Raw genomic sequence first — 57,671 nt, 5'->3', positions numbered from 1 at the left:
AATGTACTGATTACACCCCCAATACGACAAGTTGTTAATCCACATACCACCCAACACCAACGACATGCCCGGCAACGCATCATAGTGCGGCTGGCCTTTACTAAAATACATATGAAAATGGCTATCAGCTTGTTCACGTAACGCCAGCATACCGTTCCAAACACCCGTAGTTCCGGTTTGCTCTGCTACTAACTGTAGGGCAAGATACGTTACTACCAAGCCTCCGATAATCAGCACAACCACTTGAATCACGTCTGTGTAGCCGATTACTTTCATACCGCCTAACGTAATGAAAATAGCAAAAACGGCCAGTCCAATTGTACAGGTTGTAAACGACACGCCAGCCAGTGACTCAATAGCAATAGCCCCCAGATACAAAATAGACGTTAGATTGACCAGAACATAGACAACCAACCAGAACACTGCCAGAATTGTACTGACCGTATCGCTATACCGCTGTGCCAGAAATTGCGGCATCGTGTAAATATGGTTCCGTAGGTAGATAGGAATGAAAAATACTGCAACGATTACCAACGTAGCAGCCGCAATCCACTCATAGGATGAGATAGCCAATCCCATAGCAAACCCAGACCCGGCCATACCGATAAAGTGCTCTGCCGAAATATTCGACGCAATCAACGAAGCACCGATTGCCCACCAGGTCAGCGAACCCTCGGCCAGAAAAAAATCGTGCGTGTCAACCTGCTTCGCTCGTTTGCGTTGATACACCCAGTAACCATACCCAACGACAATTACCAGATAAATAAAGAAAACAACATAGTCAGCGGTGGCAAGGTGATTCATGTAGAGGTTAGGCTTAAGCAATACGTGTTATTTGTTATGCAAAGCCAAACCGCTCTCGTTTATACCAGCCCCTGACCCTCACGACCGCCCCGTTTAAGCACTTACCAACAGAAAATGCCACCCCTGGTTAAAGGATGGCATTTTCTGTTGATCTAAACTAGACAGGAGCTTACAGTTTCGAGAAGTCAAACGTCTCTAGAAAGGCCGTTGTAAACTGACCTGATCTGAATTTCGGATCGTCCATCAGCTTGATATGGAACGGAATCGTGGTTTTAATTCCTTCAATTACGAACTCCTGCAAGGCCCGCTTCATGCGGGTAATCACTTCCTCCCGCGATTGCCCCGATACAATCAGCTTAGCAATCATCGAATCATAATTTGGCGGAATGGTATAGCCTGCATAGACGTGACTGTCTACCCGAACGCCGTGCCCACCCGGCATGTGCAATACCGTGATCTTACCGGGCGACGGGCGGAAGCCATTAGCCGGATCTTCGGCGTTGATACGGCATTCCATTGCGTACAGTTTCGGGGTATAGTTACGTCCCGAAATCTCGGCGCCAGCGGCCACTTTTATTTGCTCTTTAATGAGGTCAAAATCCGTTACCTCTTCGGTGATCGGGTGTTCGACCTGAATACGGGTGTTCATCTCCATGAAATAGAACTTCCCGTGCTTGTCAACCAGGAATTCAATGGTACCTGCTCCTTCGTAACCAATAGCTTGCGCGCCTTTAATAGCCGCTTCGCCCATTTGTTCGCGAAGTTCGGGCGAAACGATCGGCGAAGGGGTCTCTTCGACCAATTTCTGATGCCGACGCTGAATGGAGCAATCACGTTCTGACAGGTGGCAGACTTTACCGTATTGATCACCTACGATCTGAATTTCAATATGGCGAGGTTCTTCAACGTATTTCTCCAGATATAATCCGTCGTTACCGAAGGCGGCTCCGGCTTCTGTACGAGCGTCGTTCCAGGCTTTCTCGAAATCATCTTCCGAGCGCACAATCCGCATACCGCGTCCACCTCCTCCGGCTGTTGCCTTTACAATAACCGGATAGCCCATTTCGGCCGACAACCGTTTGCCCTGCTCAACGGACTCAAGCAGTCCATCAGAACCCGGAATAACCGGCACCCCAGCCGCTTTCATAGTGGCTTTAGCCGTAGCTTTATCACCCATGCCGTTAATTTGCTCGGCTGTTGCTCCGATGAATTTAATGCCGTAATCAGAGCAAATTTGGGAAAATTCGGCGTTTTCGGATAAAAAACCGTAACCTGGGTGAATAGCATCAGCTCCAGTCACTTCGGCTGCCGAAATTATGTTCGGGATACTCAGGTACGATAGCTTACTGGTGGGCGGCCCGATACAGACAGCCTCATCGGCAAAACGCACGTGCAGGCTATCCCGATCGGCTGTTGAATAAATAGCGACCGTTTTGATGCCCATTTCGCGACACGTGCGAATAATACGTAACGCGATTTCACCCCGGTTGGCAATAAGAATTTTCTTGAACATAATGAGTGAAAGAGTGAAAGAGCGAATGAGTGAAAGAGTAAAGTAAGGGGGCTGAGCCGCTCATTCACTCTTTCACTCATTCGCTCTTTCGCTCATTAAATAGGTTCTACTAAAAACAGAGGCTGGTCGTACTCCACGGGGGTGGCGTTTTCGACAAGCACCTTCACGATACGACCCGACACCTCGGATTCGATCTCGTTAAACAACTTCATGGCTTCGATGATGCAGACTACTTTGCCTTCTGACACACTGTCGCCAACTTCTACAAGCGACGGCGTGTCAGGGCTGGACGACCGGTAGAACGTCCCGATCATCGGTGACTTAATTGTAATATAATTTGACGTCTCTGCTTTAGGGGTGGCTGGGGTAGAGGCCACCGGCTGGATAGGAGCAGACGTAGCCTCAGCAGCTGGCGGTGCGGCCACAATGATAGGAGCGGCTGCTACTGGTGCCGGAGCTGCGGCAACGGGTGCCCCCGAGCCATATCGCTTAACGCTGATCTTGAGATCACTCGTCTCGATGTTTACCTCATCTAAACCCGACTGCGAGATGAAGTCAATAAGTTGCTGTATGTCTTTTGTATCCATAGCTTTTGACTGATGAAGGATGAATTATGAAGGATGAATAGTTCATCATCAAAACAATGAATGAAACGTGTCAATTCATCACTTATAATTCATCATTCAAATACTCATTTCACTCGTTCAACGTATTCACGTGTGCGGGTATCGACCCGAATTTTTTCCCCAGATTCAATGAAAAGCGGCACCATTATTTTAGCACCTGACTCTACTTCAACCCGCTTTTTAGGGCTGTTTGCCGTATCTCCTTTAATACCTGGCTCGGCATAGGTCACCTCCAATTCAACGAACGGTGGTAATTCGCACGATAGAGGAGTTTCGTTTTCGGCGTTGATCAAAATTTCAACCTCCTGACCTTCTTTCATCAGGTCGGCACCCTCAACGAGCTTCTCATCGATATTAATTTGATCAAACGACTCCTGGTCCATAAAGTTATAACCAGTCTCGTCTTTATAGAGAAACTGAAACTTACGGCGTTCTACCCGAACCGGATAAATCGTTACGCCAGAGTTAAAAGTATTATCAATAACCCGGCCAGTGGTCAGGCTTTTAAGCTTTGTGCGCACGAAAGCCGCGCCTTTACCGGGCTTCACGTGTTGAAACTCCGTGATTTGAAAGAGGTCGTTGTTGAAGTTAAGGACCAGTCCGTTTCGGATGTCTGCGGTCGTTGCCATGTATTGATTTACGATTTATAAACTACGATTTACGAGACGGCTGCCAGCAAAATCGCATACCGTACATCGTAAATCTAAAATCAGTTAATAAGCCCACTTCACGTAGGCAGCGCCCCAGGTGAAACCTCCACCGAAAGCAGCAAGTACTAAATTGTCGCCTTTATTCAATTTCGACTCGTAATCGAACAAACACAGTGGTATTGTGGCAGCTGTAGTGTTGCCGTACTTGTGAATGTTCATCATGACCTTGTCAGCGTTGATCCCCATCCGGTTTGCCGTAGCGTCGATGATCCGTTTGTTGGCTTGGTGCGGCACCAGCCAGGCAACGTCGTTACCAGCCAGCTGATTACGCTCCATAATCTCGGCCGAAACATCGGCCATATTCTTAACCGCGAATTTAAATACCGAAGGACCATCTTGATAGACGTAGTGCCAGCGCTTTTCAACAGTTTCATGCGTGGGCGGATAGCGACTTCCCCCTGCTTTCTGAAACAAGTGATTTTGCCCAACACCATCTGACCGGATGATAGAATCTAAAATTCCCAATCCGTCGCTGTTAGGCTCCAGTAATACCGCCCCGGCACCATCGCCGAACAAAACACAGGTGGTACGATCAGTGTAATCCGTTATCGCTGACATTTTATCGGCTCCAACGATAACTACTCTCTGGTATTTACCAGTTTCGATGAATTGTGAGCCGACTGTCATGGCATACAAAAATCCGGAGCAGGCGGCCTGAATATCGAAACTACCGACATTGCGGATACCCACCATGTCACAAATCAGGTTCGCCGTGCAGGGAAACACGTAGTCAGGTGTAGTAGTAGCACAAATGAGCAGATCTACTTCTTCTGGTTTAGTGTTCGTTTTTTCAAGTAGCCCCGCCACTGCTTTCGCTCCCATATGCGACGAACCCATTCCCTCACCCTTCAGAATATGACGTTCCTTAATACCTGTTCGGGTGGTAATCCATTCGTCATTCGTATCCACCATACGTTCCAATTCAGCGTTGGTCAACACGTAGTCGGGCACGTAGCCGTAAATTCCAGTGATGGCAGCTTTACTCATAAGTCGGTGGTGTACGTGCCTATTCGACACGATCAGTTAAACACAGTAATCTGGCTCAGGCCAGGACCTGTGCAATTTTAGTGTAGGCGTCAGACTCAACCTGTCGGATGGCCAAACCAATCATATTTTTTATGGCCAATGGCGATGAAATACCGTGTGCAATAATTACGTTGCCGTTAACCCCCAAAATTGGACTGCCACCTACGGATTCATAATTAGTTTTATCGATAAACTCATCGCTGAGACCTCGCTGGGTAGCTATCGAATGGAACGACTCTCCCAGCTTAAACATCGTGTTGCCCGTAAAACCATCGGTAACAATGACATCAGTCTTTCCGGCAAAAAAGTCTCCTCCTTCAATATTACCAACAAAGTTGATCCGGCGGCTATCCTTCAAGAGCTGATGAGCAGCCTGAGCGACAAGTGATCCTTTTTGTTCTTCAGAACCAATATTCATTAAGGCCACACGAGGGCGCTCAATGCCAAACGTATATTGGGCGTAAATAGAGCCGATCTCCCCAAACTGACACAACATTTCAGGCTTACAGTCAGCATTAGCACCAATGTCGAGCATTACTGCGTGGCCACCTGTAATTTGCGGCACAAAGCCTGCAATACAAGGCCGAAGAACACCTTCGATGGCTTTGATACTGAATAGCGCCCCGACGTGCATAGCCCCGGTATTACCCGCGCTGCAAAACGCTTGTACCTGAGCATCTTTCAAAAGTTTAAACCCAACTCCGATACTGGAATTGGGCTTCTGAGAGAGAGCTTTGGTGGGGTGCTCACTCATTTCAATAACATCGTCGGCATTGACCAGCTCAACGTTAGAAACTGTTTCTGTCTTGTGTTTATTGACTAATTCCTGGACAACAGACTGTTTGCCAATCAAGACAATAGTTACACCTTCCGGCAATGCAGCAGCGGCCATCATGACTCCTTCCACAATTGCTTCGGGAGCGAAATCGCCACCCATTGCGTCCACTGCAATTTTCATTGACTCCGTTTGTTCAATACCTCCCAGCTAGACTGGTCTGCAAAAAAATACGCGTAAAAATAGAGAGGTAGCCCGCAATAAAAAAGTATTTCACGTTCATCTTCAGAAAGACGTCGGTGAAATACTTTTTGTAAATCAATGATAATTAAGCCGTTTTGGCGTAGTTCTCAACGATCATTTGGCCTTTGTAAAACAGGTTACCCTCGAAAACGTGAGCATGGTGACGCTCGTGTACTTCGCCGGTTTGTGCGTCTGTTGATAAAGTTACGGCCGTAGCCTTATAGTGCGTTCTGCGCTTATCGCGTCGGGTGCTAGAGTGGCGTCGTTTGGGGTGTGCCATGATTTAGTCTTAAAGTTATATAGTTCTAGTGTTGTGCAGTTATGAGAGTTAACAGGCGGTTAAACTTGTATAGCTCTATAACTAAATTTAATTGTCATTTAATTTCCGTAAGGCTGCCCAACGCGGATCGATATCTTGCTGTTGTTCGTCACTACCCGCTTCAGTGCCTGGATCAGACTGATAGATTAGCTTACCATTCGACTCATCGTCCTGGTCGTCCTCATCCCGAAACCTGGGATGAAGTCGCTTCATAGGCAGCGAAAGACTGATAAATTCAAAGATGTAGCGGGCAACATTAACGGTCGCCGTGCTACGTTCAATGAGTTCTATCTCATCGCTTAACTCTTCGTTATGATCGCCAAACTTCAAGAGCATGGTCTGCTGCGTATCCACCTCTTCGTCGTAGCAATCCAGACTCCGATCGCAGGTTTGCTCAACAGTACCCGTGATATGGAAGTCCAGCCGAATCATCGTTTCGGACTTGTCCAGCACCAGATGGGTCCGAACATGGCCCTTTTCAATTAGCGGCTGATCCAACGCGGCAAAAAACGCGTCGTCAGACGTAAAGTCATATTCGTAGCGCTTGCTGTCCAGCCCAACGATATTAATGTCGTATGCACGTAGTTCGTTCACCTCGTACCTCCTCTACTCCGGCGGCCCGGTTTAAAAATAAGACCGCAAAGGTACAAAACGTTTGTGAATCAAGAAAGTGATCACTAAAAATTTGCTTAGTAATCAGGTAGATTCGCGATGTATTTGTCATTACAAACTTGCAATGTCTAATGTTTTAAACCACCTTGTTAGAAGGACACGTAACATCTTTGCCAGGTATGCTCACTGTTATCGTATCCGTAACGGCTATTGCGGTTATCATCCGTATTGTGGCTAATCCGTTGTCTAACGTTTTTCAGAAGCAGTTGGCTCAGCGAACGGCACACCCCTTGTTCATTATTTCAGCCACTTACGGATTTCTGGCGCTGGCTTGTCTACCTTTTGGGCAACAGTTAAAGTTTAGCGGTTTGCCAACGGTATTCTGGGCAACCATGTTACTTGTTGGCCTGTTTGCTATGCTGGGTAATGTGTTTCTAGTAAAGGCGTTACAAATCGGCGATCTATCAGTTTTAGGTCCAATAAATGCTTATAAGTCAATTGTCGGGCTTGTTATAGGTATCTTTTTGTTAAATGAGATGCCGAGCATGTGGGGTCTGGTGGGCGTTGTACTTATTGTATGGGGTAGTTATGTCGTTCTTACCGCTAGGACCTCAATAGATCACAGACGGTTCTCGTGGCGCATCATTCAACAACCTGAAGTGAAATTACGTCTTGCCGCTTTAGTATGTTCAGCTGTTGACGGTGCCTTTCTAAAGAAGGCCATCCTCCTTTCAACACCTATGATTGCTTTCTTTTACTGGTGTTTGTTTGGTTTTGCCTTTACGCTCATCTGGGTTGTGTTTACATTACGTCATCAATGGCAACGCCAGGCCAAGCTGCTAGTTTCGCAAAAATTTGTTTACTTGGCTTTGTTTCTGACCGTTGGCATTACCCAAGTAGCCAGTAACGTTGCTTTGGCTCATATGCAGGTTGGCTACGCGCTAGCTTTATTCCAAACCTCAGCCTTAGTCAGCGTTCTTTTCGGCCATCACTTTTTCAATGAACAAGGTATATTACGTAAACTGATTGGAGCCAGTATTATGGTTGTGGGTGCCATTTTGATTACGACGCTCGGATAACCATCGGCCCGAAAACCAGGTTATGATTACCTAACTAATTTTCTGGTCATGGCACAGTACCAACTTGTCGAAAAGCACGCTATTGAGCACCATAATGAATATTTCGAAGTAAGGACTACTCAAAATGGCGACCATCCGTACAGCTTGTTCTTTACGACCAACGAAGAGAATCTAGAGGACGTCGCAGCTGATATTATTGCCGATCATGTACCCGGCGCGAAGCACTGGACGGTGATTCCTCATCGGAAAGACAGCTAACGGTAGCATTGCGGGGGTCATAGGGCGCTGTAACAACGTATTTACATTAATACACTGACTTATGACCCCAGAAACCGCATTTTCCTACGCAAACCTACTGGTTTTGCCGCAGTGGCTTTTCATGATTGTTGCTCCACGCTGGCGGGTGACTCAATTTCTGGTACAAATGCTGCCCATTCCGATGGCCTTGGCTGGCATGTATCTGTATTATCTGTTTGCCGTTCCACCAACATCAACCGGTTCAGCCGGATTTGACTTCCGGGCGTTCTCAACGCTAGCTGGCGTACAGTCGTTATTTACAGGGCAGAAAGAAGCCGTTCTGGCAGGATGGATTCATTACCTCGCGTTTGACCTTGTCGCTGGTAGCTACGTATTACGCGATGGGCAGGCTCGTTCTATTGGGCACGGCTGGCTAGTACCCTGTCTGGTGTTGTGCTTTATACTCGGGCCTAGTGGGCTTTTGTTATACGGCCTGATACGTTTAGCGATGCAGTCATCGGCTAGAACAGAATTTTAACAAACTTTTAAACATTTTTTATTGATTATAGTTGCGCCAAATCTTATCTTCACCGAACGAATTATACCCGGCCTCCAGAGCTGGTTCATACCGTGACGTGAAACATGAAGATTGGTCGAATTCTGTTATTTACGGGTCTGTTAATCGGGCTATGTAACCTGATTTCCCCCGCCCAAACATTAACCCCCGAACAAGCCCGTACTGACCTTAGTTATCTCAAACGTAAGCTTGACCTCCTCCACCCGGGTATGGGGTATTACACCCCCCAAGCCCGTATGGAACAGTTGTATGACTCGCTCTACAATCGCTTGACGGCGCCAATGGACTATCTGGCCTTTTTTCATCACGTCAGTCCGTTAGTGACGGCTCTTAAAGACGGCCATACGAATTTAAATCACCGGAAGAATTTTATTAGTAAGCAAACACGCTTTATACCGTTCTATATCCGACCGGTGGGTACTCAGTATTTCATCAGCCACAACGTATCACCAGATACAAGCCTTCGGCGCGGCACCGAACTACTCACTATTAATGGCCGAACGGTTGCCGACCTACACCATGAATTAATGAACAATGACCACTCAGGTTCCGATGGCGATAACCTGACCGGTCGGCGGCAGTGGAGCCTGGTGCAGTTTGCCGATTACTATGCCGCGTGGTATGGTTCTTCGGACTCGATCGTAATTACGTACCGTTTCCCTAAGGATACTCTGACTCGGCAAAAGCGCTTAGCTTGCCCAACGCTACATGGCTTTCGAGCTATTATGCAGCGTCGGTATCGAAACGAGATTGATCACCGGCCTAATCTATCCGTGCGTGTTGTTGACACCTTAACGCATACAGCGGTGCTACGTGTGTCATCATTCATGGGTTTGAAAAAAACCGATCCGTTCCAGTGGGCCTTTAACCGGCGGCTGAAACAAGCCTTCAAGCAAATACGTCAGCAGAATGTACAAAACCTGGTGGTCGACATGCAGGGAAATGGTGGCGGTATAGTTATGAACTCGGCTCGGCTTCTTCAATACTGGATGCCCAAACCCTTCACCATCATGGAGCATGAAGAGATGAAGGGAGCAGCCCGCAACGAACTAGTGACCCGTTGGAACCCATTCTCGGCCCTCAATTTCAGCTTGCAGTACAAACACACCACTGCTGGTGGATTTGCCAGCCGATCATCGCGTCGGCGTTATCGACCCAAAAAGCAGATGGCTTTTAAGGGAAATCTTTATTTTTTGATGAACGGTGCTTCGTTTTCGGCTACCACTTCGGTACTGGCCAAAACACTCGATGCCGGCATGGGTACTTTCGTTGGCGAAGCCAGTGGCAGTGCATATTGGGGCGACTTTGCGGGACATTTTAAGATGGTGACCCTACCGAATTCTCGTATGCAGGTACGAATTCCGCTGAAGAAGTTAACCCATGCTGTTGTACCAGACCGAGCCAACGGCTTCACCGTAGAGCCTGACTTTACAGTAACCCGCAGTTACGACGATTTGATGGCGAACCGCGACTATGTGCTGGATTATACGCTTCGCCTGGTTCGCCAGGGAGTCGTAGCCCGGCAGCCGATCAAGATCCGGCCGTTGCAAGCCTCGCGCTAAAGTCGTACCTTTATTGCTGTGTATTGCATCGTTGACGTCGAAACCACAGGGGGCGTAAAAGGTCCCACTCGTCTGACCGAAATCGCCATCTTCCGCCACGATGGGCAGCAAGTTGTTGATTCGTTCCACTCGTTGTTAAATCCAGGCTGCTCAATTCCGCCATTCATTCGCCATTTGACAGGTATATCCAATGAAATGGTGGCCGATGCTCCTGTGTTTGCCGATATAGCCGAAGACGTCCTGAACATTACCCAGGATGCTATTTTCGTAGCTCATAACGTCAGCTTTGACTTCAACTTTATTAAGAAAGAGTTGAGCTGGCTAGGTTACGATTACTTTCGGAGAACCTTGTGCACTGTCCGGACAAGCCGCAAACTGATTCCAGGCCATCCATCCTACAGTTTGGGCAAGCTTTGCCATTCGCTTAACATTCCGCTGAATGGACGTCATCGTGCTCAAGGCGACGCGGCCGCCACCGTCTTGTTGTTTGAGATGTTATTACGTCACGATGTGAAAGAGTTGATTCCCCGCGTATCTGCTCAGCACATGATCCACACCCGGCTCTAGTTTGACGTCGACTGGTTGGTGAGAACGCCATAAAAGCTTCGCCTACCAACCGGACCGATAGGTATCTCAATGGTGGCCCGAACGCCGTGACCCGGTTGGCTTTGCCACGTAATCCGACCATTTAGTATGTCCACGCGAGACTCAATATTGCCGATTCCTAATCCGGTTCCACCCTTCTTGATGCGTTCGTAATCAAATCCCCGGCCGTTGTCATAATACGTCAGCACGAGTCGATCAGGTTGCTGAAGCAAGTGAAGTTCAAGCTGTTGAGCCTCGGCGTGTTTGAGCGAATTACTGACCAGCTCCTGGGTAATCCGGTATAACATCAATTCAGTGTCTGCCGAAAATCGGCTACTAGTGGCCGATAGGTTCGTTTCTATTGCGCCCGCGGTATTGCTGATAATCAATTGCGTGTGAATTATTCCACTCGCGTTGATGCGTGAGAACAACTCTTCGACGGCAGCTACGTATCCATGTTGCTCCAGGGTTTGTGGGTTAAGCTTCCTGAGCAGATTCCGAACATCGCTAATCGTATCATTGATTAAATTAAATATAGTGGTGCGAAGCGACAGAATGGTAGGCGTTTCGCCAGCCTGCTGGGTTAACTGACTGGTATACAACTTGATCGTTGCCAGGCGGGTTCCGATCTCATCGTGCAAATCGCGGGCGATATCTTTTTTTACCTGCTCCTGAATGTCGTAAGCCAGCCGTAAGCGGTCAGCTTCCTGATGGCGAATGGCCCGCTCGCGCTGACGTACCCAGGTCAGTGCGGCCACAGCCAGCAACAAGGTTATGATTACAAGAAACGGCAGCCTCCGCCAGAATGGTGGCTTAACTTCAATATGTAGCCTTCGAATACGGTTACTCCAATGGCCATCCAGATTGGCAGCTTTCACTTCAAATGTGTATTCACCTGGTGGTAGGTTAGCATACCGAACGTAGTTACGTTGGCCAGCGGCTACCCACCGGTCATCGTATCCCTTGAGCTGATACTGGTACGCATTATTGCCATTGCTGAAATAATCCAGTGCAGCAAACTCAAGCGAAACCGTATTCTGGTTGTAATCTAGCTCAATGCGGTTTGTTTCGCCCACGTAAGTATCGGCCTTATATGGTTCTTCGTTGACGTTAAGCGTATAGATATGAACGTAAGGATTGTGCAAGCTACTATGAAATAGGTCAGGCCGAAATCGGTTGAACCCGTTAACGCCACCGAAGTAAAGCTCGCCGTTAGCCGTTCGAAGAAAGGCATTACCATTGAATTCGTAGCCTTGAAGGCCGTCGTTCAGCGTGAAGTTTTTTACGGTCTGCGTCTTCGGATCAAGTCGCAGAATGCCTCGGTTTGTACTCATCCAGATGTTGTTCTGAACGTCTGTAACGCTACCATACACAAACGAATTGGCCATTCCCTGCCGTTCGGTATACAACGTGAAGCGACCCGTTCGCGGCTTAAGCGCCACCAACCCCCGATCGCAGGAAAGCCACATCGTCTTCCGGTTAGCATCTGGTCGAATGTGCAGCACGGTGTAGCCTTTTAAACCGGATTTGATCAACCGCCACGAAGCTATATTACTACGGGTAGTCTGAGGAGATAATTGGTAGCAGTAGTACCCATTGAGGTACGTACCCACCCAAAGCTGTCGGGTCGGGTCATCGTACCAAAGGCTGAAGATGTTTAGCCCCGATAAAAAAGAGAGTTTTGACCAGCGCTGTTGCCGTGTATTCAGTGAATAAAGTCCATCTTCTGTCGCAGCAACCAGGGTAGTGTCAGCGACACTAATCAAATTACGAGCGTAGTTGTCAGCTACTAAGCTGGTCGGCGACGAGAACAGGATCGGTTTAAACGTCTTAGTTTTTTCATCAAACGCCAGCACTCCGTCCGATGTCCCGACCCAGATACGCCGTTGCGGATCACGATAAATGCTTTTGAGTAGATTATTGCCGGGCAAATTACTTCGCCGATCTGTCAGGTGTCGTTCGACAATTCGATCGGTACGTGGGTTCAGGACGTCAATACCATTTTCTGTGATAAGCCACAGGCGATCAAACCGCTCTTCCATAAACCCACGTATAGTATAGCTACTGAGCTTTCGGTCAGCCGATTCAGTATCAGCCGTCTGACGCTTAGTAATTCCACCGAACAAAAACACGTCGGGTATGATTCGGGCTAAGCCGTCGGGGTCAGCATTGGCCCAAATGATACCCATGTCGTCAACGTATACTTTACTGATCTTAAACTCATTCAGCCGACGTGATTTGTTCGTGAAGCCATTCACCTGACCAAACATCCGCGATCGCTTGTCAAAATACAGTACTCCATCGTGTTGGGTACCTAACCAAAGCCGCCCGCGTTGGTCGGGAGCAAGGCTATAGATAGCACTGACGGCGTTGGCTCCTGCCGTTTCGTAGGTCTGGTAGGTTTTCTGGTGGTAGTCGAACCGGATTAATCCGGCACTAGTACCCAGCCAGGCAATATTATCGGCGTCGATGTAGAAGGAAAAAACGGCTTGTACCGCCCCAACTTGATTTTGGGGATGATTACTGAAGTAATGAGAGAGTGTACGGTCGCGAAGGTTATAGCGCATCAAACCCGTTGGCGCATGGAGCCAGATGTCATCGCTGACGGTGCGCACCGTGGAGCTCTGTAGATCGTATTCCTTTGTTGGGTGCAGGGACGACGCTAAAACTGTTTTGTGGCGATTTTTATACTCAAACCGCACGAGGCCTTCTGCATCGCTCAGATACAAAAGCTCTGTTTTATTTACAAAAAATGGCAGGGTCCGACTAGAAACAGGTTTACCATTAGAATCAATGGCAAAGAAACAGTCAAACCGATCATGCCGACGGTCGTACCGGTTCAGGCCTTCTTCGGTTCCAATCCATAAGTTACCCTCGGGGTCTTCAATAATTCCAAAAATGTTAACGCCCCGAATAGAGCCTGGCTGAACGGCTCCCCGCTCGCCCACTGTTGGGCGATACGTACGGAAATGATGGCCATCGTACCGATTCAAACCATCCTGAGTACCGAACCATAAGAAGCCCCGGCTGTCTTTCAGCATGTAATACACTGACCCCTGCGTGAGTCCCTCACCTACCCCAATATGATCGACGCGGAAAGCTGAAGCATTACTCGTGTAGGCAGCCTGTGCCCACATACCCGTAGTCGGCGCAATCATCGAGAGTATTAGTGTGAACAGATTGAGTACAGTTCGCATGCCGAGCAGCCAATGCTTTATGGTAAACTTCTGTAAATGAGCCCCCTATTTACTACATATCCTATTAAGTTGCCTAACAAACGTTGTTAAATATTATTCTCCAGGGCGCTTCTTAGCCAAGCGCTGTCAGATAATTACTCTCGTACTTGTCTTTCCAGGGCGCGGAATCGTAATTAGTAGGATAATTGCGTTTCAAAAGCCATCAACACGCAACAACATGCATCTTTCTAACTCTATCCGACTGCTCCTTATGTTGAGTTCGTCCGTAGCCCTGGGCCAGGCCAGCAACCCGCTTACCTACCCTAAAGCGCGCAAAACCGATCAGGTTGACAATTACCACGGTACTCAAGTCGCTGACCCTTATCGATGGCTTGAAGACGACCGCTCGGCGGAAACAGCCGAATGGGTCAAGGCCGAAAACAAGGTTACGTTCGATTACCTATCGCAAATTCCGTACAGAAAGCAGTTTCAGGATCGGCTGGAACAAATATACAACTACCCCAAATACTCGGCTCCCAGCCGCAAGGGCGAGTGGTTTTACTTTTCGAAGAATGATGGCCTGCAAAACCAATCGGTTCTTTACCGCCAGAAAGGTCTTGACGGCAAACCTGAGCTGGTCATTGACCCCAATAAACTCTCTACCGATGGCACGACGCGGCTAGGTGCTTTCTCACTGTCGAAAGACGGGAAGTATGCCGTTGTGGGCCTCTCGAAAGGGGGCTCTGACTGGCAGGAGTATCAGATTATGGATCTGGCCACGAAGCAGTACTTACCCGAAAAGATTGAATGGGTGAAGGTGTCGGGAGCTGCTTGGCAGGGCGATGGCTTTTATTACAGCCGCTACCCTAAGCCGGAAGGTAGTGCACTAGCCGCCAAAAACGAGAATCACCAGGTGTTCTATCACAAGCTGAACACGCCACAGTCGGCGGATCGGTTGGTGTACGAAGATCCTAAAAACCCGCAACGGTTTCACATTGTTAGCACAACCGACGACGAACGGTTTGCTTTACTATCCATCAGTGACCGTGGCCAGGGGAAAGATGGTAACGCGCTACTTTTCATGGATGCGCAAGGCGGTCAGAAAACGTTTGCCCCGGTAGTAGCCGACGTAACCGACTTTAGTTATGGCGTGGTCGACAATGACGGCGATCGATTACTGATTTTGACTAATGAAAAAGCGCCCAATAGCAAAGTAGTAGCGTTCGATACAAAGAAAAAGGCCTTTTCGACGCTTATTGGCGAACGGCCCGAACCCATTACGGAAGGGGGCGTTAGTGCGGCCGGTACTAAGTTGTTCGTCGAATACTCGAAAGATGTAGCGTCGCAGGTACAAGTGTTTGATTACACCGGTAAGCCTGAAAATGAAATCCAGCTGCCGGCAATTGGCTCGGCCAGCGGCTTTGGAGGGGAAAAAGATGATAAGTTTGTATTCTACACGTTTACATCGTTTACCTTCCCTCCCACCATTTATCGCTATGACATTGCTACGCGAAAAAGTGCCGTATTCCGTGCGCCGGAGGTCGACTTCAAACCCACTGATTACGAAACAAAGCAAGTATTCTTCACTAGTAAAGACGGGACGAAGGTACCCATGTTTATTACGTACCGCAAAGGAATCAAACTAGACGGTACCAATCCGACATTGTTATATGGATACGGTGGCTTCAATGTTAGTCTTCCGCCCAGCTTTAGTCCCTTGCGCATTCCATTTCTGGAGCAGGGTGGTATTTACGCCCAGGCTAATTTGAGGGGCGGCAGCGAATACGGCGAAAAATGGCACGAGCAAGGTATGAAGCTCAAGAAGCAGAATGTGTTCGACGATTTCATTGCGGCTGCCGAATACCTGATTGCTCAGAAATATACCAGTTCGGCCAAACTTGCTATCCAGGGAGGCTCCAATGGAGGTCTACTCGTTGGTGCGGTCATGAATCAGCGGCCCGAGTTGTTTCGGGTGGCCATTCCGCAGGTAGGCGTGATGGACATGTTACGGTTTCATAAGTTCACCATTGGCTGGAACTGGATTGCTGACTACGGTAGCGCAGATAATGCGGAAGAGTTCAAAGCGCTGTATGCTTACTCGCCCATTCAGAACTTAAAACCGGGTCGCAATTATCCAGCTACGTTGATTACGACGGCCGACCACGACGACCGCGTTGTACCGGCGCACTCGTTTAAGTATGCCGCTACGTTGCAGGAAGTCTACAAAGGGCCAAACCCGGTGCTCATCCGTATCGACACTAACTCGGGCCACGGAGCCAGCAACACCAAGAAGAACATTGAGACCACCGCTGACATTTACTCGTTCATCCTTTGGAATATGGGCGTAACGAGTTTGAGGGAAATTGCGAGTAAGTAATACAAACAATAAGGGCTGTCTCAAATAGTTAGAAACAGCCCTTATTGTTTGTATTCTTGTTGAAAATTATAACTTGATAGTAACTCCCAGTTTAAGCGTTGCCAGGCTTGAACCAAGCTCAGCAAATCCACCTATCTTATCAGTAAAAAAGTAGCGACCGCCAATATGACCGAGAAAATATACTGTATTGTACGAATTAGAGAAGCCAGGTATACCTGCATAATAGTCTCCATAAGAAATACGGTAATAAGATAGCCCTACTCCAGCGTATAAATCAGCTTTATCGGTTCCTAATTGGAGTAATTCATTAAAGTGATAAGAGCCACGAACACCAAGATCAAATGAGTTAACACCACTACCATAGGATCGGTAACCAACTAAGCCGCCTACTGTGACATTTTTGATAATACCAGCGTCTAAACCGGCATTTAAGCCAATACCGCTTCCTGAGAAGTACCCGTATCCACCAACTCCGATACCAAGATTTAAAAACTTGGTACCCTTATCAACGGCGAGTTGGGCAAACGATTGCGTTCCGGCTAACAAGCCAAGAACTAATAAAAAAGCGAAGTGAAATTTTTTCATGTTGTACAGTCGATTTATGTAAAACTGGGAACAAATTAACGTGTATTCGTACGGGTTGCCAAACACACCTATGATCAAGTTAGTAATCGGTTGTATAGTCGTAAACCTGTCAATAAAAGGAAACTTCTGATTGATAACCAGCGCCTTACCCTTACGAAATAAAGAGTACAACCGATGACTAATCAATGATTTACAGCATAAAATAAAGCTTACTGTTTTGAGTAAACGGTAAAAGAGCTTCGTTTTCTTTAAAAAAGCGGGTTATGAAAGAGCTACGCTAGTCGAATAAGGTATGTTACGGGCCTCAAGCGACAAGCATAACAAAGCTCTTTTTAGTAAGAAATGCTCCAAGATTTAGTCCTATTGTAGCCTGTTTCAGTCTGCCACGCAACCCTTGTTCATAGATAGACGTATTGGCAATACCAAGGTGTGGCGTCCACATCTGTGGGTAAATGTAATAGTACACAAACGCCAGGCCTTTGATGAGCCTGGCGTTTGTTATTCCGACTGACTACGCTTGTATATGTTGCACTAATGCAGTACGTTGGCGTTTTAACCTAGTATGGAAACCGAACCCAATCTACCACCGGCTGATCAACCATCTGCAGGCTTGCACCGATTTTCTAGCTTAGTCCGGGAAAAGTGGCCTGAGTATATACTCGAAATCGTCACGATTATTTTAAGTATCACAATTTCGTTTGCTTTCGATGAATGGAAAGATGAACGAAGTAAGCAGCAAACTCAGCAAGCTTATCTGAAAAGCTTATACAACAATTTTCAAACGGACGTTATTCAGTTGAATGAGGTTTTGGCAGAGACTAAGCAAATTATTGCCAAGACTCAGCGTCTTCAGCAAGCCAATCTTTCGTCGGTTTCAAACCAGCAGTTTCTGACGGACATTAAATTTATTACGAAGCGCCCCCGCTTTATTGCCGAAGATGCCACCTTTCTGGATTTGACCAGCACGGGCAACCTGCGCTTACTGGATGACTTTGGCTTGAAAAACGCGTTGTTTGACTACTACAAACATTACCAGAGTATACAGTTAGTGGAAGCCGCCGAACTCGAATTCACCAATACAATCATTGGCCCTTATTTCATAAAAAACCTGCCATTGACGACTACGGCAACCAACAGCAATAACTTCAATGCGGCCTCGATAGCTGCTAGCTTTGAGTTTCAGAATTGTGTGCTGATTCGACAAGCTACGCGTCGTGAGCTACAGGAAGACTATAACGTTGCGCTCGACAAAGCACGAAGGCTTGAAGCCCCGTTGAAAAAGCAGATTAATTAAATAGTGAGTATAAGGAGTGGATAAGATCAAAAGCCTGCGCAGGCATTCCTACTATGGAGCTTTACACACTTACTCTGTTCCTTTCACCTGCATAGCTAGGGTATAAATTGCCTCGGAGGCCGTAATGAACAACGTTTTACGGTCTTTCCCTCCAAAGCAAACGTTACCTACCCATCGGGAAGGCACCGCAATGGTTCCCATTTTTTGCCCGGCCGGGTCATAAATCGTAACGCCCCGCCCCGTCAGATACAGATTACCCTGGCTGTCGAGTGTCATGCCGTCGGAACCCTGCGACACGTACAATTGGCGATTGGTTAACGTACCATCACTGTTTATCTGGTACTTGTAAGTCTTATTAGCCCGAATGTCAGCTACATACAGAAATTTTCCGTCCGGCGAGCCAACAATGCCGTTAGGCTGGATTAATTGGCCTTCAACCAGGATAGGTTCTTTTTTACCTTTAGGTAGATAGAACACGTTTTGTCCTTCAATGTCGGGCTTCTTGCGTTCCCAATACTCACGCTGATAATAAGGATCAGTGAAGTAAATTCCACCTTTGGGGTCTATCCATACATCGTTAGGACCATTGAGTTTGTGGCCCTGGTAGTCTTTTAGCAAGACCGTGGCTTTTCCGGCCGGATCTATCGACCATAGTTCGTTGTTTTGATCCGCGCAGGCAATCAGCGCTCCGCTCTTATCAAAATATAATCCGTTTGAACGACCCGTTTTGTCCATAAACGTGGACAGTTTTCCGTCGGTGTCGTACTTCCAAATTTTATCGTTAGGCTGGTCGGTGAAGTAGATTGCCCCGTTTTTATCCACAGCGGGACCTTCTGTAAATGTAAACTGAGTCGAAATCTGCTGAAGTTGGGCGCCCGGCGCCACAACTTTTATTGAGTCGCCGGGCCCTACGTTTGTCCGGTGGGCAAGTGCATTCCAGGATATCGCCAGTAGAGCTACTGCCCAAAAGCGGGCTTTATTACAAAAGTTCATAGATAATAATAGCAGAAAGTCAGACAGCCAAGGAAGGCTTACTGTAACGGGTTCTACTGTTAAGCAAACCCATCAATACGTCTGGCATGGTTTAACAGCAGTAAATGCGGTTATTTCACACGTGTCCATAGTTTGCTTTTGCCCAAAAAAGGCATCCCTAAGATGTAGCCATGAACATCGAGCGTATTAGGATCTTTCAGAGTAAGTTGGCAAGAATAGGTTTTACCATCTTCGGGATTATATACCTCACCATCACTCCAGACGTTGTTACCCTTATAGACAAAGTTGGTCATCATCGTCAGGTTTAGCAATTGGCGGGAGCGCAGCTTTTCATCGGGATTTTTGCTGTCCTGTTTTGGTTTGCGGGTCACGGGGTCAATGGGCTCGGCCATCCAGATCAGCCGACCATGGTATTTTCCATTATGCTCATAGATCTGAACCTGATTCCTTTTTTTTGAGCTGAGCCACTTTCCAACCAAGGCACCGGGGTTATCAGCCTTGGGGGCGAAGCTAGTCAGGATGAGCACGACAAATAAGAGTCCGTAAGTAGTACGGGGTACGTTCATAGAATAGCTTTCAGGTTTTTAACCCATAACTTCCATAGTATAAACGCAAAAATTCAGAGTGTTTGTCAGTCAAAAATGAAAGCCAATAATTTTTAGCTGTAAAGAAGGCTAAACCCGGTCGGACTGGCATTACTAGCGATGTCGAAAACGAATCGTATAGCAACCGCCGAAGTAAGGATTTAAGGCGCGATAGTTACGCCTTAGTACTGGCTAAAAGCTAACGTCAACACGGCTTACGGCCAAACTGCCAACACGAAGCCGGAGCTGGCCATAACAGATCAGGGCCAGCTCCGGCTTCGTGTTGTTTTATAGTCTTACCCAGGCTTTACTTACTGCCACTCTTAGTCTTGGTTTTTGTAGTCGACGATTTCGTGCTGCTAGTTGAACTGGTTCCTGACGTACTACCCCGCTGATCACCTATACTGCCCATGCCATTGGTTGTCCGACCAGACGTTGCACCGCCTTTGTTAGATTGCTGTAGGCCACTGCTCGACCCAGATTTACTTTGTTTGGTAGCCGACTGCGACGAGCTTCCACTGCTGGCACCACCCGATTGAGCGAATGCGCTTGTCATGGCTACCGTCATCGACAAAGCCATAATCATTAATGCATTTTTCATACGATGAATAAGTTTCGGAAGACCTGCTTATTTAATCTTCTGAAAACTGTTGATATAGGCCTTTTGTCATGTGAAAGCTCTATAAGTTACGGAGTGGCCCTTCTTGGTCTGGCGACAACGTATGGTCACAGTCGCGTATACCACTTGTTTGACTTGCAAAAGATAGGACCTACGGGTATTAGACACTTATTTTGGATTCCGTGCGTCGAAAAGCACTTGGGGTCAGTCCGTAATATTTCTTAAAAAGTTTTGTCAGGTGACTACTATCAGTAAAACCAAACTCATCGGTAATTTCAGATATGCTGCTTGTGCTGAATCGTAACCGCTTTTCAATCATCCTAAGCTTGTACTTAACAATATATTCCTGTAGTGACTCGCCGGTTTGGCGTTTAAAAAACACGCTCAAATAGCTCGGCGACAGATGAAAGCGCTCTACCAGTTGCTCGATACGTAATGCATTTGGTTCTTGAATATGCTGGCAGATGTATAACAACATCTCCTCAATTAGTTTGGGCCTTCTTTGTTCGTTCATGGCCACCGACTGCTGGCGGACTACGTTTCGGGCCAGAATTACCAGAATGGCCTTCATCAGGCTGTTGATAATCAACTCATCGTACCTTTCTCCACTGCCATACTCATGAATTAGCACAATCAGCAAGTGATCAACCAACTCCCGCTCAACGGGGTCGGTAACAATACTTCCGCTTAGTTGATAGGGCGTGTTCAGCAGAAACTCAAAGGTGGGTAACCAGTTTGCGAACTGGCCAAGCGTTGGGGCTTTGATAAACAACTGGGTAAAGCGAATGTAGCAAAACGTAGTCGGTACCCCAATCTCAAAATAGTGATAATCTTCCGGACCTAATAGAAACACATCGCCGGTGGCGTAGTCGAAGGTGTTTCCGTTGATAAAATGTCGCCCGCTACCACTTCTGATAAAGATAATTTCATGATAGCTGTGCTTATGGATCGGGTGCGGCCAGTCACTAACGGTGAACTGATAAATATTAAAAGGTTCATGCTGGACGTAGCGCTTCATACCAGGAAAGTACAATAGATAGAACCAATATACCGACAAACAACAAGCCTAACTCACGGTTGACGGGAATAGAGTTGCGCCATTAAATGAGCCGCTCTCATTGTTTAGCCTGTTGGCGTAACTGGCGCACAATTACGTAGGCGGTGACAAGCCCGATACCCCATCGGGCCACTTTTGGTGCCCGACCATCCAGGATCAATAGACTTGCTCCCAATGCGAATGCAAATGCCCCCCGTATTGCATAGCTAGTAGTCGAGTTATCGTCATAGGTAGTCATACAGCATATGAGTTTGAGAAACGAAATGTACCAGGCTTCTTTCTCGTAGACGGCTCCCTCCCCTTGGCGCTACGTTTGGTTAAGTCATGAACGACGCCCCTCAAAAATGACAACTTCTTCAATCCAGTCTACCGAGTTTGATGGAGCAATTTACCGAAATGTTCAATTAATTGACCTAGTAGCGGGTTACAGTGACACAGTTTATGAACAAAGTACTTACAATGCTTTACGTTAGAATCAATCTAACACTACGTTCTGAGTAAGGACCGCCTATTGGAAACGCCAAAAAGGCGACTCGTATAAGTCGCCCTTTTGGTGCACGAAACGGTATTTTTATGGCTTTATGAGCTTGGTAACGCCCTGCTGGGTAGGTGTGCTGACTCGTAGCAGATAGGTCCCTGTTGATCGCCCGAGTCCGAGCCGAACTCGCTCTACCTCACGAGCCGACTCTATTGTGGTCAGATTCACGTTGCGGCCACCGGCATCAACTACCTGCAACCGTAACGGCTGATTAGCAGCACCACGGACCTCAACCTCAACGCTTTCGTTAACAACCGGATTGCCTAGTACTGTTACCGTCAACGCTGGCAGAGGCTCGGCCCCGCGTCGGGCTCCACTGTATGTACAGGCATCTACCCAGTTATAAGAGTAGCTGGCCAGTTTGGCACCCTGCTGCGCTTTCAGCGTAATGGTTGGGTTATCGGTATACAGATTAAGCGTGTAAGGGCCTGGGGCTGTGGTAGGCATCATCTCATTAACGACCGAGAATGACACAGCAGGAGCCGCCGTTCCACTTGTCACACCACTGTATTGTGGCGTGAAACTGAGCCGACGCATGTCGGCCGTTAGCGTCTGACAACTGACCATCGTTACTCCCGAAATTACCAGGCTGGCAGAAGGTGGTGTCGTGCTGCTGCAAACGGATAGCCAATCATAGGCAAAACTAGCCGTATTCTCGCCCTGCTTAGCCTCAAGCCGAATCGTTGGGTTATCGGTGTATAAGTTAAGGGTATACGGCCCGGCAGCCGTGGTAGGAGCCATCTCATTGACCACCGAAAACGAAATCGGCTCGTCGGTTTGACCGTTATACTGCGGAGTGAAACTAACGCGACGCATGGCCGGATTACCCGTTACGGTCTGACAGTTGACAGGGGTAGCGCCGGTAATGGTAAAGTCAGCGGCTCCGAAGGGACTTTTGCTACGTAGCTCGTTCCGTACCAGCTGGCCCGACTGCTTTATCTGGCTAAGGGGCCACCCACCGTCAGCGCTGACATTGACCCCATTACCGGATCGAACCAAAGCCGCCGACGATTCGCCGATGTCGGCTACTGACCAGTTGGCGTGACCAATTTTGTTTTTATCCAAAAATGCCCACCAGGCTCTGGTTTCAACCTCGTTCACAAATCCGTTTCCGCTTGCATCAGTAGTTCCGTACTCAGTCACGAACAGCGCAATACCTTTGTCTAGTGCCGCCTGCGCCCGGTCCCGAAGCCACTGTTTATGGGTGTTCGCGTAATAATGCAGCGTGTAGGCAATATTAGGCTCATTAATTGGATCGGCTGCGGGTTCATCGACATTTTGCGACCAGGTCCGCGTACCACAAATAATAATATTATCAGGATCATACTGCCGGATGGTGCTAATTATTTCTTCGTGATACGGCTTAATCACCGTGGCCCAGGCGGGGGTATTATATGGTTCGTTCCAGGGCTCATAAATGATGTTAGGAATGTTACCATACTTCTGTGCTACTTCACTGAAAAATGCTTTAGCCTCTGTTTTGTAATTCTGCGCTTCGTGAACGTGAAAATCAACGATTACGTAAAGACCCAGGCTAACGGCAGCATCAATGACCGTGAAGACCTTGTTTTTTTCTGCCGTTGCGGCCGCTGGATTCGTTGCGTATCCGCCCACGTCTACGGCCATTGCCGCCCGGATTACGGTTATTTTCCAATCGTCACGGAGCCACTTAATGGCGTTGTAGTTATAAAACTTCGGTATCCACTGACTCCAATACAACGACATACCGCGTAACTGAACAGCCTCGCCACTCTGGCTGACAATACGGTTACCCTGCACGCGCAGCTGTCCGTATTTTTCTACCACTGTTTGTTGAGCGAAACCCGTTGTAAGGCTAGTGCCGATGAGTAACACAGCCAGCAACGCGCTGAGTAAAGAAGGGCGCACCTTTTGCCGCAAAAGTGATTTGCCGTTGGCCGAGCCCTGGCCGTTCAGGCTGCCTTTAAGCCTGTCAGTATGAATGAAAGAAGGCCTCTTACGTATGAGTAAGAACATAGTATTCGGGTTTAGCAATGAAAAGATAGTAATTCACAACTCTGACAATTGATTATCCAGGCCTGGCTATAACGTTGGCAGAGCAACACGTCTCATAAGGAAAGGCGCTTTTGTCGCTCTTGCCCAAATAAGACTTTACAAAGAAAAAGTATGTTTCCGCTGCAGAGGGGTATAAAATTGTCATTTTAACGGTATGAAATGTAAAATGAAGCCGTTCTCTACAGATCTTATCTATACCGTAGATCATTTAGCCGACACTATTCCTATTATTAAAAAAGCTCGATGGACATCCATCGAGCTTTTTTAATACTGAAGCTGTTTAGTATTTTGTTTTTGGTATTTCAATTCCTGCGGACCGGTCGGGATACAAAAACACCCAGATTTTATAAATCCTAAACAGCTTCAATAGCAGGCGTTTATTTACGTGTTCTTCTTAGTTCATTTTTAATTTGAACTTACCATTCGACAGGTTGATCATGTCAGTCTTGTCCTGCTTCTTATACCCGTTTCCTTCCGGATCAATTGAGGAATCATAGCCCGTCGTTTTTGTGATTGCTTTATCCTCCATCTTATTAATCAGTCGTCCCATGCCCCCAAAAACGGTGGCGGAGCCTTTCTCCTTCCAGTATGATCCAGCCAGAGAGCTAGTAAAGGTTGCCTCCAGAGAGCCATCGGCCCCCGTCGTTACTGTGATCGTTTCGTTATTATTCTGAGATTTACCCACGTGATATTCCATCCGCGGCTCCCTGGTTTCTTCGACGTACTTAATAACCGCAACACCTTTGTATGTGGCTGACTCCTGTACTTTTTTTCTGTTCTCTTTCGTGTCAGGGCTATCCGCATCAACTACGAGGTACGTACCGGTTTCGATGATGTCTTTGTTATTGTTGTAACTACCCAACCATATGCGCAGCGACCGATCGGGCTTAATGCTATTAGCTGTTACCCACCAGTAATTTCCGATTCTGATGCGCCGGGGTTGTGTATGATACGGTTTGCCGTCGATGTTGACATCAAACGTATTGTCGTTAGCAATCTGTCCAGAAGCCGTTGAGATAACGGTCAGTACCAGCAACAAGGGAAGAAGAATTTTCATAGTAGTTTTTGTTTTTCGTTAGAAAGGGGGCAGGCTATTAAACAAGTATCAATTACAACCGGGCTGATAATGAGAAGGCAGTAGCCTCGGCCTATACAAAAGTCGGCATAGCAGCCTGATTGTCAAGCTACCATACGTTTGAACCGGAAAAGATAGCGCTTGAATTAGCTAAAATCGTTAATCAACTGCATTAGTAAGTCGGCATCAGTAGCCATTTGCCGCTGCGAAGAAACAGATGTGTAGTTTCTTCGCAGCGGCAGTAACCCAGCTGTAGCAACCAACAGTTAATTAAGTGCCAGTCGCTGGCGAATGAACGAGGATAATCTTCGGAGGTCGTTACGGGTATTCCAACCGCCTTGTGTACTTAAAGGCGGGGAACTCCAAAGTGTATTTATAAAGCATCACGATCAGGTGGCTCTTAGGCTGAGGTCAACCTTACAAGACAGGCTTAGTTACTCCACAATCATCCGCACCATAGCCCATGATGTAAGTCCGTAAGGAATCAGCTAATCTGTGATGTGTCCGATACGCCTTCCAGCGCCTATCTCTAAGCTCGATAATATACTGATCTTGTATGGATTGATCCGTGTCGGCATATCGTTTTTCAATTTGCTGACGCGTATCATCTTCCATTTTATTAAGCCATCCGTAGACTTGACAAATACTAAGGTTTTGGGCCTTTAAAGTCTCTTGTATCTGCTCATGTACCGAACTATCAGACTGCTCGTCTGCTCCGTTATTACAGCCCAGCAGCCCAAAGCTAGCTAGCAGCGGTATTATTACCTTAAACGAGGTAAGCCCGGCACGATTTAGACGACATATAACCATGATCATCAATCAGGTATTTGCTGAAGGTACTCTGCCTCGTTAACTGGACTCTGCAGCGCGTGTTCCGTTAGTTAGCGTTCGGCCATGACCGGGAGCATACCGCAAGGTCTGTGATACGGTCTTAGCCTATTTTATATTAGAGATGACTTTTGAAGTTTAGCCAAAACCGTACTAATTGGGGACCAAGTGGTTAGCGACATAAAAATAGCACCACACTTGTTACTGGCGAACAATCTACATAACGAACAGTTAAACATATTATCAGGTTAGTATAAGGATTTATCTCACCTAACTTGTACAGCCCGGCCTTAGACCAGCCGGGCTTTTTAGTTACTCGTTACCACCATTTTCCTTGATATATTCCTCAAGTAAGGAATCGTTAGACTTTAAGTCGCATTCGGAGGACAAAGCTGACATTCGCTGGTTAATGATAATCAATCGCGCGGCTTCTTCCGGTAGGCAATCAGCCGAGTACCCTTTCTTATAAACAACCAGAGCAAAATTGTCACCATTATGCCAGGCCACGCCCCATAGTAGCAAAGGCTTGTCTAGTTGTTTGGTACATAACCGAAGGCTACGCTTCGGTTTAGTCATTCCAGGCCCGTGATCCGCCAAAAAAGCTTTTGTTAACTCACTATTATAATCGCAGGAGATGCTGAACAAGGTATTATCGTAAAAGATTAGAACCAAATCTTCGACAGAGATACCTGTAATCTTTGACCTGAACGCCCTAAACGTACGAATGTGAGTACATGGTAACGCTATTGTTCCTTTGACGTACGATTGATCTTCTCTAAAATCAGTCGGACTGAGTGAATCGGGCGTTGTGCTGCCTATACGATAGTTTCCTAGACCAACTAGGCTCGACTGGGCACGGCTTAGGTTAGAGAGTAACAGCATCGTAAACAGGCAGTACTTCATTGGGCATCTTGTCGGGAAGGTGCTGACAAGATAAAGCTTTTGTCGTCTGCTATAACTGGTAGGCTGGCCGTAACTAAAGAAACCCCGACACCAGATAATGTCGGGGTTTTCTGTAACCACCGTAACTTAAAACTTAAACTGTTTATATGACGGTGAATTTATATTACGTCACTTTGGATATAAGCTCACTTTTTTAACGTTAATGCCTCACATCACTAACCAGCTCATCGGCTAACCGATAACCGGCCAACGCCACTTGACGCTGAGCGATGGGCTTAACAGTGGCCACATAATCGGCGGGTAAAACAGCGCCTTCCTGGTCCGTTCCGGCGGTTAAGGTATTGCTCCGGTAGGCGTTATCCTGAGCTAGTTGAAAACTTTCTTTTGACCAAATGGCTATATCAGCTGAACCTAGTTGAGAGAGTTGGTTCCGGCTCACTGCATGATGTATCTGTATCGCCAGATTGCTTGCAGCCTGATAGTCGTCTTCCCCTAACAGCATTCCGTCCCAGAACGAGTGTAAATTAATCGTCTGAGCGCTCATGAGCACTTTTATTTTGAACAGGTTCCCGCCCCGGTCCCCTTGCGGAAACTGCTGGTCGACAAGTGCCGCTGTGTGCAACGGCATGTGCACATCACCAGCCAGATGAAACAGCCAGCACAATGCAATGGCTTTCGCGCTGTCGGGCGCATCGCTACGTACAATATGTTGGTTGAGCGCAAAGGCTTGCAGGATGTTTTCTCCAGTAGCCAGCATAGTGTCAGTACGAGCGATACCCTGTTGGGGAGCATAAACGTAGTTAATGTAGTGCCAGCTGGGGTGATCATGGGCATTCCCCCGAATATCATCCGGCCAGCGAGCAGCTAGCATGAACAGGTATTGATTACGCTCATCCTCCGACAGAGTAGACGCGTTGAGCTTATCTGACCACATAGCCGCGTAGTCAGGATGCTGGCGCAGGATCGTTACGACGCGGGCTAGCGTCTGGGGTGAATTAGTTTGCAACTCCCGATAAGCAATGGCCCCGGTGACCATGTGCGTAGGTCTGTTCCAGGCATAAGCGGCAGTTGACAAACTGGTTATGAGCAATAAGCGGCTAAGCCATCCAAATCGATTCATATTGTTCAGCTACTTACTATAATTCAGCAAAAAGCCCCCTAATCAGGAGGCTCTTAAAATGTTTAGTGACTAGCGGTTGCTTTCTCCGCGGGCTTCAATTTCTCTTTGAACACCTTTTTGAACTTATCGAGCTTCGGGGCGATCACGAACGCACAATAACCCTGCTCTGGATTCTTGGCAAAATAGCTCTGATGATACGCTTCAGCTTCGTAGAACGTAGTGGCCGGGCTGATTTCGGTCACGATTGGATTGGCATACGCACCTGCTTTGTTAAGTTCAGCTTTTGCGGTTTCCGCCAGTTGCTTTTGCTCGTCGTTGTGGTAGAAGATCACCGACCGATACTGCGTTCCGACGTCAGCGCCCTGGCGATTCAGCGTGGTTGGGTCGTGGCTACGGAAAAACGCTTCGAGCAGCTCCTGATATGTAATCTTGCTAGGGTCGTAGGTTACCTCCACACATTCGGCATGGCCGGTTGTGCCGGTACAGACCTCCTTGTACGTTGGATTGGGCTTTTGGCCTCCTTCATAGCCCGAAACAGCATCGATGACGCCATCGAGCGATTCATAGAGAGCCTCTGTGCACCAAAAGCAGCCCGTTCCGAAGGTTGCTTTGGCTAGATCAGCAGATTGATTTGTGGTCATAATTGTCGGTTTGTGTTGACTAACGGGTTGGGTTTGTCCTACCAGCCCTACGGCAGACAGGATGGCCGTTGTTAAGACAGTTAATTGTTTACGGAACACAGTCGCAACCATTAGGTTGGTTTATGGTTGATAAGCTACAAGAACAACGTAACTGATCTTCGTAAAGTTTACGACACTACGCCGTGAAAGAATTTGACACCAATCGCTTCCGCTATGATGGCTCAGCCCCCATCAAACTGAAAAAAGCGCCTACCAAAGTAGACGACCTTTATGAAGACGACGATCATTATGAGGCTTTGCTGCGCGAACAGGCCGCCGAGATCGATAAGTGGCAGACAAGCATGTATGCTTACAACCGCTATGGGCTATTAGTCATTTTTCAGGCGTTGGACGCAGCCGGTAAAGATGGCACCATTCAGCATGTATTCACGGGTACTAATCCGACCGGTGTTCGGGTCTATTCGTTTAAGCGCCCTACCGATCAGGAGCTTGACCATGATTTTTTGTGGCGGAGCTGGCGTGAGCTGCCCGAGCGTGGCACAATCGGCATTTTTAACCGCTCCTACTACGAGGAAGTGCTGGTTACGAAGGTACATCCAGAGATTTTAACGGAGAGTCAGCGCTTGCCCGAAGAGCAGACCGAAGATTTGGATAAGCTCTTTAAGCGTCGGTACAGCGCTATTCGTAATATGGAAAAGTTCCTGCATCATAACGGCTTTCCTACAATCAAGTTCTTTTTGCACGTGTCAAAAGAAGAGCAGGCCGACCGGCTGATTGCCCGCATTGAAGACCCCGCCAAAAACTGGAAATTTGACGAAGGTGATGTTAAAGAGCGCAACTTCTGGGATGATTACCAGAAGGCCTACGAAGATGCCATCAATGAAACAGCCACTGACCGGGCTCCCTGGTACGTAATTCCGGCGGATGACAAAAAGAATATGCGGCTGCTCGTGGGCAGCATTCTGATTGAGGAGCTAAAGAAGTTACCCATTGCCGAACCCGAACCAAACAAAGAGCGGTTTGACGAGCTTCAGAAACTGATTCCGGTTATCAAGGCGCAGTGAAGCAGGTAGGGCTGATTTTCCTGAATCGGCTGCAGTTTGACTCTGTTGCCAGGCCGGTTCTGGAAAATCACACTATTAGCATGAAAAAATTAAACGCCACTAGTTTCCGCTACGACGGTAGAAAGAAATTTTCGCAGGAGTCGACAACCCTGATCGCACCCTTATACACCGACGAAACCGACCACGCCAACCAACTTGCCGAGCTGGCCGAACGTATGGACCAGGCTCAGAACCGCATGCATGCAGATGAGCACTATGGATTGCTTATTGTGTTTCAGGCTATGGATGCCGCCGGAAAAGACAGCAGCATCCGACGCGTGTTTAAGGGCGTGAATCCCTCCCGGTTCGTAATGGTTCCGTTTAAGAAACCGGCGGACGAAGATCTGAAACACGATTTTCTGTGGCGGTTCTGGCAGGAGTTGCCTGAGCGCGGCCACATTGGTGTGTTCAACCGCTCGTATTACGAAGAAGTCCTCGCGCTACGTGTCCACCCGGATCGGTTAAAAGAGCAGCTAATCCCGACGAATCTACTGCCGACCGACGACCAAACGCTTTGGAAGCAGCGCTTCGGTGATATTGTCCACTTTGAGGATTACCTGTTCCGGAATGGTTTTCCTATCGTTAAGTTTTATCTCCACGTATCAAAGGCAGAGCAGGGTAAGCGGTTGATTGCCCGGCTAAGTGATCCTGAAAAGCAATGGAAATTTAGCGAAAGCGACCTGGAAGAACGTCAGTTCTGGCCCGAGTATATGCAGGCCTATGAAGATACGATCAATGCCACGGCTACCCGGCAGAATCCCTGGTACGTGATACCGAGCGACGACCGCCCCAACCAACAGCTGATCATCGCCCACATTGTCACCGAAATATTAGAATCATTACCAACGGCCTTTCCCACGACAGATACGAAAGAAGCCAAAAATTTAATCAAACAGATTGAGCAACAAGATGTTAAGTAGCTATACACCTTCACAACGTTATAGCTATGCATCTACTAAAACTAGTCACCTGTTTTTTTCTGCTTATCACAAGTTGCGTGTACGCTCAGCCAAGCGAGCCTGCTCTAAGCAAAGACCCGGTATTCAACGCTGTTTTGTTACGCCAGATCCGGTATCCAGTTCTGGCCGAACGTACTGGCGTTTACACGAGAGTGTACGCCAGCTTTCGGCTAAATGAACAGGGGCACATTGAAGCTATCACCCTTATTAGTACCGACCAAACAAAATATGGCTTTGGCGAAGCCGTAGTAAAGGGGCTCAAACATATGCCTGCCCTTAATCCACGATACGCCGGGCAATACATTGTGCCCATTGACTTCGCCTATATCAACTACGACGAAAGCCCCGAGCCGCTACTTCCTCCCGTTCAGGACTTACCCATTGTCTACTATCAAGGATGCACTTTTCTTCACGAGATTCGAATTGTCGGAAATAGCCGCACGTACCGTCCAAACGGAGTATTAACACCAACGCCGTTGAATTCACCGGGCCGGGTATATTACTGAAATGGTCGGTTATGCATGCATTATACTATTCACAAAAGCATGTCAATTTATTAATTTTATCCAAATTAAAGTGCCGTTCAGCACTGATTTTAGCCGCTTTATCTAAATTTTAGTCAATCCACCAGTCCGTAATCGTAGTTTTACGTTGTTAATCAGGAACCCGAGGCCACAGGAATAACTAAACCTGTGGCCATCCTCGCTAACTTTATGAAGCACAACGTACTAATTTACCTATTCGGCCTGCTTGCTCTACTGGTGGTTATCAACCCTACCGAAGCTCAGACGAATCAAAATATACTTAACCCGAATAACGCGCAGAGCAGATTTACGGTCAGTGGCTATATCAAAGATGCTGCTGACGGTGAAGGATTAATTGGCGTATCGGTTTTTGTAAAAGAAGCAGGTACAGGCGCCGTTACCAATAATTATGGTTTCTATGCCGTCACGGTGCCGACCGGTACGTATGACCTGGTTATATCCTACGTTGGTTATGAGAAACAAACCAAATCCGTAACCTTAACTGACCGCAATGTCCGGCTTGACGTTGAGCTAAAGGAGGAAGGCAAACAACTCCAGGAAGTGGTTGTGTCGACTAAGCGCGAAGACGATAACGTCAAAAACATTGAGATGAGCGTTAACCGGATTGATGTGAAAACCTTGCAACGCATTCCGGCTTTACTCGGCGAAGTCGATGTCATACGTAGCATTCAACTCCTGCCAGGCGTTTCGACGGTTGGTGAAGGAGCGACCGGGTTCAACGTTCGGGGTGGCAGCATCGATCAGAATCTGGTCTTACTAGACGAAGCACCCGTCTATAACTCGTCGCACCTATTTGGCTTCTTCTCGGTGTTCAATCCCGATGCGGTGAAGGACGTAAAGCTGATCAAAGGGGGTATTCCATCAAATTACGGAGGACGAATTGCTTCAATACTGGACGTTCGGCTAAAAGAAGGGAACGCCAAAAAACCCGAGCTAAACGGTGGTATCGGTTTAATCTTTAGCCGCTTATCGTACGAACGCCCATTGTTTAAAGGCAAAGGCTCCTTTATTATTGCTGGTCGTCGCTCGTATGCTGATATTCTGGCTCAGCCCTTTTTAAACAGCGATTTGAAGGGATCAAGGTTTTATTTCTACGACCTGACAGCAAAGGCAAATTACCGTATCAACGACAAGAATACTGTGTTTTTGTCGGGTTACCTGGGTCGCGATGTTTTTGGGGCCGACTTTGGTTTTAACTGGGGGAACACAACGCTGTCGACCCGCTGGAACCATGTATTCAGCGATAAATTATTTCTCAATACTACCGCCTACTACAGCAATTACGACTACTCGCTGGATAGCGACTTGAAACGGAAAGACCCACAGGACTATTTTCGCACCGATTCCCGAATTGTTGATTATAGCATCAAGCCCGATTTCTCGCTGTTTCTCGGCAAAAGTACCCTAACTTTTGGTGGGCAGAGTATTCTACACGATTTCCAGCCAGGAACGGCTACTGCAGCCAGTTCGGGCGACATTCGCACGTTTGGCTTATCCAGCAAATATGCGCTGGAGAATGCACTTTACATTGGCAACGAGCAACAAGTATCGCCTAAACTGCAACTCCAGTACGGTATACGCTATTCGCTGTTCAACTACATTGGTCCAGGCGAGGCCTACACCCTCGACACGAACGCCCCTGCTGATAGCTCACGACCGATTATTGCTACCAGAACTTACAAACGTGGCGAAAACATCCAGACTTATGGCAACTGGGAACCTCGATTTTCGGCTAAGTATGAGCTGAGTAACAACAGCTCGCTTAAACTAAGCTACAACCGCCTGGCGCAGTACATTCACCTGATTTCGAACACAACGGCCTCAACCCCACTCGACATCTGGACGCCGTCAACAAACAACATTAAGCCTCAGATTGCTGATCAGATTGCCGGTGGGTACTTCAAAAACTTTGGTCGCTCTGTAAATGGCTCCGGCAGTGAATTTGAAGCCTCTGTGGAGGTGTATTACAAATGGTTGCAAAATCAGATTGATTATATCGACGGCGCTAACCTAATCCTGAACCGTTACCTGGAGAGTGAGTTGTTGAGCGGCCGGGGCCGGGCCTACGGCGCTGAATTTTTCATAAAGCGTACAACGGGCGTAGTCAACGGCTGGGTCAGCTATACGCTGGCTAAAACTGAGCGTCAGGTAATTGGTATCAACAATAACAACTGGTTCCCAACCCGCTTCGATAAGACGCATACGCTGACGTCGGTATTGTTGATTGATCCGCCCCAGGCCAAGCGCTGGAATTTCTCGGCAACGTTCACCCTGGCCAGTGGTACACCGGCTACGTTTCCGACCAATCGCTACGAAGTACAAGGAATTGTAGCCCAAGTTGTCAACGGCCGAAATAACTACCGTATCCCCATGTATCATCGGCTTGATTTGGCTGCTACGTTACAGGGCCGTCGACGACCAAATAAGCGCAAAGAAGACAACTGGGTATTTTCGGTGTATAACGTTTATGCCCGTAAGAACCCCTTCTCGGTTTACTTTCAGGCCAATGAAGATAATCCCCGGATAACGGAAGCCATTCGTTATTCTGTTTTTGCAACGCTGATTCCGTCGGTGACGTACAATTTTAAATTTTAAGGAGCCTCTTTCGGAGAAGATTTTGAACTATGAAAGCACAACTGTTATTCATTTTTGGGCTTCTTTTTGTTGTCGGGCTCACTAGCTGTGAGACCGTGATCGACGCTAAGTTAGATCAGGGCCCAACGCAGCTTTCGGTCGACGGAACGATAACTGACCAACCTGGCCCACAAACCATTCGGCTGACCCAAACAGCAGCTTATTTTGATAACCGTACACCGCCTATAGCATCCGGCGCTACTGTAACCGTTTCTGATAATACCGGCAAACGCTTTACATTCACGGACCCCGATAATGACGGGTATTATGTGTGGCAACCGGCAGCAAAAGATACGCTGGGGCGCATTGGCCGCACCTACAGCCTGAGTATTGTCTTTCAGGGTGAAACATACACCGCTACGTCAAAAATGAACCGGGTGCCATCGGTAGACTCTATAATTTTTAGAAAAGAGAAAATCAACCCGTTGTCGTCAACGGAAGGCTACCAGGCTGAGTTTTTCGCCCGCGATTTTCCGGGTGCTACTGATTATTACCGGGTTCGCTATTTCCGGAATGGTACACTCCAGAATAAAGCGCGAGACATTATTACACTCAAAGATGCTTCATTTCCTGGCAGTGCCGACACCGACGGACTCGTGTTTATCCGGCCGTTCCGCCAGTCGGTTAACCCTGATAGTTTATACAATCTAAACGATTCATTAAAAGTAGAAATACAGTCGCTCACGGGCGAAGCCTTTGAATTCTGGCAACAGCTCAGTAATCAGATTACCAACGGTGGTTTGTTTGCCACTCCTCCTGCCAACGTACCAACCAACATTATCAACTCTAATCCTAACGGTCGTAAGGCAACAGGATTCTTCACAGCTGCGGCCATTCGAAGCCGATCGGTTCGAGTGATGGAGGAAAATGTAAGAAGGTAAAGTTCAATATTGTATAAAATAATCCCCATTATTGACGGCTCTGGTCTGTCAATAATGGGGATTATTTTATACAATATGCCGAAATGCCAGTTAGGCTGAGAGCTTGTGAATGAAAGTCGATGTGTCGATTAATCGTAGAACAAGGATGCCTGGCACTACAAATAAGATAAATGCAGTAGCTAGTACAAACGTAAACGCTAACCGCAAGATGGCGATCAATAAGTTTATAACAAAGTGAATAATTTTCATAATTAAGCCAGGATTACAATTGCAAACTATGCAACAATAATCAGGCCAACCGATTGATAAGCTGTGCGTTATTACAGACGCTTTACTCTGTCTCTTGGACAATAAGCAATTAACGTTATCTATTTCCGAAAACGCGCTAACAACGGTTGAAACGTAGCACGTTCAATAACCAATACGGCCAGTAAAAACAGTCCAAAAAGAGCTAGATGGATAGGTACGGCAAGCCACAGATTCTGAATGGGAAATTGCTGAGAAGCATAGATTAGCAGACCAGCGCCAACGATGTACCCAATTGATGACCCAACATCGTAAGGCACCGGATAATATTTTTCACCCAGCACGTAACACATAGCCATCATGACAAAGCTTGACGTAGTGAAGGCAACGGCACATCCCATGTATCCTATACGAGGAATCAGTAGTAGGTTCAGCACAACCGTCACGACGGTTCCGGTAACGGTGATCAACGTACCGAAATGCGTTTTGTCACTGAGCTTAAACCAGAACGAGATGTTATAATAAACGCCCAGCAGCAGGTTGCCTAGCAGCAATAACGGCACGACGTCCAAGCCCAGACGATACATTTTCGAGCGCAAAAATAGTTGCCCCAGCAGATCAAGGTTAAGACTGACACCCACCCAGATCAGGACGCAGACAATCACAAACCACTTGGTAACATCCGCCAGTAAGGTTGGTGCGTTTTTGTCTTCGGCGCGGGAGAAGAAAAACGGATCAGCCGCAAACTTGAACGATTGAATGGCCAACGCCATAAAAACCGACAACTTCAGGCAGTTTCCATAAATACCCAATACGTCTTCCGACGAAAGGCCTGGGTAAAAACCGGCCGGTAGCGAATGCCGCAGGAAGAGCCGATCGGTAAGCGCATTCAGCACGCCCGCCAGGTTGGTCAGCATAATGGGAAACGCATAAACGATCAGTGCCTGGCTCTGTGGCCCGCTCAGCTGGAAGCGAAAACCAGAAAACGCCTTCCGCAGAATGATAAAATACAGCCCGTTACCAATCAAATTGGCCAGAAAAATGTAACCAGGTCCAATCTGTGGTTTGTAGATGGCACCGGCGAGAGATTGTAAACTAGTCAGATACTTACCTTCGTATATGTCCTTGCACAACACCAGAAAGAACACATTCAGCGCAACGACAATGACGATGTTGACAATCTTAGCCTGAACGAACTCACGCGCGCGATTCTCGACTCGGAGCCGGGCAAACGGAATGGCTACAATAGCATCAATAGCCACCAAAAATGCAGCCCATTGCACATATAACCCCTGGCCGGGGTAATTGAGCCAGTTGGCAATCTGCGGGGCCAGCACAACCAGCAGGCTCGTTATTACAATACTTACCATCAGAACGATGCTAAGTGACTGGTTGAAAATACGGCTTTTCTCTTCAGCAGGCTGGTTCTTAGAGCGGGCCATAAACCGAAAGAATGCGGTTTCCAGCCCTAGCGTATAGAGAACCAGTAACACGCCCACCCAGCTGTATAACTCGACGTTTGACGCCAGCAAACCCGCTTTTTCAAAAGCGTACGTCTGAATGGGAACCAGGGCGTAATTAAGCAATCGGCCCAGAATGGTACTAACTCCATACAGCGCCGTATCGCTGGCTAATTTCTTAAATGTACTCATCAGTGAACAAGGGCCGGCTACGTTGACTACGTGTCCGGCGCTGACAAAGTTACGACCTTTGGTTATCTTTGTGCTTCCAGCCGAAACAGGCTCCCGGCTGTTTCGGCTACTATGCCTACTAACCACTGGAACAGCCGGGAGCCTGTTTCGGCCCATAGCATGTCTCTTACCATTTCCTCCGCGCTGATTTCCGTTTTCTATAAAGACGGTCTCGAGCCCTTAGTCCGGCTGCTACACGAGCAAAATGTGAAGCTCTACTCCACGGGCGGTACGCAAACGTTCATTGAGCAACTCGGCATTCCGGTCACGGCCGTCGAAGACCTTACTGGCTACCCTTCTATCTTTGGCGGACGGGTGAAAACACTGCATCCCGCCGTGATGGGCGGTATTCTTTACCGGCGAGAACTCCCCGAAGACCTTGCCCAAGCCGAACGGCACCGCATTCCCCCTATCGATTTGGTTGTGGTAGACTTGTATCCATTTGAGGAAACCGTTGCCTCTGGTGCTTCTGACGAAGATGTCATTGAAAAAATCGACATTGGTGGCATTTCGCTCATACGGGCTGCGGCCAAGAACCACAACGATGTACTCATCGTTTCGTCACGCAATCAATACGCAGCGGTGGTTGATTTATTGACCGAAAAAAACGGAGCTACTGACCTAAGCGACCGGCGGCAGTATGCCAAAGAAGCCTTCGCTATAACATCACACTATGACACGGCCATACAAGCTTATTTTGCCGGTGAGGCAGAGGCAACTTCGGGTCTGGGGGTCGAATCGAGTCGCCTTGCTGACTTCAGGAATTTACCGGAGAGTCACCTTCGTTATGGCGAAAACCCGCATCAGCAGGCCACTTTCCACGGCGATTTAGACGCTATGTTCGACAAGCTACACGGTAAAGAGCTATCGTACAACAATCTGGTCGACGTAGACGCCTGTGTTAGCTTAATTGATGAGTTCACCGACGGAACAGCGGCTTTCGCCATCATTAAGCACACGAATGCCTGTGGTATTGCCACTGCCCCGACCGCTAAAGAAGCGTATCTGAACGCCCTAGCCTGCGATCCGGTATCGGCTTTTGGCGGTGTAGTGATTACCAATAAATCGGTAGACCTGGAGACGGCGGAAGAATTGAACAAGCTGTTCATGGAAATCCTGATTGCTCCTGACTACGCTCCCGAGGCATTAGAACTGCTTAAGTCCAAGAAGAATCGAATTTTACTGAAACGTAAGTCCGTAGCCTTGCCTTCGGTTATGTTCAAAACCATTCTGAATGGCGTGCTGGAGCAAGACAAGGACAACCAGACCGAAACGGCGGACCAGTTTAAGACGGTTACTCAAAAGGCTCCCACGGAAAGCGAATTGCGGGCGCTGGAGTTTGCGCTAAAAGTGTGTAAGCACACAAAATCGAATACCATCGTCCTCGCTAAAGAAGGAGGTACGGCCTACCGGCAGCTACTGGCGAGTGGCGTTGGCCAAACGTCGCGGGTAGACGCCTTAAAGCAAGCCATTGAGAAAGCGCATTCGTTTGGGTTCGATCTGAACGGCTCCGTAATGGCATCTGATGCCTTCTTTCCCTTCCCTGACTGCGTTGAAATTGCGGGTCAGGCAGGCATTACCGCGGTGGTTCAGCCCGGTGGCTCCATTCGCGACCAGGATTCGATTGACTATTGCAACCAGCACGGTTTAGCTATGGTTACTACCGGAGTTCGGCATTTTAAACACTAAGTCTGAACCGGGATTTAGCAGATTTATGGATTAACAGGATTTTGCTCCCAGCGGAAGTTAGAAATAATTAACAAAATCCTGTTAATCCATAAATCTGCTAAATCCCGGTTCCCCCACTATGCGACTACTTTATACCATTTGGTGCGCCATTTGCCTGGTAGTGTTCTACTTACTATTGTTTCCGGCGCAATTCGTGTTCTTGCAGCGCGAAGCCTGGAAACCGCTGGCGCATAGGGTGAATCGACTTTGGGGGCAGCTCCTTTTCTTTGCCATTGGCATGCCCGTCCGGGTTGAGTACCGTTTTAAACCCGAGCCACGAGGAGTGTACGTATTCTGCGCCAACCACTTTTCTTACCTCGATATTGCGGTGATGGGGATTATTATTCAGAATTATTATGCCTTCGTGGGTAAAAGCGACGTAAAACATATTCCGTTGCTGGGCTACATGTTTGCCAAATTGCATGTGCAGGTAGATCGCAGCCAGCCTAACAGCCGGGCCTATTCGCTCACAAAATCCATTCGCACGCTGGCTTCGGGTCGAAGCATTATGATTTTTCCGGAAGGTGGCATCCGCGCTGAATCACCGCCCCAGATGGTTCCATTTAAGGATGGAGCGTTTACCATGGCCATTCAGCAGCAGGTGCCGGTTGTCCCTATAACCTTACTGAACGTTTACCGAATTTTGCCCGACGTAAGTCCAGTACGTATGCATTGGCATCCCTTGCGGGCGGTTGTACATCCGCCTATTGAGACAGTAGGCATGACACCAGATGATGTGGAACGGTTGAAACAGGAAACCTATCAAGTTATTGATGCCGAGCTTCGTAAAGAAGCAATGGTATCGACTTAATCCATTACATACATGAAAGTTGATCAGGAAACGCTTCATAAGATTGCCCATCTGGCACGATTGGAGGTCAAACCCGAAGAAGAGGCCGATCTGCTTACTAGCCTTAACGGTGTGCTGACCTGGATGGAACAGCTTAATGAGGTAGACACAACCGGTGTTGAGCCTCTGACTCACATTTCGATGGAGATGAATGCACTACGTGAAGATGTCGTTGGTAATCATCTCCCCCGTGAGCAAGCGTTAAGCAACGCTCCCCAGCACGACGAGCGGTTTTTCGAAGTGCCTAAAGTGCTGGAATAAGGTTCTTTAAGTCTAGGTCACCAGATATCGGTTATGGGTCGGTTACCGATTATGGTGCGAATCGGCTCGGCGACCAGCTCAGCGTGAAACACCAGACTGAAATGATCGCCGGGCACTTCCACAAACGTTTCGTCGGGCGGAGCAACGATATTATCTGCACGCGCATGAATACGTAGATCAGGCTGAACTGTTAATGGCGATACTTTCGCAAAGAGCGTTTGAAGTTGCTGCCAAATATAGAGTCGACTCATCTTGTTCGCATTGTCCAGTAAATGTGCATACAATTCGGTTGATTCGTCAAACGGGTATTGTTTCAGGAAAAAGCTCGTCAGGAAGCGACTCTGTGTGAGGCCTGTTTTGAGGAAAAACCTTAAAACGCTCAGGTTATGGGTCGGAAACTTGATCTTCTCTTGATCCGTCCAGGTCGATATCTGTACAACTGCTGCACCAGTCAACTGCTTAATATGGATGCCGATCCAACCGCCCATGGAGTGGCCTATTACTGTATCTTCAGCCGTTATTTTGTATTGATTCGTTAGGTACTGCGCGACTTGCCGAGCATCGACTGAGTTTATAGGTTGCCAGCGCAGAAATTCGTCGGCTAAGTTGACGGGCACGTAGTCCGCCGGAGGTAACAACGGCACAAGTTTGTCGAAGATGGTGGGGTCTTCGACGTATCCGTGAATAAGGAAAATGCGATCAGGCATACCGCGTTACGCCAGAATGGGCTTGACAATTTTACCGGCCACATCTGTCAGCCGAAACGGCCGCCCCTGAAACTGATACGTCAGCTTTGTGTGATCGAAGCCCATCAAATGCAGAATTGTTGCTTGCAAATCGTGGACGTGCACCTGGTCTTTTACGCCGTAATAACCAATATCGTCAGTTTCGCCATACGAAAAGCCTTGCTTAACGCCCCCGCCAGCCATCCAGACCGTGAATGCATCTAAGTGATGATCGCGCCCCATAAACGGAAGCACCTGCCCATCTCGATTCTCCTGCATGGGCGTCCGGCCAAACTCTCCACCCCAAACAACCAGCGTATCATCCAGCAGACCGCGCTGTTTAAGGTCTTTCAGTAGAGCAGCTACGGCCTGGTCTGATTCTTTACATTTATTTTTTAAACCGATGTCAATGGACCCATCAGCGCTCGTACCGTGGGTATCCCAGCCCCAGTCGAACAGTTGCACAAACCGAACACCGCGCTCTACCAATCGGCGGGCCAGTAAACAGTTGCGCGCAAACGACCCTTTATCTGGGTTCGCGCCATAGCTGTCCAGGATGTATTTAGGCTCACTTTTGATGTCCATAGCGTCGGGAACGGACATTTGCATTCGGAAGGCCAATTCGTACTGTGCAATGCGGGTTAAGATTTCGGGGTCTTTCACATCGTCGTACTGCTGCTGATTGATCTCGCTGATAGCGTCAATGGTTTGCTTACGTACGTCACGGGGCATACCTGCCGGATCTGAAGCATACAGTACCGGATCGCCATCCGTACGGCACTGCACCCCCTGATAAACGGTTGGCAAGAAACCACTTCCCCAGATTGATTTACCCGCGTCGGGTTGTTTGCCGCCCGATGCCAGCACGATATAACCCGGCAGGTTGTCGTTCTCACTCCCCAGCCCATACGTTACCCAGGCCCCCATACTTGGCCGACCCAGCCGCGCGCTACCCGTATGCATTAGCAGTTGGGCGGGCGCGTGGTTGAACTGGTCGGTGTGCATAGCTTTCAGAAACGTAATGTCATCCACAACGCCCGGCAAATGCGGCAGGTAGTCAGACACCCACGCCCCCGACTGACCATGCTGGGCAAATTTGCCTTGTGGCCCAAGCATTTTAGGAACGCCCCGGATAAACGCAAACTTTTTACCTTCCAGCAACTCCTGCGGGCAGTCTTTGCCGTTGTACTTAACTAACTCGGGTTTATAATCGAATAGCTCCAGCTGACTCGGAGAACCCGCCATATGAATATAGATTACCCGTTTTGCTTTCGGTGTATACTGAGCAGGAAGAGGGCCATCTGGAGTCGCTTGCAAGGAACCACTTACTGGCTTCTGCCCACCCTCGTCCGACAGGCCACAGCTAGCCAGTACAGAACTGAGGGCCATTGCCCCTAAACCGGTTGAGCAGGTATGTAAAAAATGCCGCCGGGTTTCGCGTTCAGCAGCGGCTCGTTGAAGTTCTTGCAAGAGTTTATTCATATCGTTATATATCTAAACACGGGGTGACAGAGCTACAGCAGAGGTTTAAGAGGCCTTTATGCTGCTCATGCTCGTATATTACAGTTTATTCCTTTGTTATTACTTCATCTAAATTCAGCATGGTGTTCGCCGTTACGGTTAAAGCCGCTAACTGTGGCGTTGCACCCATACAATTGACAAGTTTCTTCACTTCATCGGGTTTCTGGCGGTAATGCTGTTCCGTCGTTTTATACAGACGTGTTAACACCGCTAACTTTCTCGGTGCCATATCACGCAGCATAAGGCGCCGGAATCCGGCCTGAATCTGTCCTTCGGGCGAACGGGCCTGTTGTTGCATATACTCGGCCAGCTGCTGAGCCGCTTCGACGTACACCGGGTCATTAAGCGTCACGAGCGCTTGTAAAGGCGTATTCGTTCGTAACCGACGTAATTGACAAAACTCCCGACTAGGACTATCGAACGTTACCATCGACGGGTATGGTGCCGTTCGTTTCCAGTATGTATACAGCGCCCGGCGGTGTAGATCCTCGCCTACGCTCTGCTTCCAGGTATCACCGTCGTAGGGCGACTGCCAGATGCCATCGGGCTGAACCGGCATTACGCTTGGGCCGTACATCTTACTGCTTAGTAAACCACTCACGGCCAACGCCTGATCATGCACGGCTTCGGCCGACAACCGAACGCGTGGCCCACGAGCCAAAAACTTGTTGAAAGGATCTTTGGCTAGTAACTCTGGGGTAGCTTTGGACTGTTGCCGATACGTAGCCGACATAACCATTCTCTTCAATAACGCTTTTACGCTCCAGCGATCCGTTTCCATAAACTCCACGGCCAGATAGTCTAACAGTTCCCGATGGGTAGGCGGAATGCCCTGGGTGCCCATATCCTCAACCGTCTCGACGATGCCCGTACCAAAGAGCTGCTCCCAGAAGCGGTTAACAGCCACCCGAGCCGTTAGCGGATGTTCACGACTCACCATCCAGCGGGCTAGCCCAAGCCGGTTTTTGGGCAATTTAGGGTCCATCGGCGGGAAAGACTTCGGCACGTCGGGCGTCACGCGTTTGCCCTTTACCATCCAGTTACCCCGCTGAAAAACGTGTGTCTGCCGGGCTAAGTCACCTGAGCCGTCAAGCATGACGGGCGTCTGTTCAGCATCGGCATTCAGAAGGTCTAGTAACAGTTTGTCTTTCTCGCCTACAACGTCTTGCGGCTGGCCAGGCAATGCGGGTTGAAACGATACCCACTTGATCATCACCCAGTCTTTTGGCGTTGTAGGACTATCTAGTAACAGGTATAGATCGTGACGTGCCTGCACCGACGGTAGGGGAATCATCTGGATCGTATCGTTCCATTCGCTGCTCATTTTCGGTACGGGCATCACGGCCAGGATTGGACCATCCGGCTTATCCTGCCGAAGGGTGACCGTTGCCTGTTTGGCCTTCGTGCCCCAGGCAATCAATAATCGTCGTTTGTCCGTAAGGGTTACATTCTTAATCCGGGCCACCCCTTTGTGTTGAAAGCCGAAGTATTTCGCGTCTATCAAGGACGCGTTTACGTACTGGTCGAAATCGTGCGAATTGATCTTTGGCTCAGTTAACCGCGTAAACCGATTAATGTCAGCCAGTGCTTGCTTTGGGCTACTAGCCGCCGACGCTACGTATTGCTTTAACTCAATTAGTTTCAGGGAATCAGCCGGTTTGTAAAAACGCAGTGTTGGTGTATCACTTTGCACATCTTCGTCGCGGCTATTGTTGAAGAATGCCACATACTTATAGTACTCGTCGTTAACAAAAGGATCATAAGGATGACTATGGCACTGAACGCAGGAGAACGTGGTACCCTGCCAAACGTCCCAGGTTGTATTCACCCGATCGAGTACGGCGGCAATTCGGAATTCTTCGTCCTGGGTTCCTCCTTCATCGTTAGTCATTGTATTCCGATGGAAACCCGTTGCAATCAGCCGATCGTCCGTTGGTAAGCCATCAGTGCCGGGAAGTAGATCACCAGCCAATTGCTCGATTGTAAATTGGTCAAACGGCTTATCCTCGTTAAATGCGTTGATGAGCCAGTCACGGTAACGCCAGATCTTACGGCCGGGATCTCGCTCATATCCTTTTGTATCGGCGTATCGGGCTAAGTCGAGCCACATACCCGTCCAGCGTTCGCCGTAAGCGGGTGATTGCAATAGCCGATCAACGACTTTTTCATAAGCGTTGGGAGCTTTATCTGATATAAAGTCAGCACTTTCTTTCTCAGTCGGTGGCAAGCCTATTAAATCCAGCGACACCCGGCGGATCAGCGTAGCGCGATCGGCCTCAGGCGACGGCTTTAACTGCTCCTGTTTTAACTTATCCAAAATAAAATGGTCAATCTCATTCTTTACCCATTCCGCTTCGTCGTTTTGAGCGAGTCCGAGTCGACTCCAGAACGTACCTATTTTCGGCACGTCTGGTTTTTCAACGGGCTGATAAGCCCAGTGATCGCCCCATTCGGCCCCCTGGTCAATCCAATTACGTAGTAGTTCTATTTCCTCGGGTTTGAGAGCCGGATGATCAAGCGGCATTCGCTCGTCTGGGTCAGTCAGGGTGAGTCGACGAATCATTTCGCTACCGTCGGCATCGCCGGGAACAATAGCAGGTTTACCAGACTTGGCGGGTGCTAAGGCTTCGTGTTTGAATAGAAGTGAAAATCCGGAGGCTTTCTTCACACCACCGTGACAGGCGATGCAGTTTTTATTTAAAAGCGGCTTGATTTGCGTGTTATAATCGACCTGATTCTCAAAAACGCCAAGAAACGACGATAGCAACACGGCTACCCCGATTCCTGCTACGCCGAAAACAAGCCACTGAGTTTTCATAAAGGCAACTACAAACGTGTGATGTGCTATTGCTTAAAGCATGAAACTCGTTTTTTGTACTGATACTTACTACTAACCGAATGCAATTCTAACGAAATTACATCCTATACCCTTTCGTACAAGGCCGACCTAAACAAAACGAGTGTAACAGAGGAGCACATCTTCTCCCCCACTACACTCGTTTTAGTCGAGCTAGTAAGTTTACCGAACCCTTATATCTGTTCTGGACGTGTCGTCTTCGCCGTTATCAAATCCGTTATTTGGCGATGAATCAGGGTCCTGAGGGCTAGCCGAAATCAACTGAGCAGCACACGTGCCTTGTCCTCCACTTATTGCGAGGGCCCGAAACCGTATTGTCACGCTACTTCCGGCGGCAACACTGCCCGTTGCGCCAATAATATCAGTACCATTAATCGGCGTAAAATCGTCGCCAGCTACGAACTGCTGCCCAGCTGATAAGCGAGCAATCACGTTTAGTCCTGTTGCGGTTGCCCCACCCAGGTTCGACAGCGTCACTGAATACGTAATGACTTCGTTTAGCGCGGGAGCCCGATTGCTCACCGACAGCTTCAAGCTCATGTCAGCTTTGGCCGGATCAGGCGTGGGCTGATTGCTACTCACGGCGGGTAGTGGTACCTGATTGGGATTGGGCGAGGTAAATACGGCGCCACTTTGCTGACGAGTCCGAAAATCCAATCCGGCGGCATCATCCTGCCCGTCGCCCGTGCCCGAATTGGGCTGGCTGTCGGGATCACCAGGTGATGCCTGGGCAATTTCTGCTGTATTCCGGTAGGTACCCGGTGTAGTTGGTTGAGCGACGAAGCTTAAGGTTGTTGTGGCTCCAGCTCCAAGATTAGGAATGGTACCCGTTACCACACCGCCGTTGGCCGTCATTCCCGACGCCGATACAAACGCCAGATTGTCCGGCAGTCGATTCTGAACAACGACGTTGGTAGCCGGATTAGGGCCTTCATTGCGCACTACCAACGTAATAGCTACCGATTCATTGACATTCGGCGACCGCTGGTTGACGCCCATTGTTAGGCTCAGATCGGTAGGTGGCGGTTGGGTCGTAATCCGAAATAAGTTGGAGGGCACGGCAGGCAGGCCCGGCGACGTAGCTACCACGCGTATCCGAAAACGTCCGCTTTGGTACGAACCGGGTAAGGTTACCTGTATAGGACTGGCTGGCCCGTTACCCAATACGGCCTGAAACTTACCTAACGAATCCAGCAGTTGCACCTGCCATTGATTATCACCCGCAAAGTTACCTAGCGCAGCAAACGATACGTTCAGCGTTGAACCAACCAGGACATAATCGGCGATTGTTCCGGTTACGGCAAACTGAGTAGGTGTAATAGGTTGGGCATTCTGAAAGAAGTTGTTATCCAAACTATTATTCCAACTGTTAGCCAACCGGGATAACCCCATCTCAAGCGGAATTGAAGCCGGATTCAGATAATACCTTGGATGCTGTGTTGGTCGTGAGACATTACCAAAGTGCACATCGTTCTTTCCAGCGTTTCGGTTCGTAAAGTTGTCGTTAGCTGGCCCCGGAAAGACATTACCCACAGTATTGATTACTTGATTTTGGGCGTCTATTACCCCTTGCCGCGTTACGCTCCCATCAAATGAAGCTCGGGCTACTACCCACGGAATGTTACGCCCGCCAAAGTCCTGCCGCGATTTTTGAATGACGCCCGTCAACCGACCAGGGTATTGCGGCACACTCGTATTTTGCGAATCAAAATCATACTCAGCCTCTCCCTGTTGCCACAGAACCGCCCGGACACCCGCCATCGAGAGGTAATAGTTCATAATATTTTTCAGGTTCGTATACGGCTGCAAGTTAGGCCAGTTGCCAGCGCTACAGTTATACCGGTTGCAGGTCGGGATTCCGTTAGCCGAGTTATACCAGTTTTCGATGGTTGAGCCATCCCACCCCGCTACGTAGAACGCAACCGGTACGTTGTATCGATTAACGATATAATCACCCAGTTCTCCCCAGGCCCAGGAGCTTTCCGCCATTGGAAATATGCGTCGACCGGCCGTCAAGGGTTTATAAACAGGTAATGGCGAAGGATCGCCCGAAGAAATAAGTACATTACCGCCGTAGTACCCGTGATTTATGGAATCAATGGCATTAACACGGTCGGTAGCGGTGCCTAAGTCATTGTCAGCGATGCCGAGCCCCCTTGAGTTTGATTGACCCGCCGTTACGAACACTTCGCCAATGCCCACCGGCTGTACAGACGCCTGCGCTGTTACAATATTGCCAACAACAGTCCGCACGGTTAACACATACCAGCCACCAGCGGCTGTTACGTATCCTAAGAATAAGTTATTAGTTGGATTCGTTTGTACCGTTTGCCAGTCGGTGGAGATGCCCTGACCCGATGCAACGGCGGTTAATTGAGCTTCGACACGGTCGACATTGCCGTTGAATCGACCTGAGACGTATAATCGGCCATTGCCATCAGCGCCCCGCTGCACAACAAGGCGCGACATAGGATGCGAAATCTGGAGTTGAGCAAGGGCATAAAATGGCAAGCTAACAAGTAGCAACAACCAACTTAATCGGGTAAGCATGTTCGGTAGGTAAATCTACCGCGAAAATAGGGATAAAGTTGGTTACCTAATAAATGATATATTTTTAGGTATTCGGTCACATGAAATTAAGTAAGGCATTCTCATCGTTTGATTACTGACTTTACAAAAAAGGTGGACGAAAACATCCACCTTTCCAAAAAGATTTCTTGATTCTACACCTTGCCGCGCAAAAAATCCGCCGTGTAGTTCTCGCCCTCGGGCAGCTTCACCATTTCTTCGGGTGTGCCGGTAAACGTAACGTAGCCACCTGTTTCGCCACCTTCCGGCCCTAAGTCAATGATATGGTCGGCGCTTTTGATAACTTCCATGTTGTGCTCAATGATGATGACCGAATCGCCCTGATCAACAAGTGCATTGATCGCCGAAAGCAGCTTACGAATGTCATGAAAATGCAGACCCGTTGTCGGTTCATCAAAAATGAACAGCGTACTCCCTTTGTTTGGGTTTCCTTTGCTCAGGAATGACGCCAGCTTAACCCGCTGTGCTTCGCCCCCCGAGAGCGTATTGGCGGATTGGCCTAAGCCAATGTAACCAAGGCCCACATCCTGCAACGGCACGAGCTTATCCGCCATCTTCGCGTCGGCTTTGCGGAAGAAACTAACCGCTTCATCGACGGTCATGTCCAGAATGTCGGACACGTTCTTGTCCTGCAAGGTTACCTCTAAAACCTCTTGCTTAAAGCGCTTACCACCACAGCCTTCGCACTTGAGGTAAATGTCGGCCATGAACTGCATCTCGATTTTCACCTCGCCTTCGCCTTGGCACACCTCGCAGCGTCCGCCATCAACGTTAAACGAGAAGTGGCTTGGTTTGTAGCCGCGCGACTTCGACACGGGTTGGTCGGCCATCACCTGCCGCAGATAATCGTAAGCTTTAATATACGTAACCGGGTTCGAGCGCGACGATTTACCAATGGGATTCTGGTCGATCATCTCCACGGCCGAAATCCGGTCGAGTGAGCCACCAAGACTGTCGTATTTTCCGGCTTCTTCGGCCACGTCACCTTTCTGACGCATTAGCGCCGGATACAGCACTTTACGAATCAGCGTACTCTTGCCCGAGCCCGAAACCCCCGTAACAACCGTCAATGTGTTAAGCGGAAACCGCACATCTACACGTTTCAGGTTGTTTTCTCGGGCGCCCTTAAGCTCAATAAAATTCGTTGCTTTACGCCGGAACGTTGGCACCGGAACAACCTCGCGGCCCGTCAGAAAGTCGAGGGTATGCGAGGGCATAGCGTTGGCATCCTGCGCTGCCTGCCCTTTACCGGCTTCGATTTCATGCCAGGTTCCCTGAAATACCAGATGGCCTCCCAAAGAACCCGCATCGGGTCCAATGTCAATCAGCTGGTCGGCCGCCCGCATGACTTCTTCTTCGTGCTCCACCACAATAACGGTATTGCCCATATCACGCAGCGATTCCAGTACGCTTACCAGACGCTTGGTATCGCGCGGGTGCAGACCGATGCTGGGTTCGTCTAAAATGTACATAGAACCCACCAACGCTGACCCCAGTGACGTAGCGAGCTTAATGCGCTGATATTCTCCACCCGATAACGAATTCGTCAGCCGGTTAAGCGTTAAATACCCCAAACCTACCCGCTCCATGTAATCGAGCCGATTGCGAATTTCAATCAGGATACGGCTTGCAATCTGCTTATGGTGATCCGGCAGTTCTAAATCGCGGAAGAACGCCGTCACTTTTGTGATTGGCATCAGGACTAAATCCGTGATAGACTTACCGCCAACCTTCACGTAGCCAGCGTCTTTGCGAAGTCGTGAACCACGGCATTCGGGGCAAGTCGTTTTACCCCGGTAGCGCGACAGCATCACCCGATACTGTACTTTGAACGTCTGGCTCTCGACGTAGGCGAAGAATGCGTTGAGGCCATCAAAGTATTGATTACCTGTCCAGAGCAACTCCTGCTCTTCGGGTGTCAGGTCTTTGTAAGGCCGGTGAATGGGGAAGTCAAAGCGAATACCGTTTTTGAGTAAGGGTTTCAAAAACTCTTCGCTCATTTTTTCGCTGCGCCACGGCATAATGGCCCCCTCAAACACCGACAGGTTTTTATCAGGAATTACTAAGTCGGGATCAATACCTAACACCTTACCAAAGCCATCGCATCGGCGGCAGGCTCCGTAGGGGTTATTGAACGTAAAGAGATTGACGCTTGGCTCTTCAAAAACAATACCGTCGAGCTCAAATTTGTCGGAGAAGAAGCGCGATTCCTTGCCAACTACGTCTACCCGGCAGGTGCCTTCACCCTCGCTGAAGGCTGTTTGCACCGAATCTGAGAAGCGATACTGATTATCTTCGTCGGGTTTGCCATCAGCGTCGTACAGCACCGTGCCCCGATCCACCAAAATTTCCAGTGTGCCCGGTGATTGCGCTTTATCGCTGATTTCGTTAACCTGCGCTTCGTTTTCCAGAACGTCTTCGATTTGCAATACCTGGTCCTCGGCGACGATTCGAGTATAACCCTTCTGGAGAAGTATGTTCAATTCATACGCCAGTGTCCGGCCTTCCCGGATGTGCAGTGGAGCCATGATCATAACCCGCTGCCCAGCCTCGAAGTTGTACATGAAGTCAACTACGTCCGTAACGGTGTCCTTACGTACTTCCTGGCCCGAGATAGGCGAATACGTCGTGCCCGCCCGGGCAAAAAGCAGCTTCAGGTAATCATAAATTTCGGTGGAGGTTCCAACCGTTGAGCGTGGATTGCGGGTCGATACTTTCTGTTCGATAGCAATGGCTGGCGAAACGCCCTTGATGTATTCGACTTCGGGCTTTTCCATCCGGCCCAGAAACTGCCGGGCGTAGCTGCTTAAGCTTTCAACGTACATGCGCTGCCCTTCGGCAAACAACGTATCAAATGCCAATGACGATTTGCCCGAACCCGAGAGGCCCGTAAGCACAACCAGCTGATTGCGCGGGATAGCAACGTCAATTCCTTTAAGATTATGTACTTTCGCTCCCTTGATGATGATAAATTGCTTGGGATCGAGGAGGTCAACGGAACGCAGCGGTCCGGTGATCCGGCGTTCGGTTTCCGTAGTCTGAGTCATTCGAAGTTAGTAGGGTAAACTCTATCTAGTTTTTAACGGTTTATTTCGAATTATGGTTTCTCCTGCTTGCTCATTCTCTGAAGAGTAAGACCTAAAAATTGGGAATAAATCGGCCCGTTAACTGGTAAATGCAACAAGACGTAGTATACTGCCGTATTGGGCTATAATAAAATGGAATTCGCAGAGGAAGATATTATTCGGTTGAGTATTGCCCTGGTTATTGGCGGTCTGATTGGCGCCGAGCGCGAATACCACGGTAAAGCAGCTGGCTTTCGAACAATGATCATGATTTGCGTCGGGTCAGCCCTGTTCACCATGGTGTCGGGCCGGATTGGCGGGTCGGGCGACCGGATTGCCGCTAACATTGTGAACGGCATCGGCTTTTTGGGGGCAGGCATCATTTTTCGGGAAGACAATCGGGTGAAGGGATTGACTACCGCAGCCACAGCCTGGGCAGTATCGGCCTTAGGAATGTGTCTGGGAAGCGGCCATTACGACATTGCTTTGATTGGCTTTGTATTCATTCTGGGGTCGTTGCTCTTGTTGGTTAATTTCACAAAGCGAATTCAGAAATGGAATCAAACACGCGACTACAAGATTGTGACCGTATTTCGGAACAAGACGCTAAACCAGTACGAGAAGTTTTTTGAAGAATGCGGCCTCTCGCCCACGCGTAGCCAGCAGCAACGTATCGGGGCGCAGATGATTGGTCGTTGGCGGGTAGACGGCTCGGAGAAGAACCACGAAAAGTGCATCAAACGGCTGCTCAATGACCCAGACGTAAAAGAATTCACATTCTGATTTCGTTATTATCAATGATTTTATATTCTGTAAAAACTAACATGAATCATATCCAGAAGCTGTTGCTACTCACAGCTTTACTAAGTAGCAGTGTCGCCTTCGGGCAACTTACCGAAGATCCGGAAGATCGTCGGGACCAGGGTAAAGACCCCCTCAAAACTCAGACGGTGGACGGACAACCGCTGCCGTTCTCACAGCGCCTGCGGTTTGGCGGTGGGATTAGCGGGTTGCGCTTCGGTAACCCTACTAGCATTGGCGTTTCGCCAGTTATTGGCTATCAGGCGACCGAGCATTTAATCGTTGGTGTTGGCGGGACGTACACCTACACCCGCTACAAGGGAATTACTAATACGGGCGCTACTGTACCAATTGAAACGTATAATCAGTATGGCGGTAGAGGCTTTGTAATGTATGAAGCCTTACCAGCTATAATTCCAAATCTGTATCTACATGGCGAAGTAGAATCTACTACAGTGCAAGCCAAGGCAGATCAAACCGGTCAGACGGCCAGTTACAGCCTTACGGCACCACTAGTAGGCTTGACTTACTCACAACCCATTTCACGTCGATTTGGAGTTAATCTAACGGCGCTTTACAATCTTAATGATAACCTCATAGCACGTTCCATATACGGCAGTCCGTTTATCATTCGCATCGCGTTCTTCTAAAAAGATTCATTTGCTTATAGAAAAAGCCACTCTTGTTGCCAGGAGTGGCTTTTCTGCTTATTTGAAGCTGTTTATATTCTTAACGAAATGGTTTGGAAGCATCGTCAGCCCCTTTGACATAAAACTGTTTCGTCCATTCAGCCACAGGTTTGTCTCCATCTACGTTTAGCCACCCAATCCGATAGTTGCCCGGCGTTAATGCTTGTGGATAAAAAGTCGTTTTAACGCCGATTGGTGGGCCACTCGCCCGAAAAGGCTGTTCAGCTGTCAACGTGCGTGCGGGTAAGATGTGCGTCTCGGCCGTCGACTGTAGCAACATGTAGTCGGGTGTTGGTAAGGTTTTGTTCTCAACCATTGCGAGATCGTGATCAACCGAAAGTTCATTGACAACCGTGTCCTTCACATTAAACGAGGTAGCCACATACCCTCCCGCTTTTTGACGTAGTACGGGCTCAACTCCAGAAAGCTCGGTATTGGGAAACTGGTACTGACCTTTAGTTACAGCTTGTTTCCAGAGCCCCTGCCAATAAGGGTCTAACAAGAACAGGTTATCAACAACTGACTTGTTATAGTGCTCAAGCGAGTACGTTTGCGAAATCAACTGCTGACGCTTTTCGGCCAATATGGGCGGATACAGCTGCCAGGCCACAAGGCAGAACCAGGCACCTACCACGTTCATTCCTACAACAAGACTTTGATTCCAGCGGCCTTTTACTGTTAGCAATGCTAAAGCATACGCTGAAATAACGCATAAAACGCTGTACACCTGGTAGCGGTCAATCACCGAGAAGTGGCCATCGCTACGGGTTAATGAAGCTGCTCCAGCAGTGCCACAGAGCACTAATGCCAATGCTGCAAACACCTGAAACGGTACAGACGGGCGCACACGGTCAAAAAACATCCGCCACCAGGCCAGTATAACTATCACCATTACGCTTACTCCTGTTCCTAAGACGAGCCATAGATTCGGTATGCCCAGCCAGCGCCATCCATTTAAATAAACAGCGCCCCCCAAGAAACTGACTACACTTTTGAAAACCCAGACCGGATGCTGAATAATCACCTGAAACGATCCCTGGCTCCTGAAGTCATACCCCAGATTGTAGTAAAGTACAGCTAAAATGATTCCGCTAACCGCCCAGATGCCAGCTTGTTTCCAGCGTCGATTCACGGCGAGAAGCAGCACAACCGTGAACCAGGCAACAATACCATTGCTGTTTGAAAACACTAAAACAGCGCCTAGTAGCCAGGCACTTACCTGATAGCGGCCGGTTGCTTTCAACACCAGGTAAAAGAGCAGTATGTATAAAAACAGCGTTACAGTGTGTTGCCAGATGGACAACGCCCACCAGACATTGGCGTGATAGGACGGCTGAAATAATAGGAATGCCACCGGCAGTATCGCCCAACTTGAAAGCTGCGCTCGCCGAAATAAGCGGCCAATGAGCCACACCATACCAGCTACACTCAGGCTGGCAACGATGATAAGCGTTTGAAAATTAAGGTGTCCCTCAAAGGCGTAGGTCGTCAGAAATGCTAGGCGCGATAGCAGGATGCGGTGGTCATTATGCTGCTCAATAATCAGCAGAACGATCTTTTGCCAGGTCGCTGCTGGATCGAGCAGGCGGGTGAGCGTAAAAACGTACATGAAGTCATCGACGATAGGCACGTTTACCGAAAAACGAACTACTGCTACATAAAAGCAGATGAGCAGCAACCCAATCAGGCCAATTACTATGATTTTCGTAGGTGTAGACCGATCGGCGGAACGGGTCGACCTGGTTTCAACAGCAGAACTTGTGCGCATAAAAACGGGACTTCCCCCAAAATTAGGAAAAGCCCCATACGTTTTAATAGTCAACACCAAACAGCTTTTAAATACTGGCAACACGATCGTCGCTTGTAGAGACCATTTTGCGTCCTAAAATCAAGTCTGCCCCTTTTTCAGCAATCATAATGACCGGCGCGTTTGTGTTGCCAGATACAATAGTTGGCATGATCGACGCATCTATGACACGTAGGCACTCTATACCGTGCACCCGAAGGTCAGCGTCTACTACAGCCATTACATCCTGCCCCATTTTGCACGTACCGACCGGATGATACACTGTTTCAAGGACAGCCAGCACATGTTGCCACAAGGCATCATCCGAACTATAATCAGTAGGTAAGCTAATTCCCTGGCTATAAGGCCCAAACGCATCAGCCTTCATCACCTCAATAGCCTTTCGTAGACCGCTAAGCAGAATTTGCTTATCAGCGTCTTCGGCCAGATAATTAGGTTGGATCAACGGCGCGTCGAGTGGATTGTTAGACTTCAGCCCAATGTAGCCACGGCTTTGGGGCTTCAACAGCGTAGGCAAAACTGTATAGCCATCAGTAGATGGGTAGGTCGACAAATCGTAGAAGTCTGCTTTACCATCATTACCAAAGTGCACCGGTGCAAAATGAAATTGCATATCTACCCGCCCTTGGTTTTCCACGCCAGTCAATTGATCGGTTTGCAGAAAAGCGACTGCCTCAAGCGGGCTGATAGTCATTGGTCCTTTCTTATTCAGAAAGAATTGTACCAACCCCTTCAGTTGATTGAGCGGCTTCAGGTGAAAGTTAGCCGATGTGCCCCGCTGCGAACATAAACTGCTTATGCCGCAGAACAGGTGGTCCTGCAGGTTTTGGCCTACTCCAGGCAACTCTTTCTTTAGAGTAATGTCTAATGCACGCAGTTCATCAGCGGGTCCAATGCCCGACAGCATCAGCAACTGGGGCGATTGAAACGCGCCCGCTGACAAAATTACCTCTTTTCGGGCAGTAGCTTGCTGAGTTTGACTCTTACCCGTTATGAACTCGACACCTGTTGCCCGGTCGTTCCGAATTAATATCTGTTTGGTTAAAGCGTGAGTAATAACCTTTAAGTTAGGCCGGTTGAGTACGGGTTTTAAAAAGGCCGTAGCTGCACTATGTCGTCTGCCATTTTTTATGGTAAACTGAAATAGGCCCGTTCCTGCCTGTTGAGCGCCATTATAATCATGGTTTTCGGGAATACCAGTCTGTTTACAGGCTTCAACAAAAGCATTTGCCAACGGTGTTTGAAATCGTGTAGCATAAGTCACGTTAAGCGGCCCACTACGTCCGTGATAGCGCGGGTCAAGTTGCTCGAACTGCTCGTTATGCTCCGATCGTATGAAGTAAGGCAGTATAGCTTCATAGCCCCATCCGGCATTACCCAACGCTGCCCAATCGTCGTAATCGAGCCGATTACCACGTACATAAGCCATAGCATTCGTCGAGGAACAGCCGCCTAATGTTTTACCACGCGGCTGATACATTCGGCGGCCATTTAGCGCGATCTGGGGCTCCGTCCAGAAGCCCCAATCAACAGCAGAACCGTGCAGCCTGGTATAAGCCGCAGGAATATGGATTTCCATCCTCTTGTCTGGCCCACCAGCCTCCAGCAGTAATATTGAAACGGCTGGATCAGCCGAAAGTCGGTTAGCCAAAACACAACCTGCCGACCCCGCGCCTATAATGATGTAGTCGAACTCCATACTCTTAGTAAAGCTTTGTAATGCCTTACTAAAAATAAGTAAAAATTATCTGATTATGATTATAAATTGGGAGACGAGATACACAAGTTCTCGTTAAGAAAGAGGGGCATCCCAAACCGGTGCTGATAAAAGAGACTTTTACCGCTCTAGTCTTAAATGATTGGCAACTTATGGCTTTGCGATCAGAGGTAGATCACTGTCTCATGTTAAGCATCGGTAATAAAAACGGGGTTAGGCTAAACAAGTAGGCGGCCTCTAGTTTCACTCAGCAGCTTATGCTGACATGCAGGCCGGATCAATCTCGCTCTGAAACATACCGAAATTAACAGCCGCGGGAAGCTTGTAGGAAAATTACCAGGTGTTGACATATATAGGTAGCGACCAATTCATCAGCCGCTACCCAAAGAGACTTAAGGTAGTTCAGCTATAACCGTAACCCCGCCTTTAGTTCGGTCGCCAATTTTAACTTTGATGTCAGCATCAAGCGGCAGGAAAACATCAACCCGTGAGCCGAACTTAATAAATCCCATCTCCTGACCTTGTTCAACAGGTTGTCCCTCTTTAACGTACCAACGAATACGGCGGGCCACAGCACCGGCAATTTGCCGAAACAGTACTTCAACTCCATTAGTAGCTTCAATGACAACCGTTGTCCGCTCGTTTTCAGTGCTCGACTTTGGGTGCCAAGCCACTAAGTATTTACCTGGATAATATTTGAAATACCGAACAACCCCTGAGACCGGATTTCGATTGACGTGAACATTCAGCGGTGACATAAAAATTGAAATTTGACGCCGACGGGCTTTAAAATACTCGCCTTCTTCCGCTTCTTCGATCACGACTACAGTACCATCAGCTGGCGCAATTACCTGCGTATCTCCGGTAGTGAGCAACCGGTTAGGCACGCGAAAGAACTGCACAATCAAGACAAACAGGATTAGGCTAGCCACCAGTAGCAATGTAATTGCCGTTGGGTTGTCTGAAAACAAATAAAAATAAGCGAGCAAATTGAGGGCTAGCAAAACTAGCCCTGTCGTAAGCATGATGGTGTAGCCTTCGCGGTGTAAGCGCATGTACTGATTTATGACCGGAACGCCGGCCCGGTTACGTTGTATGATTTACGAAGTTAATGCCGTCTGAACGGTATGATTTACGTAATGAGCGAGCAAAAATCGTAAATCGTATCTCGTAAATCAAAAATCAATTAGTACCCGCCCCGGAATTTATACGTACTAGCCACCTTATCAATAGCCACAATGTAAGCGGCCAGGCGCATAGGCACCTGATAGCGCTGCGACGTTTCAAACACGCGATCAAAGGCGTCTTTCATCACGCGGTCGGCCCGGCGATTGATCCGATCGAGCGTCCATTTGTAGCCGATGCGGTTCTGCACCCACTCAAAGTAAGATACCGTAACACCACCTGCATTCGCTAAAATATCAGGAACAACCAGGATGCCTTTGCTATTAATGATCTCATCGGCACTGGCTGACGTTGGTCCGTTTGCACCTTCTACAATCATCTTGGCCTGAATAGAAGCGGCATTGTCATCTGTTATCACATCCTCTTTGGCAGCAGGTACCAGAACGTCAACGGCTAGGGCCAGCAATTCTTCATTCGATATTTTTTCGGCGCCACTAAAACCATCTAATGTGCCTTTGTTACTATTCCGGTAGTTTACAGCAGCTGTAATATCAATACCCGACGCATTGTAATAACCACCTGATATGTCACTGACCGCTACTACCGTAACGCCCCGCTCGTGGAGCAACTCGGCCGCGAAAGAACCAACGTTGCCAAATCCCTGAATAGCCGCTGTGGTCCGGTATGGATTCATGCGAAGTTTATCCATGGCGGCCAAAGCAGCCACCGTAACGCCCCGTCCCGTTGCTTCAGTACGCCCTAGCGAACCACCCAGTACCAATGGCTTACCAGTCACTACGTTATTGACAGTCATGCCTTTAGCCTTAGAGTACTCGTCTACAATCCAGGCCATCTCACGAGGTCCCGTACCCATATCTGGAGCCGGAATATCACGATCTGGGCCGATTACGTCGAGCATAGCGACGGTGTATTGGCGAATAAGCCGCTCGATCTCGCCCGCCGACATCTCACGTGGGTTACAGGCAATACCCCCTTTTGCTCCACCATAAGGAATATCCACAACTGCGCATTTCCAAGTCATCCAGGCAGCCAATGCTCTTACTTCGTCGAGATGCACAGCAGGATCGAGCCGGATGCCTCCTTTGGCTGGTCCCAGAATGTTTGAATGAATGACGCGGTAGCCTTCAAACACCTTGATAGCTCCGTTGTCCATCGTAACCGGTAGCCCTACAATGACCTGACGGGCTGGTACTTTGAGGATGTCGTACATTTCGTCTGAGATACCTAACAGACGGGCAGCCGCGTCAAAACGCGACATCATAGACTCAAGCGGATTTTCTTTATCTTTTATCGGAGCTGGTTCGATATATGCCATGGCCATAGCTTAACTTCTTGTCTTAAACTAAAAATATTGATGAAGTGTG

General features: G+C 48.4%; 47 protein-coding genes (1 of these 47 cut by a window edge). 17 read left to right on the top strand and 30 right to left on the bottom strand.

What is annotated here, in order from left to right; translation table 11 throughout:
- The 8 genes from ACFSUS_RS24230 to ACFSUS_RS24195 form a co-directional block, all read right to left on the bottom strand.
- Positions 1-804: the 5' portion of a sodium/sugar symporter gene (locus ACFSUS_RS24230; RefSeq protein ID WP_381526722.1), read on the bottom strand. The gene continues 825 nt to the left of window position 1, outside the view; 804 of the gene's 1,629 nt are visible here — the first part of the coding sequence; it begins with the start codon at positions 802-804; its stop codon lies beyond the left edge, outside the window.
- A 169-nt stretch (positions 805-973) separates the two neighbouring features.
- Positions 974-2,317: an acetyl-CoA carboxylase biotin carboxylase subunit gene (gene accC / locus ACFSUS_RS24225; protein WP_381526720.1), complete on the bottom strand. Its 1,344-nt coding sequence runs from the start codon at positions 2,315-2,317 to the stop codon at positions 974-976.
- A 95-nt stretch (positions 2,318-2,412) separates the two neighbouring features.
- Positions 2,413-2,904: an acetyl-CoA carboxylase biotin carboxyl carrier protein gene (gene accB, locus ACFSUS_RS24220; RefSeq protein ID WP_381526718.1), complete on the bottom strand. Its 492-nt coding sequence runs from the start codon at positions 2,902-2,904 to the stop codon at positions 2,413-2,415.
- A gap of 104 nt (positions 2,905-3,008) precedes the next feature.
- Positions 3,009-3,572 carry an elongation factor P gene (gene efp, locus ACFSUS_RS24215; protein WP_381526716.1) on the bottom strand — a complete coding sequence of 188 codons (564 nt, stop codon included), beginning with the start codon at positions 3,570-3,572 and terminating at the stop codon, positions 3,009-3,011.
- An 84-nt stretch (positions 3,573-3,656) separates the two neighbouring features.
- Positions 3,657-4,640: a beta-ketoacyl-ACP synthase III gene (locus ACFSUS_RS24210; RefSeq protein ID WP_381526714.1), complete on the bottom strand. Its 984-nt coding sequence runs from the start codon at positions 4,638-4,640 to the stop codon at positions 3,657-3,659.
- 55 nt (positions 4,641-4,695) lie between these two features.
- Positions 4,696-5,637 carry a phosphate acyltransferase PlsX gene (gene plsX / locus ACFSUS_RS24205; RefSeq protein ID WP_381526713.1) on the bottom strand — a complete coding sequence of 314 codons (942 nt, stop codon included), beginning with the start codon at positions 5,635-5,637 and terminating at the stop codon, positions 4,696-4,698.
- Positions 5,638-5,782: 145 nt separating this feature from the next.
- On the bottom strand, positions 5,783-5,977 hold the full coding sequence (rpmF, locus tag ACFSUS_RS24200) for a 50S ribosomal protein L32 (RefSeq protein WP_080237764.1): 195 nt from the start codon (positions 5,975-5,977) through the stop codon (positions 5,783-5,785).
- Between the two features lie 87 nt (positions 5,978-6,064).
- Positions 6,065-6,610, bottom strand: a complete 546-nt coding sequence (locus tag ACFSUS_RS24195; protein WP_381526711.1) for a YceD family protein — start codon at positions 6,608-6,610, stop codon at positions 6,065-6,067.
- A 197-nt stretch (positions 6,611-6,807) separates the two neighbouring features.
- Here ACFSUS_RS24195 and ACFSUS_RS24190 point away from each other — a divergent pair, with 197 nt between their 5' ends.
- The 5 genes from ACFSUS_RS24190 (at position 6,808) to ACFSUS_RS24170 (ending at position 10,650) form a co-directional block, all read left to right on the top strand.
- Positions 6,808-7,707, top strand: a complete 900-nt coding sequence (locus ACFSUS_RS24190) for an EamA family transporter (protein ID WP_381526709.1) — start codon at positions 6,808-6,810, stop codon at positions 7,705-7,707.
- 48 nt (positions 7,708-7,755) lie between these two features.
- Positions 7,756-7,965, top strand: a complete 210-nt coding sequence (locus ACFSUS_RS24185) for a hypothetical protein (RefSeq protein WP_381526707.1) — start codon at positions 7,756-7,758, stop codon at positions 7,963-7,965.
- Positions 7,966-8,026: 61 nt separating this feature from the next.
- Positions 8,027-8,482, top strand: coding sequence for an ABA4-like family protein (locus tag ACFSUS_RS24180; protein ID WP_381526705.1), 456 nt, complete (start codon positions 8,027-8,029; stop codon positions 8,480-8,482).
- Between the two features lie 104 nt (positions 8,483-8,586).
- Entirely contained in the window at positions 8,587-10,083 is a 1,497-nt protein-coding gene (locus ACFSUS_RS24175; protein WP_381526703.1) for a S41 family peptidase, read from the top strand.
- Positions 10,084-10,101: 18 nt separating this feature from the next.
- Entirely contained in the window at positions 10,102-10,650 is a 549-nt protein-coding gene (locus ACFSUS_RS24170; RefSeq protein WP_381526701.1) for a 3'-5' exonuclease, read from the top strand.
- On the opposite strand, the gene ACFSUS_RS24165 is transcribed toward ACFSUS_RS24170, so the two are convergent.
- Complete coding sequence (locus tag ACFSUS_RS24165; protein ID WP_381526699.1) at positions 10,647-13,865, bottom strand: ligand-binding sensor domain-containing protein; 3,219 nt, start codon at positions 13,863-13,865, stop codon at positions 10,647-10,649. The two genes, ACFSUS_RS24170 and ACFSUS_RS24165, sit on opposite strands and share 4 nt — an antisense overlap.
- A gap of 217 nt (positions 13,866-14,082) precedes the next feature.
- Here ACFSUS_RS24165 and ACFSUS_RS24160 point away from each other — a divergent pair, with 217 nt between their 5' ends.
- Complete coding sequence (locus ACFSUS_RS24160) at positions 14,083-16,221, top strand: prolyl oligopeptidase family serine peptidase (RefSeq protein WP_381526697.1); 2,139 nt, start codon at positions 14,083-14,085, stop codon at positions 16,219-16,221.
- 66 nt (positions 16,222-16,287) lie between these two features.
- Here the strand turns inward: ACFSUS_RS24160 and ACFSUS_RS24155 are convergent, their stop codons facing one another.
- Positions 16,288-16,806, bottom strand: coding sequence for a hypothetical protein (locus tag ACFSUS_RS24155; RefSeq protein WP_381526695.1), 519 nt, complete (start codon positions 16,804-16,806; stop codon positions 16,288-16,290).
- Positions 16,807-17,368: 562 nt separating this feature from the next.
- Between ACFSUS_RS24155 and ACFSUS_RS24150 the strand changes: the two genes are divergently transcribed.
- Positions 17,369-18,100 (top strand): DUF6090 family protein, encoded by a 732-nt coding sequence (locus ACFSUS_RS24150; protein ID WP_381526692.1) that lies wholly within the window; start codon positions 17,369-17,371, stop codon positions 18,098-18,100.
- Positions 18,101-18,169: 69 nt separating this feature from the next.
- On the opposite strand, the gene ACFSUS_RS24145 is transcribed toward ACFSUS_RS24150, so the two are convergent.
- The 10 genes from ACFSUS_RS24145 to msrA all read right to left on the bottom strand — a co-directional run bounded on the left by ACFSUS_RS24145 (position 18,170) and on the right by msrA (position 28,492).
- Positions 18,170-19,093: an SMP-30/gluconolactonase/LRE family protein gene (locus tag ACFSUS_RS24145; RefSeq protein ID WP_381526689.1), complete on the bottom strand. Its 924-nt coding sequence runs from the start codon at positions 19,091-19,093 to the stop codon at positions 18,170-18,172.
- 110 nt (positions 19,094-19,203) lie between these two features.
- Positions 19,204-19,659: a DUF2147 domain-containing protein gene (locus tag ACFSUS_RS24140; RefSeq protein ID WP_381526685.1), complete on the bottom strand. Its 456-nt coding sequence runs from the start codon at positions 19,657-19,659 to the stop codon at positions 19,204-19,206.
- Positions 19,660-19,984: 325 nt separating this feature from the next.
- Positions 19,985-20,278 carry a hypothetical protein gene (locus tag ACFSUS_RS24135; protein WP_381526681.1) on the bottom strand — a complete coding sequence of 98 codons (294 nt, stop codon included), beginning with the start codon at positions 20,276-20,278 and terminating at the stop codon, positions 19,985-19,987.
- 178 nt (positions 20,279-20,456) lie between these two features.
- Positions 20,457-21,314, bottom strand: a complete 858-nt coding sequence (locus ACFSUS_RS24130) for a helix-turn-helix transcriptional regulator (protein ID WP_381526679.1) — start codon at positions 21,312-21,314, stop codon at positions 20,457-20,459.
- A gap of 97 nt (positions 21,315-21,411) precedes the next feature.
- A complete protein-coding gene (locus tag ACFSUS_RS24125) occupies positions 21,412-21,591 on the bottom strand; it encodes a hypothetical protein (protein WP_381526677.1) in 180 nt (59 codons plus the stop codon).
- A 333-nt stretch (positions 21,592-21,924) separates the two neighbouring features.
- On the bottom strand, positions 21,925-23,886 hold the full coding sequence (locus ACFSUS_RS24120) for a cellulase family glycosylhydrolase (RefSeq protein ID WP_381526675.1): 1,962 nt from the start codon (positions 23,884-23,886) through the stop codon (positions 21,925-21,927).
- A 433-nt stretch (positions 23,887-24,319) separates the two neighbouring features.
- Positions 24,320-24,982, bottom strand: coding sequence for a hypothetical protein (locus ACFSUS_RS24115; RefSeq protein ID WP_381526673.1), 663 nt, complete (start codon positions 24,980-24,982; stop codon positions 24,320-24,322).
- Positions 24,983-26,140: 1,158 nt separating this feature from the next.
- Positions 26,141-26,404 (bottom strand): hypothetical protein, encoded by a 264-nt coding sequence (locus ACFSUS_RS24110; RefSeq protein ID WP_381526672.1) that lies wholly within the window; start codon positions 26,402-26,404, stop codon positions 26,141-26,143.
- Positions 26,405-26,930: 526 nt separating this feature from the next.
- Positions 26,931-27,851 carry a S1/P1 nuclease gene (locus tag ACFSUS_RS24105; RefSeq protein WP_381526670.1) on the bottom strand — a complete coding sequence of 307 codons (921 nt, stop codon included), beginning with the start codon at positions 27,849-27,851 and terminating at the stop codon, positions 26,931-26,933.
- A 62-nt stretch (positions 27,852-27,913) separates the two neighbouring features.
- Positions 27,914-28,492: a peptide-methionine (S)-S-oxide reductase MsrA gene (gene msrA, locus ACFSUS_RS24100; RefSeq protein ID WP_381526742.1), complete on the bottom strand. Its 579-nt coding sequence runs from the start codon at positions 28,490-28,492 to the stop codon at positions 27,914-27,916.
- 182 nt (positions 28,493-28,674) lie between these two features.
- On the opposite strand from msrA, the gene ACFSUS_RS24095 reads away from it, so the two are divergent.
- The 5 genes from ACFSUS_RS24095 (at position 28,675) to ACFSUS_RS24075 (ending at position 34,614) form a co-directional block, all read left to right on the top strand.
- Positions 28,675-29,556 carry a PPK2 family polyphosphate kinase gene (locus ACFSUS_RS24095; RefSeq protein WP_381526667.1) on the top strand — a complete coding sequence of 294 codons (882 nt, stop codon included), beginning with the start codon at positions 28,675-28,677 and terminating at the stop codon, positions 29,554-29,556.
- Between the two features lie 80 nt (positions 29,557-29,636).
- Entirely contained in the window at positions 29,637-30,515 is an 879-nt protein-coding gene (locus tag ACFSUS_RS24090) for a PPK2 family polyphosphate kinase (protein ID WP_381526664.1), read from the top strand.
- A 26-nt stretch (positions 30,516-30,541) separates the two neighbouring features.
- Positions 30,542-31,060 (top strand): energy transducer TonB, encoded by a 519-nt coding sequence (locus ACFSUS_RS24085; protein WP_381526661.1) that lies wholly within the window; start codon positions 30,542-30,544, stop codon positions 31,058-31,060.
- Positions 31,061-31,267: 207 nt separating this feature from the next.
- A complete protein-coding gene (locus tag ACFSUS_RS24080; RefSeq protein ID WP_381526659.1) occupies positions 31,268-33,694 on the top strand; it encodes a TonB-dependent receptor in 2,427 nt (808 codons plus the stop codon).
- Between the two features lie 29 nt (positions 33,695-33,723).
- Complete coding sequence (locus ACFSUS_RS24075; RefSeq protein ID WP_381526657.1) at positions 33,724-34,614, top strand: DUF4249 domain-containing protein; 891 nt, start codon at positions 33,724-33,726, stop codon at positions 34,612-34,614.
- Between the two features lie 368 nt (positions 34,615-34,982).
- Here the strand turns inward: ACFSUS_RS24075 and ACFSUS_RS24070 are convergent, their stop codons facing one another.
- Positions 34,983-36,512, bottom strand: a complete 1,530-nt coding sequence (locus tag ACFSUS_RS24070) for a lipopolysaccharide biosynthesis protein (RefSeq protein ID WP_381526655.1) — start codon at positions 36,510-36,512, stop codon at positions 34,983-34,985.
- A 159-nt stretch (positions 36,513-36,671) separates the two neighbouring features.
- On the opposite strand from ACFSUS_RS24070, the gene purH reads away from it, so the two are divergent.
- The 3 genes from purH (at position 36,672) to gatC (ending at position 39,390) form a co-directional block, all read left to right on the top strand.
- The gene (gene purH / locus ACFSUS_RS24065; RefSeq protein ID WP_381526653.1) at positions 36,672-38,240 is read left to right on the top strand and encodes a bifunctional phosphoribosylaminoimidazolecarboxamide formyltransferase/IMP cyclohydrolase; all 1,569 of its coding nucleotides are present in this window, start codon (positions 36,672-36,674) and stop codon (positions 38,238-38,240) included.
- A gap of 118 nt (positions 38,241-38,358) precedes the next feature.
- Positions 38,359-39,090: a lysophospholipid acyltransferase family protein gene (locus tag ACFSUS_RS24060; RefSeq protein ID WP_381526651.1), complete on the top strand. Its 732-nt coding sequence runs from the start codon at positions 38,359-38,361 to the stop codon at positions 39,088-39,090.
- A 12-nt stretch (positions 39,091-39,102) separates the two neighbouring features.
- Positions 39,103-39,390, top strand: coding sequence for an Asp-tRNA(Asn)/Glu-tRNA(Gln) amidotransferase subunit GatC (gene gatC / locus ACFSUS_RS24055; RefSeq protein WP_381526649.1), 288 nt, complete (start codon positions 39,103-39,105; stop codon positions 39,388-39,390).
- Between the two features lie 17 nt (positions 39,391-39,407).
- Here the strand turns inward: gatC and ACFSUS_RS24050 are convergent, their stop codons facing one another.
- The 5 genes from ACFSUS_RS24050 to uvrA form a co-directional block, all read right to left on the bottom strand.
- On the bottom strand, positions 39,408-40,097 hold the full coding sequence (locus ACFSUS_RS24050; RefSeq protein ID WP_381526647.1) for an alpha/beta hydrolase: 690 nt from the start codon (positions 40,095-40,097) through the stop codon (positions 39,408-39,410).
- 6 nt (positions 40,098-40,103) lie between these two features.
- On the bottom strand, positions 40,104-41,597 hold the full coding sequence (locus ACFSUS_RS24045) for a DUF1501 domain-containing protein (RefSeq protein WP_381526645.1): 1,494 nt from the start codon (positions 41,595-41,597) through the stop codon (positions 40,104-40,106).
- 85 nt (positions 41,598-41,682) lie between these two features.
- Complete coding sequence (locus ACFSUS_RS24040; protein ID WP_381526642.1) at positions 41,683-44,454, bottom strand: DUF1553 domain-containing protein; 2,772 nt, start codon at positions 44,452-44,454, stop codon at positions 41,683-41,685.
- A gap of 201 nt (positions 44,455-44,655) precedes the next feature.
- Positions 44,656-47,043: a sialate O-acetylesterase gene (locus tag ACFSUS_RS24035; protein ID WP_381526640.1), complete on the bottom strand. Its 2,388-nt coding sequence runs from the start codon at positions 47,041-47,043 to the stop codon at positions 44,656-44,658.
- Between the two features lie 173 nt (positions 47,044-47,216).
- Positions 47,217-50,129, bottom strand: a complete 2,913-nt coding sequence (uvrA, locus tag ACFSUS_RS24030) for an excinuclease ABC subunit UvrA (protein ID WP_381526639.1) — start codon at positions 50,127-50,129, stop codon at positions 47,217-47,219.
- Between the two features lie 171 nt (positions 50,130-50,300).
- On the opposite strand from uvrA, the gene ACFSUS_RS24025 reads away from it, so the two are divergent.
- Entirely contained in the window at positions 50,301-50,930 is a 630-nt protein-coding gene (locus ACFSUS_RS24025) for an MgtC/SapB family protein (protein ID WP_381526638.1), read from the top strand.
- Between the two features lie 41 nt (positions 50,931-50,971).
- Positions 50,972-51,598 (top strand): hypothetical protein, encoded by a 627-nt coding sequence (locus ACFSUS_RS24020; RefSeq protein WP_381526636.1) that lies wholly within the window; start codon positions 50,972-50,974, stop codon positions 51,596-51,598.
- Between the two features lie 79 nt (positions 51,599-51,677).
- Here ACFSUS_RS24020 and ACFSUS_RS24015 read toward each other — a convergent pair whose 3' ends face one another.
- The 4 genes from ACFSUS_RS24015 to ACFSUS_RS24000 form a co-directional block, all read right to left on the bottom strand.
- Positions 51,678-53,405: a hypothetical protein gene (locus tag ACFSUS_RS24015; RefSeq protein ID WP_381526634.1), complete on the bottom strand. Its 1,728-nt coding sequence runs from the start codon at positions 53,403-53,405 to the stop codon at positions 51,678-51,680.
- Positions 53,406-53,472: 67 nt separating this feature from the next.
- Positions 53,473-55,143 carry a GMC family oxidoreductase gene (locus ACFSUS_RS24010; RefSeq protein ID WP_381526632.1) on the bottom strand — a complete coding sequence of 557 codons (1,671 nt, stop codon included), beginning with the start codon at positions 55,141-55,143 and terminating at the stop codon, positions 53,473-53,475.
- A 410-nt stretch (positions 55,144-55,553) separates the two neighbouring features.
- Positions 55,554-56,216 (bottom strand): phosphatidylserine decarboxylase family protein, encoded by a 663-nt coding sequence (locus ACFSUS_RS24005; RefSeq protein WP_381526630.1) that lies wholly within the window; start codon positions 56,214-56,216, stop codon positions 55,554-55,556.
- A gap of 131 nt (positions 56,217-56,347) precedes the next feature.
- Positions 56,348-57,622, bottom strand: a complete 1,275-nt coding sequence (locus tag ACFSUS_RS24000) for a Glu/Leu/Phe/Val family dehydrogenase (RefSeq protein WP_381526628.1) — start codon at positions 57,620-57,622, stop codon at positions 56,348-56,350.
- Positions 57,623-57,671: the final 49 nt, after the last annotated feature.

The organism is Spirosoma soli, assembly GCF_042684525.1.
In the GTDB taxonomy this organism is placed as follows: Bacteria; Bacteroidota; Bacteroidia; order Cytophagales; family Spirosomataceae; genus Spirosoma; species Spirosoma soli.
This window is presented reverse-complemented; position numbering and strand designations above follow the sequence as displayed.

What these genes read in the sequence shown, in the direction of transcription:
- accC (WP_381526720.1), bottom strand. Translation starts at nt 2,317, where the DNA reads ATGTTCAAGAAAATTCTTATTGCCAACCGGGGTGAAATCGCGTTACGT.
- accB (WP_381526718.1), bottom strand. Translation starts at nt 2,904, where the DNA reads ATGGATACAAAAGACATACAGCAACTTATTGACTTCATCTCGCAGTCG.
- efp (WP_381526716.1), bottom strand. Translation starts at nt 3,572, where the DNA reads ATGGCAACGACCGCAGACATCCGAAACGGACTGGTCCTTAACTTCAAC.
- ACFSUS_RS24210 (WP_381526714.1), bottom strand. Translation starts at nt 4,640, where the DNA reads ATGAGTAAAGCTGCCATCACTGGAATTTACGGCTACGTGCCCGACTAC.
- plsX (WP_381526713.1), bottom strand. Translation starts at nt 5,637, where the DNA reads ATGAAAATTGCAGTGGACGCAATGGGTGGCGATTTCGCTCCCGAAGCA.
- rpmF (WP_080237764.1), bottom strand. Translation starts at nt 5,977, where the DNA reads ATGGCACACCCCAAACGACGCCACTCTAGCACCCGACGCGATAAGCGC.
- ACFSUS_RS24190 (WP_381526709.1), top strand. Translation starts at nt 6,808, where the DNA reads ATGCTCACTGTTATCGTATCCGTAACGGCTATTGCGGTTATCATCCGT.
- ACFSUS_RS24185 (WP_381526707.1), top strand. Translation starts at nt 7,756, where the DNA reads ATGGCACAGTACCAACTTGTCGAAAAGCACGCTATTGAGCACCATAAT.
- ACFSUS_RS24180 (WP_381526705.1), top strand. Translation starts at nt 8,027, where the DNA reads ATGACCCCAGAAACCGCATTTTCCTACGCAAACCTACTGGTTTTGCCG.
- ACFSUS_RS24175 (WP_381526703.1), top strand. Translation starts at nt 8,587, where the DNA reads ATGAAGATTGGTCGAATTCTGTTATTTACGGGTCTGTTAATCGGGCTA.
- ACFSUS_RS24165 (WP_381526699.1), bottom strand. Translation starts at nt 13,865, where the DNA reads ATGCGAACTGTACTCAATCTGTTCACACTAATACTCTCGATGATTGCG.
- ACFSUS_RS24160 (WP_381526697.1), top strand. Translation starts at nt 14,083, where the DNA reads ATGCATCTTTCTAACTCTATCCGACTGCTCCTTATGTTGAGTTCGTCC.
- ACFSUS_RS24155 (WP_381526695.1), bottom strand. Translation starts at nt 16,806, where the DNA reads ATGAAAAAATTTCACTTCGCTTTTTTATTAGTTCTTGGCTTGTTAGCC.
- ACFSUS_RS24150 (WP_381526692.1), top strand. Translation starts at nt 17,369, where the DNA reads ATGGAAACCGAACCCAATCTACCACCGGCTGATCAACCATCTGCAGGC.
- ACFSUS_RS24145 (WP_381526689.1), bottom strand. Translation starts at nt 19,093, where the DNA reads ATGAACTTTTGTAATAAAGCCCGCTTTTGGGCAGTAGCTCTACTGGCG.
- ACFSUS_RS24140 (WP_381526685.1), bottom strand. Translation starts at nt 19,659, where the DNA reads ATGAACGTACCCCGTACTACTTACGGACTCTTATTTGTCGTGCTCATC.
- ACFSUS_RS24135 (WP_381526681.1), bottom strand. Translation starts at nt 20,278, where the DNA reads ATGAAAAATGCATTAATGATTATGGCTTTGTCGATGACGGTAGCCATG.
- ACFSUS_RS24130 (WP_381526679.1), bottom strand. Translation starts at nt 21,314, where the DNA reads ATGAAGCGCTACGTCCAGCATGAACCTTTTAATATTTATCAGTTCACC.
- ACFSUS_RS24125 (WP_381526677.1), bottom strand. Translation starts at nt 21,591, where the DNA reads ATGACTACCTATGACGATAACTCGACTACTAGCTATGCAATACGGGGG.
- ACFSUS_RS24120 (WP_381526675.1), bottom strand. Translation starts at nt 23,886, where the DNA reads ATGTTCTTACTCATACGTAAGAGGCCTTCTTTCATTCATACTGACAGG.
- ACFSUS_RS24115 (WP_381526673.1), bottom strand. Translation starts at nt 24,982, where the DNA reads ATGAAAATTCTTCTTCCCTTGTTGCTGGTACTGACCGTTATCTCAACG.
- ACFSUS_RS24110 (WP_381526672.1), bottom strand. Translation starts at nt 26,404, where the DNA reads ATGACTAAACCGAAGCGTAGCCTTCGGTTATGTACCAAACAACTAGAC.
- ACFSUS_RS24105 (WP_381526670.1), bottom strand. Translation starts at nt 27,851, where the DNA reads ATGAATCGATTTGGATGGCTTAGCCGCTTATTGCTCATAACCAGTTTG.
- msrA (WP_381526742.1), bottom strand. Translation starts at nt 28,492, where the DNA reads ATGACCACAAATCAATCTGCTGATCTAGCCAAAGCAACCTTCGGAACG.
- ACFSUS_RS24090 (WP_381526664.1), top strand. Translation starts at nt 29,637, where the DNA reads ATGAAAAAATTAAACGCCACTAGTTTCCGCTACGACGGTAGAAAGAAA.
- ACFSUS_RS24085 (WP_381526661.1), top strand. Translation starts at nt 30,542, where the DNA reads ATGCATCTACTAAAACTAGTCACCTGTTTTTTTCTGCTTATCACAAGT.
- ACFSUS_RS24080 (WP_381526659.1), top strand. Translation starts at nt 31,268, where the DNA reads ATGAAGCACAACGTACTAATTTACCTATTCGGCCTGCTTGCTCTACTG.
- ACFSUS_RS24075 (WP_381526657.1), top strand. Translation starts at nt 33,724, where the DNA reads ATGAAAGCACAACTGTTATTCATTTTTGGGCTTCTTTTTGTTGTCGGG.
- ACFSUS_RS24070 (WP_381526655.1), bottom strand. Translation starts at nt 36,512, where the DNA reads ATGAGTACATTTAAGAAATTAGCCAGCGATACGGCGCTGTATGGAGTT.
- purH (WP_381526653.1), top strand. Translation starts at nt 36,672, where the DNA reads ATGTCTCTTACCATTTCCTCCGCGCTGATTTCCGTTTTCTATAAAGAC.
- ACFSUS_RS24060 (WP_381526651.1), top strand. Translation starts at nt 38,359, where the DNA reads ATGCGACTACTTTATACCATTTGGTGCGCCATTTGCCTGGTAGTGTTC.
- gatC (WP_381526649.1), top strand. Translation starts at nt 39,103, where the DNA reads ATGAAAGTTGATCAGGAAACGCTTCATAAGATTGCCCATCTGGCACGA.
- ACFSUS_RS24050 (WP_381526647.1), bottom strand. Translation starts at nt 40,097, where the DNA reads ATGCCTGATCGCATTTTCCTTATTCACGGATACGTCGAAGACCCCACC.
- ACFSUS_RS24045 (WP_381526645.1), bottom strand. Translation starts at nt 41,597, where the DNA reads ATGAATAAACTCTTGCAAGAACTTCAACGAGCCGCTGCTGAACGCGAA.
- ACFSUS_RS24040 (WP_381526642.1), bottom strand. Translation starts at nt 44,454, where the DNA reads ATGAAAACTCAGTGGCTTGTTTTCGGCGTAGCAGGAATCGGGGTAGCC.
- ACFSUS_RS24035 (WP_381526640.1), bottom strand. Translation starts at nt 47,043, where the DNA reads ATGCTTACCCGATTAAGTTGGTTGTTGCTACTTGTTAGCTTGCCATTT.
- uvrA (WP_381526639.1), bottom strand. Translation starts at nt 50,129, where the DNA reads ATGACTCAGACTACGGAAACCGAACGCCGGATCACCGGACCGCTGCGT.
- ACFSUS_RS24025 (WP_381526638.1), top strand. Translation starts at nt 50,301, where the DNA reads ATGGAATTCGCAGAGGAAGATATTATTCGGTTGAGTATTGCCCTGGTT.
- ACFSUS_RS24020 (WP_381526636.1), top strand. Translation starts at nt 50,972, where the DNA reads ATGAATCATATCCAGAAGCTGTTGCTACTCACAGCTTTACTAAGTAGC.
- ACFSUS_RS24015 (WP_381526634.1), bottom strand. Translation starts at nt 53,405, where the DNA reads ATGCGCACAAGTTCTGCTGTTGAAACCAGGTCGACCCGTTCCGCCGAT.
- ACFSUS_RS24010 (WP_381526632.1), bottom strand. Translation starts at nt 55,143, where the DNA reads ATGGAGTTCGACTACATCATTATAGGCGCGGGGTCGGCAGGTTGTGTT.
- ACFSUS_RS24005 (WP_381526630.1), bottom strand. Translation starts at nt 56,216, where the DNA reads ATGCGCTTACACCGCGAAGGCTACACCATCATGCTTACGACAGGGCTA.
- ACFSUS_RS24000 (WP_381526628.1), bottom strand. Translation starts at nt 57,622, where the DNA reads ATGGCATATATCGAACCAGCTCCGATAAAAGATAAAGAAAATCCGCTT.